Annotated in this window: 51 protein-coding genes and 4 tRNA genes (1 of these 55 cut by a window edge); 30 read left to right on the forward strand and 25 right to left on the reverse strand. The window is 52.3% G+C overall.

What is annotated here, in order from left to right; genetic code table 11:
• Positions 1 to 273 precede the first annotated feature (273 nt).
• A complete protein-coding gene (locus HUO07_RS01375) occupies positions 274 to 2,940 on the forward strand; it encodes a bifunctional acetate--CoA ligase family protein/GNAT family N-acetyltransferase (protein WP_176302068.1) in 2,667 nt (888 codons plus the stop codon).
• Between the two features lie 177 nt (positions 2,941 to 3,117).
• On the opposite strand, the gene HUO07_RS01380 is transcribed toward HUO07_RS01375, so the two are convergent.
• Complete coding sequence (locus HUO07_RS01380; RefSeq protein WP_101147223.1) at positions 3,118 to 3,306, reverse strand: hypothetical protein; 189 nt, start codon at positions 3,304 to 3,306, stop codon at positions 3,118 to 3,120.
• A gap of 470 nt (positions 3,307 to 3,776) precedes the next feature.
• Between HUO07_RS01380 and HUO07_RS01385 the strand changes: the two genes are divergently transcribed.
• On the forward strand, positions 3,777 to 5,306 hold the full coding sequence (locus HUO07_RS01385) for a UxaA family hydrolase (protein ID WP_176302069.1): 1,530 nt from the start codon (positions 3,777 to 3,779) through the stop codon (positions 5,304 to 5,306).
• 47 nt (positions 5,307 to 5,353) lie between these two features.
• Positions 5,354 to 6,319 carry a GntR family transcriptional regulator gene (locus HUO07_RS01390; protein ID WP_101147225.1) on the forward strand — a complete coding sequence of 322 codons (966 nt, stop codon included), beginning with the start codon at positions 5,354 to 5,356 and terminating at the stop codon, positions 6,317 to 6,319.
• Between the two features lie 21 nt (positions 6,320 to 6,340).
• Here HUO07_RS01390 and HUO07_RS01395 read toward each other — a convergent pair whose 3' ends face one another.
• Genes HUO07_RS01395 through HUO07_RS01415 form a run of 5 tightly spaced genes read right to left on the reverse strand, consistent with a single transcriptional unit; the run spans position 6,341 to position 11,305 of the window.
• On the reverse strand, positions 6,341 to 7,231 hold the full coding sequence (locus HUO07_RS01395) for an NAD(P)-dependent oxidoreductase (RefSeq protein ID WP_176302070.1): 891 nt from the start codon (positions 7,229 to 7,231) through the stop codon (positions 6,341 to 6,343).
• A gap of 56 nt (positions 7,232 to 7,287) precedes the next feature.
• The gene (locus HUO07_RS01400; protein WP_176302071.1) at positions 7,288 to 8,334 is read right to left on the reverse strand and encodes an Ldh family oxidoreductase; all 1,047 of its coding nucleotides are present in this window, start codon (positions 8,332 to 8,334) and stop codon (positions 7,288 to 7,290) included.
• Positions 8,331 to 9,845 carry a tripartite tricarboxylate transporter permease gene (locus HUO07_RS01405; RefSeq protein WP_176302072.1) on the reverse strand — a complete coding sequence of 505 codons (1,515 nt, stop codon included), beginning with the start codon at positions 9,843 to 9,845 and terminating at the stop codon, positions 8,331 to 8,333. The genes HUO07_RS01400 and HUO07_RS01405 overlap by 4 nt, the downstream gene beginning before the upstream one ends.
• 3 nt (positions 9,846 to 9,848) lie before the next feature.
• Positions 9,849 to 10,319 (reverse strand): tripartite tricarboxylate transporter TctB family protein, encoded by a 471-nt coding sequence (locus HUO07_RS01410; protein ID WP_176302073.1) that lies wholly within the window; start codon positions 10,317 to 10,319, stop codon positions 9,849 to 9,851.
• Positions 10,320 to 10,330: 11 nt separating this feature from the next.
• Positions 10,331 to 11,305 carry a tripartite tricarboxylate transporter substrate binding protein gene (locus tag HUO07_RS01415; protein ID WP_176302074.1) on the reverse strand — a complete coding sequence of 325 codons (975 nt, stop codon included), beginning with the start codon at positions 11,303 to 11,305 and terminating at the stop codon, positions 10,331 to 10,333.
• Between the two features lie 249 nt (positions 11,306 to 11,554).
• Between HUO07_RS01415 and HUO07_RS01420 the strand changes: the two genes are divergently transcribed.
• Together HUO07_RS01420 and HUO07_RS01425 are read left to right on the forward strand one after the other, a co-directional pair.
• The gene (locus HUO07_RS01420; RefSeq protein ID WP_176302075.1) at positions 11,555 to 12,691 is read left to right on the forward strand and encodes an iron-containing alcohol dehydrogenase; all 1,137 of its coding nucleotides are present in this window, start codon (positions 11,555 to 11,557) and stop codon (positions 12,689 to 12,691) included.
• 29 nt (positions 12,692 to 12,720) lie between these two features.
• Positions 12,721 to 13,509 (forward strand): SDR family oxidoreductase, encoded by a 789-nt coding sequence (locus HUO07_RS01425; RefSeq protein ID WP_176302076.1) that lies wholly within the window; start codon positions 12,721 to 12,723, stop codon positions 13,507 to 13,509.
• Positions 13,510 to 13,642: 133 nt separating this feature from the next.
• Here the strand turns inward: HUO07_RS01425 and HUO07_RS01430 are convergent, their stop codons facing one another.
• Positions 13,643 to 14,530, reverse strand: coding sequence for an NAD(P)-dependent oxidoreductase (locus HUO07_RS01430; RefSeq protein WP_176302077.1), 888 nt, complete (start codon positions 14,528 to 14,530; stop codon positions 13,643 to 13,645).
• Between the two features lie 282 nt (positions 14,531 to 14,812).
• On the opposite strand from HUO07_RS01430, the gene HUO07_RS01435 reads away from it, so the two are divergent.
• Entirely contained in the window at positions 14,813 to 15,649 is an 837-nt protein-coding gene (locus HUO07_RS01435) for a DUF6694 family lipoprotein (RefSeq protein WP_340162482.1), read from the forward strand.
• 101 nt (positions 15,650 to 15,750) lie between these two features.
• Here HUO07_RS01435 and HUO07_RS01440 read toward each other — a convergent pair whose 3' ends face one another.
• Both HUO07_RS01440 and ppnN read right to left on the reverse strand, forming a co-directional pair.
• Positions 15,751 to 15,951: a hypothetical protein gene (locus HUO07_RS01440; protein ID WP_008958028.1), complete on the reverse strand. Its 201-nt coding sequence runs from the start codon at positions 15,949 to 15,951 to the stop codon at positions 15,751 to 15,753.
• A gap of 168 nt (positions 15,952 to 16,119) precedes the next feature.
• Positions 16,120 to 17,502, reverse strand: coding sequence for a nucleotide 5'-monophosphate nucleosidase PpnN (ppnN, locus tag HUO07_RS01445; protein ID WP_176302079.1), 1,383 nt, complete (start codon positions 17,500 to 17,502; stop codon positions 16,120 to 16,122).
• A 148-nt stretch (positions 17,503 to 17,650) separates the two neighbouring features.
• On the opposite strand from ppnN, the gene HUO07_RS01450 reads away from it, so the two are divergent.
• Entirely contained in the window at positions 17,651 to 18,559 is a 909-nt protein-coding gene (locus tag HUO07_RS01450) for a LysR family transcriptional regulator (RefSeq protein ID WP_101147235.1), read from the forward strand.
• A 25-nt stretch (positions 18,560 to 18,584) separates the two neighbouring features.
• Here the strand turns inward: HUO07_RS01450 and gcvP are convergent, their stop codons facing one another.
• A complete protein-coding gene (gene gcvP, locus HUO07_RS01455; RefSeq protein WP_176302080.1) occupies positions 18,585 to 21,479 on the reverse strand; it encodes an aminomethyl-transferring glycine dehydrogenase in 2,895 nt (964 codons plus the stop codon).
• A gap of 84 nt (positions 21,480 to 21,563) precedes the next feature.
• The gene (gene gcvH / locus HUO07_RS01460) at positions 21,564 to 21,953 is read right to left on the reverse strand and encodes a glycine cleavage system protein GcvH (RefSeq protein ID WP_176302081.1); all 390 of its coding nucleotides are present in this window, start codon (positions 21,951 to 21,953) and stop codon (positions 21,564 to 21,566) included.
• 325 nt (positions 21,954 to 22,278) lie between these two features.
• Between gcvH and HUO07_RS01465 the strand changes: the two genes are divergently transcribed.
• Entirely contained in the window at positions 22,279 to 23,685 is a 1,407-nt protein-coding gene (locus tag HUO07_RS01465; protein WP_176302082.1) for an alanine/glycine:cation symporter family protein, read from the forward strand.
• A 126-nt stretch (positions 23,686 to 23,811) separates the two neighbouring features.
• Positions 23,812 to 24,924 carry a glycine cleavage system aminomethyltransferase GcvT gene (gene gcvT, locus HUO07_RS01470; RefSeq protein ID WP_176302083.1) on the forward strand — a complete coding sequence of 371 codons (1,113 nt, stop codon included), beginning with the start codon at positions 23,812 to 23,814 and terminating at the stop codon, positions 24,922 to 24,924.
• A 96-nt stretch (positions 24,925 to 25,020) separates the two neighbouring features.
• Here gcvT and HUO07_RS01475 read toward each other — a convergent pair whose 3' ends face one another.
• From HUO07_RS01475 to HUO07_RS01485, 3 genes are all read right to left on the reverse strand, one after another.
• A complete protein-coding gene (locus tag HUO07_RS01475; protein WP_176302268.1) occupies positions 25,021 to 25,887 on the reverse strand; it encodes a LysM peptidoglycan-binding domain-containing protein in 867 nt (288 codons plus the stop codon).
• Between the two features lie 32 nt (positions 25,888 to 25,919).
• Positions 25,920 to 26,801: an acetyltransferase gene (locus tag HUO07_RS01480; RefSeq protein WP_176302084.1), complete on the reverse strand. Its 882-nt coding sequence runs from the start codon at positions 26,799 to 26,801 to the stop codon at positions 25,920 to 25,922.
• Between the two features lie 106 nt (positions 26,802 to 26,907).
• On the reverse strand, positions 26,908 to 27,804 hold the full coding sequence (locus tag HUO07_RS01485) for a LysR family transcriptional regulator (RefSeq protein WP_101147242.1): 897 nt from the start codon (positions 27,802 to 27,804) through the stop codon (positions 26,908 to 26,910).
• Between the two features lie 165 nt (positions 27,805 to 27,969).
• On the opposite strand from HUO07_RS01485, the gene HUO07_RS01490 reads away from it, so the two are divergent.
• Together HUO07_RS01490 and HUO07_RS01495 are read left to right on the forward strand one after the other, a co-directional pair.
• Positions 27,970 to 28,668, forward strand: a complete 699-nt coding sequence (locus tag HUO07_RS01490) for a CoA transferase subunit A (protein ID WP_008958017.1) — start codon at positions 27,970 to 27,972, stop codon at positions 28,666 to 28,668.
• A 78-nt stretch (positions 28,669 to 28,746) separates the two neighbouring features.
• Positions 28,747 to 29,409 (forward strand): CoA transferase subunit B, encoded by a 663-nt coding sequence (locus HUO07_RS01495; protein WP_008958016.1) that lies wholly within the window; start codon positions 28,747 to 28,749, stop codon positions 29,407 to 29,409.
• Positions 29,410 to 29,490: 81 nt separating this feature from the next.
• Here HUO07_RS01495 and HUO07_RS01500 read toward each other — a convergent pair whose 3' ends face one another.
• Together HUO07_RS01500 and HUO07_RS01505 are read right to left on the reverse strand one after the other, a co-directional pair.
• Positions 29,491 to 30,258 (reverse strand): VOC family protein, encoded by a 768-nt coding sequence (locus HUO07_RS01500; RefSeq protein WP_176302085.1) that lies wholly within the window; start codon positions 30,256 to 30,258, stop codon positions 29,491 to 29,493.
• Between the two features lie 139 nt (positions 30,259 to 30,397).
• A complete protein-coding gene (locus HUO07_RS01505; protein ID WP_176302086.1) occupies positions 30,398 to 30,661 on the reverse strand; it encodes a GrxA family glutaredoxin in 264 nt (87 codons plus the stop codon).
• A gap of 177 nt (positions 30,662 to 30,838) precedes the next feature.
• On the opposite strand from HUO07_RS01505, the gene hybE reads away from it, so the two are divergent.
• Both hybE and HUO07_RS01515 read left to right on the forward strand, forming a co-directional pair.
• Positions 30,839 to 31,264, forward strand: a complete 426-nt coding sequence (gene hybE, locus HUO07_RS01510; RefSeq protein WP_176302087.1) for a [NiFe]-hydrogenase assembly chaperone HybE — start codon at positions 30,839 to 30,841, stop codon at positions 31,262 to 31,264.
• A 55-nt stretch (positions 31,265 to 31,319) separates the two neighbouring features.
• Entirely contained in the window at positions 31,320 to 32,093 is a 774-nt protein-coding gene (locus tag HUO07_RS01515) for a 3-hydroxybutyrate dehydrogenase (RefSeq protein ID WP_176302088.1), read from the forward strand.
• 70 nt (positions 32,094 to 32,163) lie between these two features.
• On the opposite strand, the gene HUO07_RS01520 is transcribed toward HUO07_RS01515, so the two are convergent.
• From HUO07_RS01520 to HUO07_RS01530, 3 genes are read right to left on the reverse strand one after another with little or no spacing between them, the layout of a single operon-like run.
• Positions 32,164 to 32,703 (reverse strand): response regulator transcription factor, encoded by a 540-nt coding sequence (locus HUO07_RS01520; RefSeq protein ID WP_101147247.1) that lies wholly within the window; start codon positions 32,701 to 32,703, stop codon positions 32,164 to 32,166.
• 42 nt (positions 32,704 to 32,745) lie between these two features.
• Complete coding sequence (locus HUO07_RS01525) at positions 32,746 to 34,017, reverse strand: ATP-binding protein (protein ID WP_176302089.1); 1,272 nt, start codon at positions 34,015 to 34,017, stop codon at positions 32,746 to 32,748.
• 7 nt (positions 34,018 to 34,024) lie between these two features.
• On the reverse strand, positions 34,025 to 34,441 hold the full coding sequence (locus tag HUO07_RS01530; protein ID WP_176302090.1) for a hypothetical protein: 417 nt from the start codon (positions 34,439 to 34,441) through the stop codon (positions 34,025 to 34,027).
• A gap of 191 nt (positions 34,442 to 34,632) precedes the next feature.
• Here HUO07_RS01530 and pyrC point away from each other — a divergent pair, with 191 nt between their 5' ends.
• Positions 34,633 to 35,670: a dihydroorotase gene (pyrC, locus tag HUO07_RS01535; RefSeq protein WP_176302091.1), complete on the forward strand. Its 1,038-nt coding sequence runs from the start codon at positions 34,633 to 34,635 to the stop codon at positions 35,668 to 35,670.
• A gap of 14 nt (positions 35,671 to 35,684) precedes the next feature.
• On the opposite strand, the gene mtnN is transcribed toward pyrC, so the two are convergent.
• Both mtnN and folD read right to left on the reverse strand, forming a co-directional pair.
• Complete coding sequence (gene mtnN, locus HUO07_RS01540) at positions 35,685 to 36,392, reverse strand: 5'-methylthioadenosine/S-adenosylhomocysteine nucleosidase (RefSeq protein WP_176302092.1); 708 nt, start codon at positions 36,390 to 36,392, stop codon at positions 35,685 to 35,687.
• 40 nt (positions 36,393 to 36,432) lie between these two features.
• Complete coding sequence (folD, locus tag HUO07_RS01545) at positions 36,433 to 37,305, reverse strand: bifunctional methylenetetrahydrofolate dehydrogenase/methenyltetrahydrofolate cyclohydrolase FolD (protein WP_176302093.1); 873 nt, start codon at positions 37,303 to 37,305, stop codon at positions 36,433 to 36,435.
• A gap of 258 nt (positions 37,306 to 37,563) precedes the next feature.
• On the opposite strand from folD, the gene HUO07_RS01550 reads away from it, so the two are divergent.
• The 4 genes from HUO07_RS01550 (at position 37,564) to HUO07_RS01565 (ending at position 38,071) form a co-directional block, all read left to right on the forward strand.
• Positions 37,564 to 37,640 (forward strand) — tRNA-Pro (locus HUO07_RS01550).
• A 91-nt stretch (positions 37,641 to 37,731) separates the two neighbouring features.
• Positions 37,732 to 37,808, forward strand: a tRNA-Arg gene (locus HUO07_RS01555).
• Between the two features lie 79 nt (positions 37,809 to 37,887).
• Positions 37,888 to 37,962, forward strand: a tRNA-His gene (locus HUO07_RS01560).
• A gap of 34 nt (positions 37,963 to 37,996) precedes the next feature.
• Positions 37,997 to 38,071, forward strand: a tRNA-His gene (locus HUO07_RS01565).
• Between the two features lie 127 nt (positions 38,072 to 38,198).
• Here HUO07_RS01565 and HUO07_RS21665 read toward each other — a convergent pair.
• Both HUO07_RS21665 and HUO07_RS21670 read right to left on the reverse strand, forming a co-directional pair.
• Positions 38,199 to 39,464, reverse strand: coding sequence for an EAL domain-containing protein (locus HUO07_RS21665; RefSeq protein WP_246286388.1), 1,266 nt, complete (start codon positions 39,462 to 39,464; stop codon positions 38,199 to 38,201).
• Positions 39,445 to 41,577, reverse strand: coding sequence for an ammonium transporter (locus tag HUO07_RS21670; RefSeq protein WP_246286389.1), 2,133 nt, complete (start codon positions 41,575 to 41,577; stop codon positions 39,445 to 39,447). The genes HUO07_RS21665 and HUO07_RS21670 overlap by 20 nt, the downstream gene beginning before the upstream one ends.
• A 324-nt stretch (positions 41,578 to 41,901) precedes the next feature.
• Here HUO07_RS21670 and HUO07_RS01575 point away from each other — a divergent pair, with 324 nt between their 5' ends.
• The 4 genes from HUO07_RS01575 to HUO07_RS01590 all read left to right on the forward strand — a co-directional run bounded on the left by HUO07_RS01575 (position 41,902) and on the right by HUO07_RS01590 (position 46,070).
• A complete protein-coding gene (locus HUO07_RS01575) occupies positions 41,902 to 43,143 on the forward strand; it encodes an NAD(P)/FAD-dependent oxidoreductase (protein ID WP_176302094.1) in 1,242 nt (413 codons plus the stop codon).
• A 141-nt stretch (positions 43,144 to 43,284) separates the two neighbouring features.
• Positions 43,285 to 43,494 (forward strand): putative motility protein, encoded by a 210-nt coding sequence (locus tag HUO07_RS01580; protein WP_101147253.1) that lies wholly within the window; start codon positions 43,285 to 43,287, stop codon positions 43,492 to 43,494.
• Positions 43,495 to 43,704: 210 nt separating this feature from the next.
• Positions 43,705 to 45,294 carry a peptide chain release factor 3 gene (locus HUO07_RS01585; protein ID WP_176302095.1) on the forward strand — a complete coding sequence of 530 codons (1,590 nt, stop codon included), beginning with the start codon at positions 43,705 to 43,707 and terminating at the stop codon, positions 45,292 to 45,294.
• Between the two features lie 8 nt (positions 45,295 to 45,302).
• Positions 45,303 to 46,070 (forward strand): TatD family hydrolase, encoded by a 768-nt coding sequence (locus HUO07_RS01590; protein WP_176302096.1) that lies wholly within the window; start codon positions 45,303 to 45,305, stop codon positions 46,068 to 46,070.
• A gap of 12 nt (positions 46,071 to 46,082) precedes the next feature.
• On the opposite strand, the gene ygfZ is transcribed toward HUO07_RS01590, so the two are convergent.
• Entirely contained in the window at positions 46,083 to 47,069 is a 987-nt protein-coding gene (gene ygfZ / locus HUO07_RS01595; RefSeq protein WP_176302097.1) for a CAF17-like 4Fe-4S cluster assembly/insertion protein YgfZ, read from the reverse strand.
• A 173-nt stretch (positions 47,070 to 47,242) separates the two neighbouring features.
• On the opposite strand from ygfZ, the gene HUO07_RS01600 reads away from it, so the two are divergent.
• From HUO07_RS01600 to HUO07_RS01630, 7 genes are all read left to right on the forward strand, one after another.
• A complete protein-coding gene (locus HUO07_RS01600; protein WP_176302098.1) occupies positions 47,243 to 47,440 on the forward strand; it encodes a hypothetical protein in 198 nt (65 codons plus the stop codon).
• Entirely contained in the window at positions 47,440 to 47,847 is a 408-nt protein-coding gene (locus tag HUO07_RS01605) for an OsmC family protein (RefSeq protein WP_176302099.1), read from the forward strand. The genes HUO07_RS01600 and HUO07_RS01605 overlap by 1 nt, the downstream gene beginning before the upstream one ends.
• Positions 47,848 to 47,883: 36 nt before the next feature.
• Positions 47,884 to 49,908, forward strand: a complete 2,025-nt coding sequence (gene uvrB / locus HUO07_RS01610) for an excinuclease ABC subunit UvrB (protein WP_176302100.1) — start codon at positions 47,884 to 47,886, stop codon at positions 49,906 to 49,908.
• Positions 49,909 to 49,910: 2 nt separating this feature from the next.
• A complete protein-coding gene (gene nei, locus HUO07_RS01615; RefSeq protein ID WP_176302101.1) occupies positions 49,911 to 50,732 on the forward strand; it encodes an endonuclease VIII in 822 nt (273 codons plus the stop codon).
• A 219-nt stretch (positions 50,733 to 50,951) separates the two neighbouring features.
• The gene (locus HUO07_RS01620) at positions 50,952 to 52,457 is read left to right on the forward strand and encodes a fumarate hydratase (RefSeq protein ID WP_176302102.1); all 1,506 of its coding nucleotides are present in this window, start codon (positions 50,952 to 50,954) and stop codon (positions 52,455 to 52,457) included.
• Positions 52,458 to 52,554: 97 nt separating this feature from the next.
• Positions 52,555 to 53,973, forward strand: a complete 1,419-nt coding sequence (cls, locus tag HUO07_RS01625; protein ID WP_176302103.1) for a cardiolipin synthase — start codon at positions 52,555 to 52,557, stop codon at positions 53,971 to 53,973.
• A 56-nt stretch (positions 53,974 to 54,029) separates the two neighbouring features.
• Positions 54,030 to 54,947, forward strand: a complete 918-nt coding sequence (locus tag HUO07_RS01630; protein WP_008957993.1) for a LysR substrate-binding domain-containing protein — start codon at positions 54,030 to 54,032, stop codon at positions 54,945 to 54,947.
• A gap of 37 nt (positions 54,948 to 54,984) precedes the next feature.
• On the opposite strand, the gene HUO07_RS01635 is transcribed toward HUO07_RS01630, so the two are convergent.
• Entirely contained in the window at positions 54,985 to 56,079 is a 1,095-nt protein-coding gene (locus HUO07_RS01635) for a bifunctional nicotinamide-nucleotide adenylyltransferase/Nudix hydroxylase (RefSeq protein WP_176302104.1), read from the reverse strand.
• Between the two features lie 143 nt (positions 56,080 to 56,222).
• Between HUO07_RS01635 and HUO07_RS01640 the strand changes: the two genes are divergently transcribed.
• Positions 56,223 to 56,986, forward strand: partial view of a YihY/virulence factor BrkB family protein gene (locus HUO07_RS01640; RefSeq protein WP_176302105.1) — the 5' portion only. It continues 136 nt past the right edge of the window; only the first 764 of its 900 coding nucleotides appear in the window; its start codon is at positions 56,223 to 56,225; the stop codon falls past the right edge of the window.

Raw genomic sequence — 56,986 nt, forward strand, 5'->3', positions numbered from 1 at the left:
CATCTGTGAGCATCAGTCGGGGCATGGCAAGCTCGCAGTTTGTTGGTGTCGGAACCTGTATTCTGTGAGTTTGCCCCTATCCTGCCAATGCTATCCCTCAAAACGTCAACAGGCCCTAGTCATTTCGGTATGCTTTATTAGGTAGTCGTCTTGATGGTTTTTTCGATGCAAGGCGTGAGAACGGCGATTGAACTGTAATACTGCTTCCTTAGCTAACATTGAGGTTTGCACAGTACGCCGCACTGACCTGCCATTGCTAGAAGGAGATGTTCAATGTCAATTCGCAATTTAGATGCGTTGTTTTCTCCCACCACGATCGCTTTGATTGGTGCCAGCAATCGCCCAGGCTCAGTAGGTGCTGTGCTGGCGCGCAACTTGTTTGATGCCGGATTCGAAGGGCCGATCCTGACCGTAAACCCAAGAGAGCGGGCTATCCGCTCGGCTCTCAACTACCACTCGGTAAGTGAGCTGCCGTTAGCGCCTGACTTGGCCATTATTGCGACGCCACCAGATACGGTTCCTGGGCTTATTCGCGAGCTCGGGGAGTGTGGCTGCCGGGCTGCAGTGGTGATTACCGCTGGCTTCGGTGAGGGTGAGCATGCCGATGGCCAAGTGCTCAAACAGGCGATGCTCGATGCGGCAAAGCCTTACTTGATGCGTATTGTTGGCCCTAATTGCTTGGGGGTCTTGGCACCGCACCGGGGGATCAATGCCAGCTTTGCGCATATCATGCCCCAAAAGGGGAATGTTGCCTTCGTGACGCAGTCTGGCGCGGTAGCCACTTCTATTCTCGATTGGGCGTCAGCGCGGGGGATCGGCTTTTCGCATGTGGTGTCCCTCGGTTCGATGAGCGATGTCGATTTTGGCGATATGCTCGACTACTTAGCTCTCGACCCCAAGACGCATTCCATTCTGCTTTATGTTGAGGCCATTACTGAGGCACGAAAATTCCTATCCGCAGCTCGCAAGGCCTCTCGTAATAAACCTGTGGTGGTGGTCAAGGCAGGGCGCAGCGACGCTGGCGCTAAAGCCGCGCTGTCACATACCGGGGCGCTGGCGGGTGCTGATGCCGTTTACGATGCAGCATTTCGGCGTGCAGGTATGCTGCGGGTCAATACACTTGATGAACTATTTCAAGCCGCAGGCACTCTGGCCACCGGTATCCACGTTAAAGGCGACCGGCTAGCTATTCTCACCAACGGAGGAGGAATTGGTGTGCTGGCAGTTGATGAACTGGCCGAGATGCAGGGGCGCTTGGCCGAGCTTTCTGAAGCGACACTTGCGCGTTTGGATAGTGTGCTGCCATCCACGTGGTCGCATGCCAATCCCGTCGATATCCTCGGTGATGCGCCAGGGGAGCGCTACACAAGTGCACTTGAAGCCTTACTCAATGAGAAGGAAGCGGATGCGATTCTTGTTATGAACTGCCCCACAGCGGTCGCAGATAGCCTGGACGCCGCCCAAGCGGTGGTTGATACCCTGGGGTCAAAACGCCCGGCAGTTCTTACCTGTTGGCTGGGAGAAGGGGCGCCAGCTAAGGCCCGCCGTTTGTTTGCTGCACAAAAAATTCCAACCTACGAAACGCCTGAGCAGGCCATCCGGGCCTTCTGGCACTTATCCAGCTACTGGAGAAACCAGCAAACGTTGATGGAAACGCCACCACCCATTTCCACTGGCGGTACCATCGATAAAGCCAGCGCGAACGCCATTATTGACCAAGTCCTTAAAGATGAGCGCAACGTGCTAACCGAGCCAGAGGCCTCGGCAATATTGTCAGCTTATGGGATTCCAACCGTCCCTGCCATCGCTGTGCATACACCGGAAGAGGCGAGTGAAGCAGCAAAGCAGTTGGGCTTCCCGGTCGTGTTGAAGATCCTCTCGCGTGATATCTCGCATAAGTCTGATAGCGGCGGAGTGCAGTTGAACCTGGCCTCGCCCGGTGCGGTGGCACAGGCGGCCGAAGATATGCTGGCGACGATTCACCAAGTGGCGCCTGAGGCGCGGTTAGATGGTTTTAATGTACAGCCGATGATTCGTCGCCCTGGGGCGCATGAGCTGATTTTAGGTGTCGCGGAAGATAGCGTTTTCGGGCCGATTATTATGTTTGGCCAGGGAGGCACGGCAGTAGAGCTAATCGGTGACCGGGTGGTGGGTCTCCCGCCACTCAACCCGCTGCTAGCACAAGAAATGATCCAGGCGACACGTATCTCACGTTTGCTGCGCGGCTACCGTGACCGTCCTGCGGCCGACTTGGAGGCAATTTCTCTCACCCTCATTAAACTGTCACAGTTGATCAGCGATCTGGATCGCGTGGTTGAACTGGATATCAATCCGCTACTGGCCGATGCCAGCGGAGTGATTGCCTTGGATGCGCGCATCGTGGTCAAGGCCGACCGTGAACAGCGGCCTCCGTTTGCTATCCGCCCATATCCGCAGCAACTTGAGCAAACTATCGAAACACGCAATGGGCAATGTTATTCACTGCGCCCCATTCGACCCGAAGATGAAGGTTCGCTGGTGGAAATGCTTCGTCATTCCACGTCCGATGATGTGCGGCTACGCTTCTTTGCCGCCATCCGGCGGTTCGACCATGCCTTCGCCGCCCGGCTGACTCAGATCGACTATGATCGGGAAATGGCGTTTATTGCGATGCCGCCAGATAAACAGGAAATCGTGGGTGTTGTCCGCTTATCTGCCGATCCCGACAAAGAAAAGGCGGAGTTTGCGATCATGGTGCGTAGTGACATGAAGGGAACCGGGCTTGGCTATCGGCTTATGCAACAAATGATCGATTATGCCCGTGAAAGTGGTCTTCAGCAGGTCTTTGCCGATGTTCTGCGAGAAAACCATGCCATGCGGGAAATGGCGAAAGAGTTTGGCTTCGTGGTTCAGCCAGCCAATGATGAGACGGATACCGTCATGGTCGTGCTTAATCTGTAACGCCACTACCTCATTAACTGGGGTGTAGAGAAGATTCCCGCGTTAGCGCCAAGCAATCAGTACCGCAAGTACGCAAACGCCCCGCTGGATATGCCAGCGGGGCGTTTGCGTACTAGCGACTTAATCTTCTGTGGAAGTGTCAGATATCCCACCTATGCAAACCAAGTTGCCTAGCGTTTAAGGACGATTATCGAAGGTATTGCCAGGGCGCTTTGCTGTTGTATCGCGCGGGGTAGCCTGCGGCTGTGGCGGCGTCCGCTTTGCATCATTGCGACCACGAACATCTTTCCAAGCGTCCTTGGCTTTCTGTCTGTTTGCTGGCTTACGCAGCCAATTGACGACTGCCATTACGATCCATTTTCTCATGCGAACCTCCTGGTACCTAATTGCTTAGGGGCATATTCGTTATAGCATTGGTGTTAAGTCCAAGCCGTTCAAGACGGACTAGGGTATGTAACGATATTCGACGCGCCGCATTCCTCTGAGTTCCTAATTTTCTACTTCAATCTACATCAGGCTAAGTGTTCAGCCATCCATGTGCTATTTCACTATTCTCTATGCGGTCATGCCCTTAATCCTCCTTTTTTGCTCCTTAAGCGTAGCAGAGAACTCATTTGATACCTGTGTGGCTAACCAGCTTTATCGCTCTGTTTTATAGCTATCGACATGCGCTTCGGGAGAAAGTAAACTGACTTTGATTGAATATTGCACACAATGATCATTAACTCGACGATAGTCTAATATGCCCAGTACAACAATTCTAAACGCGCTGGTGAAAGGGCTGATGGCGGGGTACTGAGTGATTTGCAAACGTCTAAGAGGCTAGGGAGAAAATAATGGAGCTTATCAATAGTGTACCTGCGGTCATTAGGTTGCATCATCATGACAATGTTGGCGTGGCGAGCAGGGCTGTTCCGAAGGGCTACCCCATTGACGATGAGCAGCATACTGCCCATGAGAATATTGATGCTGGTCATAAGGTTGCGTTAACGGTCATTGAGCCAGAACAGCCCATCTTCAAATATGGTCAAATTATTGGGCTGGCAACGCGGCGTATCGAGGCCGGTGAGCATGTGCATACGCACAATATTATTATGTTGGAACGTGATGCATCACTTGAGCATTTCAAGCCAGCGCCAAGGACATCGGTGACTGACAGCCAGCGCTCCTTTAATGGCTACCATCGTGCAAATGGCCAAGTAGGTACCCGCAACTATATTGGCATTCTTTCCACCGTGAACTGTTCGGCCACAGTCTCGAAAGTCGTTGCCGAGCGTCTCAATGCCAGCGGTGAGTTTGAGGCATTAGGCTTTGATGGCGTCGTGCCGGTCACCCATGGTTCAGGCTGCGCAATGAATACGGAGTCTGAGGGGTTTGCATTCCTTGAACGGGTATTGAATGGCTATGCGATCAATCCGAATTTTGCTTTTGTGCTTATTATTGGTTTAGGTTGCGAAGCTAATCAGGTTAAGCAACTGGTTGAAAAGTATGGACTGACCGATACATCAAGAATATTTTACTTTAATATTCAGAGCGCTGGCGGTACCCGAGCGAGCATTGAGAAGGCGTCGGAAAAAATCCGTCAAATGTCGAATGACTACCGTGATGCCGAGAGACGCCCGGCCCCGTTGAGCCACCTTACCGTGGCACTGCAGTGTGGTGGGTCAGATGGTTATTCTGGCATTACCGCCAACCCCGCTCTGGGACATGCGGCTGATCTTATCGTCCAACATGGCGGTAGCGTTATATTGAGTGAAACGCCTGAAATCTATGGCGCCGAGCATTTGCTGCTAGATAGAGCTATCAATGAAGACGTGGCGCGTAAGCTGCTTGAAAGGATCGAGTGGTGGAAGCACTACACGCAGATCAATGGGGCTGAATTAAACAATAATCCTTCGCCGGGAAATAAAGCAGGGGGCTTGTCCACCATTCTTGAAAAATCGCTGGGCGCCGTGGCTAAGAGTGGTTCTTCGAGCCTTAATGACGTGCTTGAGTATGCCCAGCCGTTGAAAGAGCCAGGTTTTAATTTTATGGATAGCCCCGGCTATGATCCGGTATCCGTCACGGGTCAGATTGCTTCAGGCGCAACCGTTGTGTGTTTTACCACGGGGCGCGGCTCTGTCTCCGGGTTTAAGCCCGCGCCGTGTATTAAGCTGGCCACCAATACGCAGATGTATGAAAGTATTCTCGAAGATATGGATATTAACTGTGGCACCATTGTGGATGGTACCGCCACAGTAGAAGAAGTGGGCGAGCATATTTTTGAGAAGATCATTTCGATTGCCTCGGGCGAGCAGAGTGCCAGTGAATCGTTGGGTTATGGTAACAATGAATTTGTGCCGTGGATGGTGGGTGCCGTTACTTAACAGCCCTATATAGCCCTTAACTAACACCTATGTAATGAGTGGCTTGAATGTCGCAGTCGTTAAAAGACCAGCTTTACGAGGCGCTTAAGCGAAGTATCAACAGTGGCCACCTTGAGTCAGGTTTAGTGCTACTCGAAGGCAATATTGCAGAAATATTCGGAATGAGCCGCTCTCCTGTTCGTCAGACGTTAGGACGACTGTATGATGAACAGTTAATTTGCCGTTTCGATGGCCGTGGTTACTTGGTGGGGGCAACAGCCGTTGAGCCTATCAGGCGGAATCTAACCACGGCCGATTTCAGTGCGTTGGGAGAGGATGCCAAGATTGAGCGCACGGACACTTGGCGCGCCATAGCCGATGTTGTGGAACATGATGTTGTCTTGAGTTCGATGAAGGGCAGGTTTGAACTCAACGAGCTCCAACTGGCAAGAAAATACAGTGTCAGCCGTACGATTACGCATCGAATTCTACTCTATCTGCAGTCCATTGGGGTGGTTGAAAAAGTGAAGTACACCAGTTGGTCCATTGTGCCGCTGGACAATGATCGACTGCATAACCTTTATGAAGCGCGTAGGCAGTTGGAGCCCTTTATGATTGCCAGGGCTACGCAGAGTATGCCCGAGCAACAAATCTCCCATTTCATTGAGAAGTTAGAGCAGACAGCGGCGAAATATCCTAATGTCGAAGGCGCGACACTGGATGAACTTGAAAGCGACCTGCACTACAGAACCGTGAGCATGGGGGGCAATCAAGAAATTTTTAACATGCTAAGACGCACTCATCCTGTCCTGCTTATGAGCAAGCACCTGCTGGGCTCGAGCATGGCACTGCCAGACAAAGATCCGTTCTTTCATGACCATCTAAAAATCTTCGACAGAATGCGTCATAAAGAGGGCGAGCAAGCTAGCCAAGCGCTCTCTGCTCACTTGGCAGGCTCCGAAGCCAAGGTTCAAGAGCGTCTTAGCGATTTTCGTGACCACGGCGTTCTCGACATTCCCGATTACTTGCGTTAACGATAAAGGTAGTTTGCGTCGTTAATCGAGGGGCATTTCGTTTCGGCGTCTGAGTTCTCGAATCAAGGCGCTATGGTCGAGCTCTCCGTCGCCATGGGCAACAAGGTCCGTGAACAAGCTATTCACCAGCGATGTTACGGGCAGGTCAAGCGACAGCTCTTTGGCGAGCGCAATGGCCGTTTGGGTATCTTTGAGTTGCCATTTGGCGGGGCCACCCGGTGCGAAGTCATTGGCAATCATACGGGGGGCATGAGCGCGCAGTACGGTGGAGTCCGCAAAACCACCTAACAGTGCCTCGCGAACTTTAGCGGGATCAGCGCCGCCGCGCTCTGCAAGAAGCACCGCCTCTGAGACAGTGGCGATCGTATTGGCGACGATTAATTGATTGGCTAACTTCGCTAGCTGCCCGGTACCCGCCGGGCCAACATGAACCGGGTTGCCCATTACCTGAAGTAGGGTACTTGTGCGCTCGAATGTGGCCACTTCACCGCCGACCATAATCGCCAAATTACCCGCTTGAGCACCTTTTTCGCCTCCTGATACGGGGGCATCCAGATAACCAATCCCGCGCTCAGCCGCGGCCTTGGCCTGCTGCTGTGCAGTCTCAACCGGGATCGAACTCATCACTACCAGCGTGCTGTGCGGCTTCATGGCTGCTAATAGACCGTTGGGGCCCAGGATCACCTCATCGCAGACAGGCCCTGAACTGAGCATGACCACCACAACGTCTGCTTGCTCAGCCGCCTGCTGGAAAGTCTCGCTTACCTCTATGCCCAGTGAGGTAAGAGCGTGCGCTTTATCCGGGGTGCGATTCCATACGCGCATCTGATGGCCTGCTTTGGCGAGATTGGCGGCCATCGGCCCACCCATAATGCCTGTGCCAATAAAGCCTATTGTTGTTGGTTCGCTCATGATAGATGCCTCACTGCTCTGGTCTTACGATGATCAATTATTTGCCGCAGCTATCTTTAATAACGGCCCTTTAGTGATGAGTCATCAATAGCCTTTTGTAGCTCAGTCACCACATCGTCCGGCAGCGGAATACCTTGTTCCAAGTACTTATCTCGACGACTAAGCCCGGCTTGTCCAGGCATTCGCACCGGATGCTGTGGGTTGACCGGCTTGGAGCTCAGGCATGCTTCGATTAAATGATCTGTTTCATCAAGGAAAGCACTCTGCCCCGAGAAAAGGGTGGGGTCGATCACCATGACTGTCACCGAGGCCCCCCAGCCAGTGGGCGCATCTTTACGACCAAACCCGCCTAAAGCGGAGGTCAGTGCTTCCACCATCAACCCCATCGCAAAACCTTTATGACCGAACTCCTGGCCGCCGAGCGGCAGGATGCTACCTTGCGGGTCGCTAAAGAAGTCCGCTGGGTCGTCGCTGGCAACACCGGTATTCGTCAGGATGACGGGATGCGCCATTTTGGTTTTCTCAGCATGTGCTTTTCCTACGCTGCCGTTAGTGACGGTCGACATGCTGACGTCCATCATGATCGGTTGGACGCGACTGGGGATGCCCATTGCAATAGGATTCGGTGTGTAAACTGGCGAAACGCCTCCATATGGAGCGACCGATTTCACCGCTGGATCCGAGGTCATAATGATCGGCATCAACCCTTGCTCAACAAAAGGCTGTAAATACGAGGCCAAGCAGGCGATATGGTGCGAACGTTTTATGGTCACAATACCAATGCCAGACTCTCGTGCTGCATCAGCACTTCGCTCAAGCGCTTTTTGCACTAAGTAGGGGCCAAGAATATAGTGGCCATCAACAAGGGCAGCGACTGAGCTGATCTCTTTTGAGGTCATCGCGTTGTGGTCACCGCACGCATGCCCCGATTTCAAATCTCTTAAGTAACCATTAGCCAGTTTGACGCCATGGGTATGGTGCCCCAATAAATCGCCTTCAATAAGAATACTGCTGGTCGTCTCACTTACTTCACGTGAAGCGCCGGCCTCCATGAATAGGGTAACCAGTAACTCTTCCAACCAATTTTTTGTATAGCGTTTCATGAAATCCTCGGCGCTTTGTGCTGACTATTATGTTTGAATTTTTTGTAGGCCATGGTGATTAGCGGAGAGAGCCATAGCAAAATAACGAGGGCACCTAGACCTGCACTAATAGGGCGGGAAAAGAAGCTGAGTAGATCGCCATTGCTTTTTAGCATTGAGCTCATAAAACTGTTTTCCAATGTCGTGCCTAACACCAAGCCAAGAATCGCTGGCGCCATGGGAAAGTCACATCGGGCGAGAATTGAGGCGATAAAGCCGATCAGCAACATAATCCATACATCAGTAATCGAATTATTGATGGAGAAGGCGCCTACAATGCAGAAGCATAAGATGATCGGCATTAGGATTTTGCGGGGCGTTAAGATGAATACCTTGGCGGATTTTATCGCCGCATAGCCAATCGGTAGCATGATTAAATTGGCAAGAAAGAACACGATGAAAAGGGCATAGATCAAGCCGGTGCCATCCATGAAAATGGTGGGGCCAGGGTTCATGCCTTTCATATAGAGTACGCCGATAACAATGGCGGTTATCGAGTCACCTGGAATCCCGAATACCAAGGCCGGCACCCAAGCGCCGCTGATTCCCGAGTTATTGGCGGAGCTGGCATCGACAATGCCTTCAACATGACCGGTACCATAGCTCTGTTTCTGTTTAGAGCGGCCTTTGCCAACGGCATAAGAGATCCACGCCGCAATGTCAGCCCCCGCGCCGGGAAGTGCGCCAATCAGTGTTCCAATCGAGCTCCCTCTTATCATGTTCGGCCAATAAGCTTTTATATGCTTTGGTGCCTGCTTGAAAACGCTATCTTTGGATAAATAAGGCAGCTCTCTGCCCTCATTGCGTGAACCATAAAACAGCATTAGTTCGTTGAGTGCGAACATGCCGATCATTACCGGAATAAAGTTAACACCTCCCATTAAGTCTGGAATGCCGAAAGTGAAGCGGGGGGCGCCACTCATCATATCCAGACCAACCGTCGAGAGCAGTAAACCGATCATCAAAGAGAGAAATGCTTTAACCCTGGAGCCAATAGAAATAAAAATCGAGCAACTGAGCCCCAGTAGCGCCAGCCAGAAATATTCAAAAGAACTGAACTGGAGTGCCACTTCAGCTAATGAAGGTGAGACAAAGACCAGTATTAGTGTTCCGAATAGGCCGCCAAATACCGAACAGATCAAGTTCATTCCCAGCGTTTCTCGTGCTCGCCCTTTATGTGCTAACAGATGTGAATCGTTAACATAGGCAGCTGAGGAAGGGGTGCCGGGGATATTTAAATACGTAGCTGGGATATCACCAGCAAAGATAGCCATGGCCGATGTGGTAACAATGGCGGCGATAGCGGGGGTCGGATCCATGTAGAAGGTAATCGGTACCAAGAGTGCAACCGCCATTGTGGCGGTTAGCCCTGGCACCGCTCCCACGAACACACCAAATATGGCGGCCGCAAAGATAACCAGCATTGTTTCTACATTAAAGACGAGCTGCAGCCCTAACAGGAATGCTTCCATAATCTAACCCCAGAAATTCAGTAGCCCTTCAGGAAGGGGGATCAGCAGGTATCGCGAGAATAGGAAATAAATTGTGAGCGACGCGACGAAGGAGACCAGCAGTGCTAAAGGTAGGGAAGTTTTTCTCACCAGCATAAGCACGAACATAATGATGGCTAGGCAGAGGGCCGCACCAAGAAACTCGCTCGCGAATATATAAAAAATAATGAGTGCTATTGGGAGAAGTGAGACAAGCACGGAACGTAAGTCGAAGATATTCCCCACATTTGCATCGGTGCCTGACAGTTGACGTTTTAGCGTAGGTAGCTGCGTTGCCGAAAGTACCAGGCCCCCTATGAGAAACCCTCCCCCAATGAGGGAGGGAAACAGAGATGGACCATATTGAAGACTTGCCATCGTCGGGTACTGACTAGCGACAGTTAACACAACGGCGCCAAGCAGCATAAAGGCTAGTCCCAAGAGGAGATCTCTCATTGCTTAGCCCCTTATTGACTCAGCCCAACGTTCTTAACAATTTCTCCATACACCGCATCCATTTCGACCATCAGCTCACCAAACTCTTCGGCATTGCGCCACTCAGTACCAAAGCCTTGTTTAGCCATGAAGTCTTGATAGGTATCGCTGTTGTAAGCGGCCTCTAGCGCTTCCTCAAGGGTCGCTACGATTTCCTCATCCATACCCTTAGGGCCGGTGATGCCACGCCATTCACCGACGAGATAATCGCTTCCGATCGCTTCATTAATCGTAGGGACGTCGGGGAAGCTGTTAATACGCTCTGGTGCCATTACGCCAAGGCTTTTGGCACGCCCGGCTTCGATCATCGAACGACCTTCGGGAACAGAACTCGGCACAATATCGATACCACCGGCAGCGAGTTCCGTCATTGCTGGCGCCGCGCCCTGGCTGGGGATCCAGGTAACACGGTTGGCTTCAAGCCCCTGATCCATTAAGAAGCCTGCAAAGGCTAGGTGCCATACGCCACCTTGACCTGTACCTGAGGCTTTAAAGGTGCCCATGGGTTGCTCAGCAATAGCATCTACGAGTTCTTGGACTGAATCGTAAGGCGCATCGGCGGCTACTTGAATGCCGGCGTAATCAAAGTTGATCTGGCCGATTGGGGTGAAATCTTCATAAGTCAGGTCGGTCAGGCCTTGCCAGTGCATCATATTGAGCTCACCGGTAGCCAAGCCCAGGGTATAACCATCCGGTTTTGCACTCGCCATGGCACTGTGGCCGACAACACCGCTACCACCGGTACGGTTAACCACATTCACCGTTTGGCCCAATTGTTCTTCTAACGCAGCGGCAATAGTGCGCGCGGTCGCGTCTGTGCCGCCACCTGCGGCCCATGGAACGATGATAGTGATGGGTTTTTCAGGGTAGGCCGCCAGCACAGAGCTGGATGCGGTGAGTAGCAGTAGAGCAGTAATGCGCTTGAGCGATTTAGTTTTGGTGATCATTTTATGAGTCTCGGTTTTTGTGTATTTGTCGAGTGGCAAAACAAATCTAGCATTAACGACCATTGTGTTCAATAATCATATTTTGTAGACTTTAGTTCAATTTTGACGCGTATTTTCTGGCTTCATTGAGAAGAAATTGGTTGAAATGACGCCTAGCGTTATCTGTATGTGGCGTTGCATAAACAGGCTTGTCCGTAGGGCGAGAGTAAGTTATTACTTAAAAACACTAACAATTCCAAAGGTAAAGAAATGGCAATAATCAACTATGTCACTCAAATTCAATTTGATTTCGGTGCCGCCTCGTTGCTGCAGCAAGAGTGCGACCGTTTGGGCATTCGACACCCAATGGTGGTGACCGATGCGGGAGTGCGGGCCGCGGGTATTGTCGACCAAGTGCTAAAGCATTTAAGTGATCCTAATCCGGCCATTTATGATCAAACGCCTCCCAACCCCAATGAGGCCGCCGTGCGTCAAGCCGTTACGCAATACCGCGAGGGTGGTTTCGATGGCATCATTGCCATTGGTGGTGGCTCATCAATCGACCTGGCGAAAGGCGTGGCTATTTGCGGTACCCATGAAGGCTCTTTGAAATCCTTTGCGGTGGTTGAAGGAGGCTCAGAGCGAATTACCGCTGCCACGGCACCTGTTATCGCAATTCCAACGACAGCAGGCACCGGGAGTGAAGTAGGCCGCGGGGCGATTCTGATCCTGGAAGATGGGCGTAAAGTTGGCCTGTTATCACCCCACCTGGTACCTAAATCTGCTATTTGCGACCCTGAATTAACGTTAAGTCTGCCCGCTCAAATGACGGCAGCCACGGGGATGGACGCCTTATCCCATTGCCTTGAAACGTTCATGTCGGCGGCCTTTAATCCTCCTGCCGACGGCATCGCGTTGGATGGACTGCGCCGCGGCTGGCTGAATATTGAGAAGGCGACGCGCAACCCCGGTGATCGGGAAGCACGCATGAATATGATGAGTGCCTCAATGCAGGGGGCGATGGCTTTTCAGAAAGGATTAGGCTGCGTACATAGTTTGAGTCATTCGTTAGGCGGTATTAATCCGCGGCTCCACCACGGCACGCTTAACGCCATTTTCCTGCCAGCAGTGATCGAATTTAATTCCAGCTGTGAGTCTGTAAAGCATGAGCAAAAGCTCGAGCGCATTGCCCAGACGATGCAGCTCAGTAGCCCCGCTGATATTGGCCCGGCTATTACAGACATGACTAAGCGTCTCGATTTACCCATGAGGTTAGCGGAATTGGACGTGTCTGAAGCGTTATTCCCTCGAATCATTAAAGGCGCCTTGGCTGATCACACCCACAAAACGAACCCGCGCCTTGCGAGTGAACAGGATTATCAGTGGATGCTTGAGCAATCCCTCTAAATCGATCACTGGCGAAACAGGAGCAGAAAATGGAACTAGGTATTATAGGTCGTTGGGCACTGGTGTGTGCTGCAAGCAAGGGTCTTGGAAAGGGGTGTGCCGAGGCGTTGGTAATGGAGGGAGTGAATGTGGTTATCAACGCACGCTCCTCCGAGTTACTGGAAAAGACGGCGGTGCATTTACGGCAAATGAACCCTGATGTGACGGTGCTCACTGTGGCGGGGGATATTTCACAAGAAACGACACGTCAAGCGGTGCTAGCCGCTTGTCCGCAAATAGATATCTTGGTGAATAATGCCGGTGGCCCTCCACCAGGAGACTTCCGAGATTGGTCACGACAGGACTGGTTAGACGCTGTCGATGTCAATATGGTCACGCCTATTGAGCTCATCAAGGCAACGGTAGACGCCATGGCGGAACGGGGCTTTGGCCGGGTGATTAATATCACCTCAGCAGCCGTTAAAGCACCCATCGATATTTTGGGGCTATCCAATGGTGCCCGCAGCGGGTTGACGGGCTTTATCGCGGGCTTGGCTCGTCAACCGCAGCTTGCTGGTCGCAACGTAACGATCAATAACTTGTTACCAGGCTCTTTTGATACTGATCGATTAAAGAGCACTCATCAAAACGTCGCAAAATCCTCCAACCAGGAATACGAAAGCGTTCGGGATTCCTTTCGCCAAAAAGTTCCTGCGCAGCGTTTCGGCACGGCGGAAGAGTTTGGCGCCTTCTGTGCGTTTCTGTGTAGCGCTCAGGCCGGTTATATGACCGGACAAAATATACTGTTGGATGGTGGCAGTTACCCAGGAACGTATTGAGCAACACGTGTGGTGAATAGCGCAATCCAATAACATCGACGTGGCGAGCTTCTTTAAAGTGTAATCGGCACGTCGATGTTGCGCCTGCTCTTAATTAGTAGCCTTCCAATGTCGACTCGCCGAATGAGGCGGTTTACAGATCTTGCTTATTTCGCAACATGCTGGCGTCGTAAAGCCGAGGCACATACTGGTCGTTGCCCAGTGTGTTTTCAGCTTGCTTCAATACCTCGCGTAAGGCAGGCAGCATCATGCTCTCGAAACCAGATGCCGTGATCGTTTCGCTTAAATAACCCATGTCCTTACCGGCATTGCCCAAACTAAAGCGCAAGCGCGTTTCATCTGCTTCAAGCACCCAGGGCATCACAGCGTTAAACATGGCGCTATTGGCGCCGCCTTGTGAACACACTTCAAATAATTTTTGCTGATCAACCTCCATGTTGGCCGCCATCGCCGCGGCTTCTGCCGCCAGGGCAGCGGCGCCAAGCGAGAGATAGTTGTTGATCAGTTTGAGTTTGTGGGCTGAACCAAGCTCACCGATATGAAAGATATTTTCAGCGAATGACTCTATGGCTGGCCAGGCCTGATCGACTACTTTTTTGCTACCTCCCACCATGACATTCAGCCGTCCTTCGCGGGCCTCCTTTGGTGTTCTTGCTAATGGGGCGTCCAACAGGTGGCATCCTGCGGCTTCGATATTCGCGGATAACCGTTGTGTCGATTGAGGTAGCGATGTCGAGCAATCGACGATAATCAAACCAGGATTCGCGCCAGCAAGAAGACCCTCAGAACCCAGAGTGATGTTTTCCATTTGCTCACTGGTACTGACACAGACAAAAACTAAATCACTGCGTGAGGCAACTTCGGCAGGTGTCCCTACCTCGTTTGCTCCTAACTGACATAGCGCTTCGATAGGGGCACGATTTCGATGCGCCATGATAGTCAAAGAAAAATTATGTTTAATAAGGTTTGTGGCCATACCCTGGCCCATCAAGCCAAGTCCTATAAAGCCTATATTTAGCATTTTCTTACTCCCTTTTATAAGGTTGTTAGGGTGGCAATAAGAGTAAAAAGAGAAGGGGGTTGTGCATCGCTATGAATTCAGGTTACACCCTCTTAGGCAAGCCAGCATCTCTCTTTGATTTTGTTCGTTCTGCATCGTAACTACTAGTAAAGAGAATACGATGATGGTGTGCCACTATGGTGATGGCAAATTTAACTCGCTAGCACCAAAGGGTAGTGATAAATAGTACTTTCCGTTAAGCTCCTCAGCAATTTTTACCATTGTCTGCGTTGAGGTGTGTGTATGTGTAGCCCTCTAAGGCTGTCTGCAATAGCACTATCAGTACTCATGATAGCGGGTTGTTCAGACCCCAAAATTGACACAAGCTCCATGCCCGCGTCAGTCGTCTCGGTCGAAAAAGTGCGCAACTCGCTGCCTACTTATAAGCGCGACGATTTTGATCAAGGGCTCATCATTATTTCGACGTCATCGACATTTAACAGCATTGATATTCTTAACCCAAACCGTATGAACGCGGCAGAGATAGCTGAATCAGCCAATGTGCAAATGCATGGATTGACTGGCGATCAGGTTATTCAGCGCGCCGATCAAATACTTCGCGAGCGCCGGTCACGAGAGCGTGAGCAGGCAATTCGCACGTTAACACGATTAGAAGAGAAGCAGGCTAAGGCGAAAAGCGACCAGCAGCAGTTAGCGCGTTTCAGTATTGATAATGCTCGCTATTACATGGGCAAGAGCCCTTATGGGGCTCCTGAGCCAGTGATTGATCTTGAAGTGACGAATAACACTGATAAGGTCGTTTCCGAGCTGTCTTTAAGAGGAATCGTTACCAGTCCTGACCGCTCACAGCCTTGGGTCGATGAGCAATTCTACTACGTTGTACCGGGGGGGATTGAGCCGGGAGAGACGCTGGCCTGGAGTCTTGCGCCTAATCGTTTTGGCCCCTGGGGAGAACCTCAAATACCAAGTAATGCAGAACTGACAGTTAGATTGGAAGGCCTGCGAGGAGCTGATGAGCAGCCATTATGGGACTCCCTAGCGCTGAGCGAAAGCGAAGTTACCAAGCTAGAGCGTCTTCGGACAGAGTATGGCGGTGTGGCGTTATCGAACGTGGAATAAGCATCGTGTGGAATACATAAGGGAGGCTGTACTATAAAACGCCCTAACGTTTGGCTGTTAGGGCGCATGTGTACTAGCGGTTACCCGCTATTTGAAATTATTTACTCTTTGGCTTCATGATCCGCCAACGCAGCCACTATGGCTTCTTCCCACTGTCCTTCCGTTAGCCCCCAATGTTCCATTTCTGCTTGGTCGGGACTGCCTTCGGCGGCATCGCGTAATTTATCGACGCTACTGCTTTCATAGCAGTGTTTGGCGAAATCCTTTGTTTTTACATCTTGTAACTGATTAATCATCGACATGTGAGTTCCTTTCAGTAGTGATTAGGGCAATAGTGACTGGTGCATTGCCCACGCTAAGTGTAGCTAATCAGGCCACTTATTTCTGGAATGGTTCCTGTTGTCTGGGGCTGATCGCGCCTGTAGCACACATCCGCCACCTAATCGTCAGCTGTGGTGCGGTGTTGCGGTTTATTTTAGTACGTAGCAGGGTGTGTAATGCTGACCATCTAGCTTCATGCGACCTTGTGCCACAAATGAGGTCAATAGTTCATCCAAGCGCTGCATCAGTTCAGGCTCAGCCGTCAGCACAAAGGGACCATGGGCTTCAATGGCGCGAATACCGTCTTCTTTAACATTGCCAGCTACAATCCCGGAGAACGCCCGGCGCAGGTTAGCGGCTAGCTCATGAGTTGGTTGTAAGCGGTGAAGCGCTAGCGATCGCATCGCTTCATGGGTCGGTTGAAACGTTGCCTGAAAATCGCGTGCAATGGTTAACCGCCAGTTGTAGTAGAACGCATCCTGGTGTGTGCGCCTAAATTCAGCAATTTCGTCGATGCCATGGCGCATGGTGCGAGCAACCGCCACCGGGTCGCCTGTAATAATCGTGTAGTAGCGACGAATTTCTTCACCGAGCGTATAGACCAGGAATTCATCGATTTTCTGAAAGTAGGCGGCAGAATCGGCAGGGCCAGTAAAAATTAACGGGAATGGGATATCTTTATTGCTTGGGTGCAGCAAAATACCCAATAAATAGAGGATCTCTTCCGCGGTCCCGACACCGCCTGGAAAGACGACAATGCCATGTCCTAGACGCACAAAAGCTTCCAGTCGTTTCTCAATATCGGGCATGACGACCAATTCATTAACTATCGGATTGGGCGCTTCTGCGGCGATTATGCCCGGTTCTGAAATGCCTAAATAACGGCTTTCTTTACGGCGCTGTTTTGCATGGGCGACATTTGCGCCTTTCATGGGGCCTTTCATAGCGCCTGGCCCACAGCCGGTACAAATATCTAAACCACGCAGACCTAAGTGGTAGCCGACGTCCTTGGTATACTCATACTCTTCACGAGAAATAGAGTGACCGCCCCAGCAGACCACTAGGCTAGGGTCGCGGCCAGGTTTCAACGTGCCCGCTTTGCGCAGAATATGGAAGACCGCATTGGTAGTGCCTTCGCCAGTGCTAAGGTCAAAGCGGTTGTGATGTTGAATTTCGTTATAAACGTAAACGATATCGCGAATGATTGAGGAGAGATGTTCGCGGATGCCGCGGATCATACGGCCATCCACGAACGCTTCCGCTGGCGCGTTAGTCAGCTTTAAGCGAATGCCACGATCTTGTTGCAATACTTCAATGTCAAAATCTTTATAGGCTTCTAAAATCGCCAGACTGTCGTCACTTGGGTTACCACAATTTAAAACCGCCAGTGCGCAACGCCGAAGTAAATCATGAAGGCCACTTTGAGAGGTTTTATGTAGGCGATTAACTTCATGCTGAGAAAGTACTTCCAGGCTTCCTTCTGGGGAAATGATACTGGAAAGGGTGGCGCGGGGTTGAGCAGGTGCGGTCATTAGTGGGGCTGTCCCTAGTCGTTTGAGTGCTATTGGCAGTTTACCATGCCCAGGCAGCCGGTACAGCGGCGCAACGGCTACCCAGGCCGCTGTGCTACTATGAACCCTGTTTAAAAAGGATGGCTGCTAAAGACAATGGTTCTTTACTATGTTTAACGCTCAATATTTCCGTACGTTTATTACGTTAGTGGAAACAGGCAGTTTTACCCGTACCGCTCATCGCTTGGAAATGACGCAGCCCGGCGTAAGCCAGCATGTTCGCAAGCTAGAAAGCTACTTAAATAAAGAGCTGCTTGAGCGCAAGGGGCGCAGTTTTACGCTAACGGAAACGGGGCGGCGAGCTTATGATTATGCGTTGAAGCTGTTTGCTGAGCATGAACAGTTTCGTCATGGCTTAGATGACGACTCACTCGATAGTGGCGATTGCCGTATTGCATCACCTGGAAGCGTGGGTCTGATGTTTTATCCGTATATTTTGGGCCAGCAGCAAATGCACCCCAATTTAACGGTCAACTATAGTTTCGCTTTTAACCATGAAATTGTGAATGATCTGTTAGATGGCCGCTATGACATTGGCATTGTCACGGAGGCAATGAGTCACCCTGAACTTCATTGCTCTATTTGGCATCAGGAGCCTCTCTGTTTAGTGGTGCCCGCTGATTTTGCCGGTAGTACGCTGTCTGATTTGATGGGGATTGGCTTTCTCAATTATTACGACGGCATTAACCACGCTAATGCGCTATTACGGGCTAATTATCCGGATGAGTTTCGTTCAATGACGCACTTCCGCCATCAGGGCTTTACCAATGAAGTCAGCATGGTGCTGGATGCGGTCGCAAGGGGGCTTGGCTTTACCGTGGTATCGAGATTGGTGTTGGAGACGTCTCCTTGGCAGCGCCAAGTCAAAGCACTCAATCTGCCCAATGCGGTCAATGAAGTGCTTTATCTACTTCGCCGTCGCGACTCGGTACTGCCTAAACGCTACGAAAAGCTGTTAAACGGCTTTCACGCCCAGCGTGTGCAAGAAAAAACGCCCCTGATGCCATCGAACGGTTAAAGCAGCAGGGGCGTTTAAGTGGCGTTTAGTCGCGATACTCGTCAATGCTGGGGCAAGAGCAGATCAACTGACGGTCGCCAAATACGTTATCAACGCGGTTAACGGCAGGCCAGTATTTAGCGGCTTGTACAGCAGCGGTGGGGAAGGCAGCTAACTGGCGGTTATAAGGCCGTTGCCAGTCACTATCCATCAGGTCCGCCTGAGTGTGCGGCGCATTGACCAGTGGATTATTGTCCAACGGCCATTCACCGCTTTCCACCCGGGCAATCTCGTCACGAATGGCGATCATGGCATCGCAGAAGCGGTCAATTTCATACAGCGACTCCGATTCGGTCGGCTCGATCATTAGCGTGCCTGGCACCGGGAATGACATAGTCGGTGCGTGGAAGCCGTAATCCATTAAGCGCTTGGCAATATCCTCTTCGCTAATCCCGGAGGCCGCTTTAAGCGGGCGAATATCGATAATGCATTCGTGGGCGACGGTGCCGTTCTGGCCGCGATAAAGAATAGGGAATGACGCTTCCAAACGCTTGGCAATGTAATTGGCGTTTAGGATGGCAAGCTCGGTGGCTTCACGCAGCCCGCGCGCGCCCATCATTTTAATATAGGCCCACGAAATCGGTAAAATCGAGGCGCTGCCAAAGGCGGCTGCGGATACCGCACCGCTATCGCTATTCACACCGTTGATTGGCGTAACCACGTGGTTAGAAACGTAGGGCGCTAGGTGCGCTTTAACGCCGATGGGGCCCATGCCTGGGCCACCGCCGCCATGAGGTATACAGAACGTTTTATGCAGATTGAGGTGGGACACATCGCCGCCGAAATCGCCGGGACGCGTCAAGCCCACCTGAGCGTTCATATTGGCACCATCAATATAGACTTGGCCGCCATTGTCATGCACTACTTTGCACGCTTCGCGCACGCTGGTTTCAAACACGCCGTGGGTCGACGGGTAGGTCAGCATAATGGCAGACAGCTGATCGCGGTGCTGCTCGGCTTTCGCGCGTAAATCAGCCATATCAATGTTGCCGTTTTGATCGCATTCAACCACGACCACTTTCATCTGCACCATCGCCGCTGAGGCAGGATTGGTGCCGTGAGCAGAGCTAGGAATCAAGCAGACATCACGATGACCTTCGCCCTGGGCCGCCTGGTAACGGCGAATCGCCACTAAACCTGCATATTCCCCCTGCGCGCCGGAGTTAGGCTGCATGGAGAGATGATCATAACCGGTGACTTCAACCAAAAAGGCTGAGAGCTCATCAATCATCTGATGATAACCAGCCACCTGGTCGCGAGGGGCGAACGGGTGAAGATGTGCAAACGACGGCCAGGAAACGGGGATCATTTCGCTGGTGGCGTTGAGCTTCATGGTGCAGGAGCCGAGCGGGATCATCGCGTGAGCAAGCGACAGATCCTTATTCTCCAGGCGCTTCAAGTAGCGCAACATTTCGGTTTCGCTGCGGTAGCGGCTGAAGGTAGGGTGGCTCAAAAAGTCGCTTTCGCGTTGACAGCTAGCGGGAATACCCGAGGCGCCGTTAGCCACTACCTGCTCGTCCAGCACTGCAACGGCAAGGCCGTGCTCATCGCCCAGCAGCACATCAAATAAGGCGGCTACGTCGTGAGCGGTGGTGGTTTCATCGAGGCTGATGCCCACATTGCCATTGGCGAAGTAGTGCAAGTTAATATCGTGGGTCATGGCGCGGCCATGAATCTTGCCTGCATCAACGCCTGTCAAGCATAGCGTATCAAACCAGCTGTCATGGGCGAGTGCGACGCCTGCCTGCTTAAGGCCTTCAGCAAGTAGGGTGGTCAAACGATGAACGCGGCCCGCAATTTTGCGCAGACCCTCAGCGCCGTGATAGGTCGCATAAAAACCGGCAATATTGGCCAGCAATGCCTGGGCGGTACAGATATTCGAGGTCGCTTTCTCGCGGCGAATATGCTGTTCGCGAGTTTGCATCGCCATGCGCAGGGCGGTATTGCCGCGGCTATCTTTGGAGACGCCGATAATCCGCCCTGGGATTGAGCGCTTGAGCTTATCTGACGTGGCAAAGAACGCTGCATGAGGCCCACCAAAACCCATGGGTACGCCAAAACGCTGGGAGTTGCCCACCACGATATCCGCGCCAAACTTGCCGGGCTCTTTCAGCAGCACCAAACTCAAAAGGTCGGTCGCCACGCAGGTCATGATGTTGCGGTCGGCGGCTGCGTTCAACAGCGGCGCTAAGTCACGAACTTCACCGCTGGCAGACGGGTACTGTACCAGGGCTCCAAACACATCGTGGGCTGCCAGTTCTTCGGCTGGGCCCATAATCAGTTCGAAACCAAAGAACTCCGCACGGGTTTTAACCACGTCCAGCGTTTGTGGGAATACATCGTCGGCGACGAAGAAAGCGTTGGATTTGCTTTTCTTATTGCCGCGCTTACACAGCGCCATGGCTTCGGCGGCAGCGGTGGCTTCGTCAAGCAGTGAAGCATTCGCAAGCTCCATGCCGGTTAAATCCATTACCACTTGCTGGAAGTTCAGTAGGCCTTCCAGGCGGCCTTGAGAGATTTCCGGTTGGTAAGGCGTATAAGCCGTGTACCAACCTGGATTTTCCAGCACATTGCGCTGAATGACCGCTGGCATGTGCGTGCCGTAATAGCCCTGGCCAATATAGCTTTTAGCCACGCGATTTTGCCGCGCCAGCTGAGCTAAGTACTCTAACGCTTCGGATTCACTGCGCGGATCGTCTAGCGACAGTTCGCGCCCAAGGCGGATATCGCTCGGCACGGTCTGCTCGATCAGATCTTCCATGTGCTGCATATTAAGCGCTTTTAACATCGTGGTAACGTCATCACTACTTGGACCATTATGACGTTTAATAAAAGCATCGTGGTCGGCCAGCTCGGCCAGGCGGCGTGTTTCAAGAGACATGAAGAAGATTCCGAACGTTAAGAGAGAGCCGTGCAGGATAATAAGCGAAGCGCCTGCCAGAAAAGGCAGGCGCCTGAGTATGCTTTATTCGTCAGCGCTGAGCGTTGCCTGGTAGGCATCGGCGTCTAACAGGCCATCAATGGTATCGCTGTCTAAGCGAACTTTCATAATCCAGCCGCCTTCATAAGGCGCGTCATTGACTGTTTCGGGAGCGTCTTCAAGGGCTTCATTCACTTCAATCACTTCGCCCGCAACGGGGGAGTAAAGATCAGAAGCGGCTTTAACCGATTCAATCACACCAAACTCTTGGCCTTTTGTCAGCGCCGCGCCCACTTCCGGCAGTTCCACAAAGACGACATCACCCAGTGCTTGTTGGGCGTGATCGGTAATACCGACGGTAACGGTGCCATCTTTATGGTCAAGTACCCACTCGTGGCTTTCAGCGTAACGAAGATTGGCAGGAAGGTTGCTCATGATGTTTTCCTATATGAAACAGTTTTCTGGACCCGGGCATACTAGCGGTTGTCGCTCGCCTTGGCGACTGTCGGCTAGCGGAAAGCGAGCGAATAAAGATGCATGTTAACGTGTTTCCAATCGGAAACAAATTTCTTATCTGCTCCCTTTAAACGTAGTAGAGCGAGGTATTTTGATTCCGTTATTCTTTTGTGTTTGGTTATGAAAAAAGCGGCATCCTCTATGCGCAAGCGACATCACCATAGAAGACCACTAGCCACATAGTGTAAAACATGCAGATTCTGGGTTAACAAATGCAACAAACCAACAGGGTGAGGAGAAGCACATGGAAACATTAACTAGCCTCTTGGGGGCAATCAACGGCGTGGTGTGGGGACCCATCATGTTGATCTTGCTCCTGGGTGTAGGTATCTACCTGCAGATTGGCTTGAAACTGATGCCGATTAGAAAGCTCGGTATGGGTTTCAAGCTAATGTGGGCAGGACGTGAGCCAAAACCAAGCGCTGATAAAGCGGTGAGTAAAGAGGGTGATGAGGGGGAAATATCTCCCTTTGATGCGTTGATGACAGCGCTGTCGGCGACCATCGGTACCGGTAACATTGCCGGTGTCGCCACAGCGATTGCGCTAGGTGGCCCTGGCGCGGTTTTTTGGATGTGGATTACCGCGCTAGTAGGGATGGCGACGAAATTTGCCGAAGCGGTATTGGCTGTCCGTTACCGTGAAACCGATAGCACTGGCTTCCACGTCGGTGGGCCGATGTTTTATATCAAAAACGGCTTGGGCAAAAAATGGCTCTGGTTGGGCGGGGTCTTTGCTTTCTTTGGCGCCGTGGCTGCTTTCGGTATTGGTAATACCGTACAGTCGAACTCGGTAGCCGATGCCATGGATGCCACTTTTGGCGTGCCGCACTGGATCACGGGTGTGATCATTATGGTGCTGGCAGGAGCGGTAATTCTAGGTGGTATAAAGCGTATCGCTAAGGTGGCGGGTAAACTGGTCCCCATCATGGGCATTGCCTATGTGGTGGCAGGTCTGCTGGTATTGATCATTAACGCCGGACAGATTGGCGAAGCTTTTGGCTTAATCTTTTACTACGCCTTTAACCCGATGGCGGCGGCCGGTGGTTTTGCCGGTGCAGCGGTTATGGCGGCGATTCGCTTTGGTGTGGCGCGCGGCATTTTCTCTAACGAAGCGGGTTTAGGTAGTGCGCCGATTGCCCACGCAGCGGCAAAAACCAAAAATCCGGTTCGCCAGGGCTTAATCGCGATGCTGGGTACCTTTATCGATACCATTATTGTCTGCACGATTACCGCGCTGGTGATTTTGACTTCTACCGTATGGGTCGACGGTGAAGCCGGCGCATCGCTGACTGCGCTCTCGTTTGACGCCGCGCTGCCAGGGTTCGGTAATCAAATTGTCGCGGTCGCCTTGGCTGTCTTTGCCTTCACCACCATTCTTGGCTGGTCATTTTATGGTGAGAAATGTTGCCAGTTCCTGTTTGGCACGCGTTCTATCATGATCTATCGCGTGCTGTTCGTGTTGGCGATCCCGCTAGGCGCCATCGCGCAATTGGGCTTTATCTGGTTAATGGCGGATACCTTCAATGCCATGATGGCCATTCCCAACCTGATTGCCTTGGCACTGCTTTCGCCGGTAGTCTTTAAGCTAACCAAGGACTATTTCGATGGCAAAGATGTACTACCGGGTGAAGAACTGGAACACGATCAATAAAACCTTCAGCTTGTTACGTGAGCTGCAAGTGAATGTTTGATGTATAGCTAAATGGAGTCGGGAAGGCACACAGGTGGCTTCCCGTTCTCTTTTGTGAGTGAAGAATTTCTAAGTGAGGAATCCCCCATGTCTGAATTAAAGCAAACGCCGCTGCATGCGCTGCACCTCCAATTGGGTGCCAAAATGGTGCCTTTTGCTGGCTACGAAATGCCTGTGCAGTACCCGCTGGGGGTCAAAAAAGAGCATGAACACACTCGCCAAAAGTGCGGCCTATTTGACGTCTCACACATGGGCCAGATTAGTGTGTCCGGCAATAATGTCGCTGAAGCGCTGGAAACCTTGATACCCGCTGATTTAGTGGGGCTTGCAAAAGGCGCTCAACGGTATGGGCTATTCACCAGCACTGAAGGTGGCATTATTGATGACCTGATGGTGGTCAATGCAGGCGATCACTTTTATCTCGTAGTGAACGCTGCCTGTAAAGATCAGGATTTAGCGCATTTGCGTTTGAATTTAGCATCAACCCATGAGGTTGAGACATTAGATCGTGGCTTGCTGGCGCTCCAAGGGCCTCAGGCGCGAGATGTGATGCAGCGATTGTGTCCTGAAGCGTGCGAGTTAGTGTTTATGCAGCATGGCCGCTTCACTATTGCGGGGCAGGAAGTGTGGGTGAGCCGCAGTGGCTATACCGGTGAAGATGGCTTTGAAATTTCAGTCGCGGCTGATGCCTGCGAAGCTTTCGCCGAGCGGTTGCTGGCAGAACCTGAAGTAGAGGCTATTGGCTTGGGCGCACGGGATTCATTGCGTCTGGAAGCAGGGTTATGCCTCTACGGGCACGATATGGATATGCAAACGACGCCTGTTGAAGCCGGGTTGATTTGGGCGATTGGTAAACCACGTCGCCATGGCGGCGAGCGTGCAGGCGGTTTTCCTGGGGCTGACGTTATCCTGCATCAAGTCGATGCCAAAGATCATACCCGCAAGCGCGTTGGTCTGTTGGCCGACGGGCGTGCACCGGTACGTGAGGGGGCGCAGCTGGTAGACGAAGCGGGCAATGAGATTGGGGTGGTGACATCGGGCAGCTTTGGACCGAGCATCGGTAAACCGGTGGCGATGGGTTATGTGCCCCGTGAGCTGGAGGCACCGCAAAGCACTGTGTTTGCGGTAGTGCGCGGTAAGCAGTTACCCATGGTGGTTACCCCTATGCCGTTTGTAAAACCAGGCTACTATCGCGGCTAACAAAACGGCAGGCACTAACCTAAACCCTACGGTCCCTGTTTAAACAGGGGCCGCTTGGTTTTAACAAGTGCTTTAACCAGTGCTTTACGAAGAGCTTTAGCGCAGCACCTGCCTAGGATCGATGGGTTTACCACCCTGGCGTAGATCAAAGAGAAGATCATAGCGTTGAGTAGCACTGCTTTGGCCGACTTCGCAAAGCGCATCACCCGCGTTCACCTGCTTGCCTACCTTGACCAATATGCGATCACAAAGCGCGTAGACGGTTTGGAGATTGTCGGCATGATGCACGATCACGACCTCACCCAACTGACGCATTCCATCGGCGAAACGTACCTCACCCGGGGCGACAGATTTTGCTTGGGCGCCCGGTTGTGTTGCCAGCAGCATTGGCTGCAGAGTGCCACGGCTATCTGGGCCAAAGCGGCGGACCACGCGATAATCGTCTAATGGCCAGGGCCAGCGTCTAGCTGAAGCGGGCAGTGCCTGACTGGGTGCACTACTGGGCGCAGCGGCGGGTCGATTAGGGCTAGATGAGCCACTACTGCTCGCAGCGGTTCGAGGTGCAGAGCCGCCAAGCGGAACGCTAACGACTTGGCCTACTCGTAAGTTAGTGGGCGTGGCGCTAGGGTTGGCGCTCTGAATACGGCCGCTGGTGGTTCCAAAATGGCGGGCGACACTCGAAAACGTATCGCCGGGGCGAATTTGGTAACGATAAGGACCGCCGGAGGGCGCGCGCTCTTGCTGAGTGGGAATTAGCAAGCGTTGACCTACCTTAAGCTGTCGAGCATTCACGCCTGGGTTAAACCGTTGTAACCGTTCAAGCGGCACATTAGCGCGGGCCGCCATCTGCCCGAGTGTGTCCCCGCGCTGTACTTGTACCCAATTGCCACTAATATGAGTAGCACTAGGGGCCGCCGCACGCTGAGATGACGATTGAGGCGCATTGGCACAGCCGACAAGCATTCCAGCTAATAGGCAGGTGCTTAACAAACCAATCAGTCGTGATCGGTTTGGCCGTCCAACAAACCATCTTTTTCCCGCCAGAGTGAATTGATCCATGTGTGGAAACGTTCCTTATGCTGCTTTTCGTCGTGGTTATTAGGTGCGTACATCCACTGAGGAATATCTAGTTGCCGTGCGTATAGCGTAATGGGTGCTTCATTACCGCACAAAAAACCCCAAAAAGTGGGGGATGGGTTGGTATAGCTAATGGTTACGTCCAGAATACCATCTAATTGACTGCCTAGCAGGCTAAGTACCTGGGCAACGCCACCTGCTTTGGGGCGCAACAAGTGATGATAAGGGCTTTGCTGGGCATCGCGCTTAGCGACGCTAAAACGCGTGCCTTCGACGAAATTAAAAATCGCAATCGGGGTATTACGTGCCTGTTGGCACATACGCTCGGTAGACGTGCGGTCTATGGTGGCAAGTTTGGGGTTTTTAGCTATTTGTTCACGGCTAAAGCGGCGCATGAAGGGGAATTCGAGTGCCCAAAAAGCCAAGCCAACGATAGGAATCCAGATTAATTGACGTTTGAGGAAAAAACGCGGCATCGGAATACGGCGGTGTAACGCCATGAATAGCATAAAGATATCAGTCCAGCTGCGGTGGTTGGATATTACCAGCCACCACTGATTGGGGCTCAACTGCTCGGGAACGGTGATTGATACGTCAGGCTTAAGCCAATGCCGCATCCACCACAGATTAAAGCCAATCCAGTTGAGTGCTACGGCATTTAAACCCAGCAGCACCTTCTGTTTCAGTCGCTGCCCGGGAGCAATGAGTTTGAGTAGCGTCAACAGAATTAGAGGTACGCCCCAAAATAGCGTGTTGAGCGTTAGCAGCAGAGCGCTGACAAGCCCCTTGAAAATAGGCATACCACGTTTCCTTACCGTCAGACGAATAGCTTAATACTGAATGCTAAATGATCCTAGCCACGCTGCCCAGCAGAACCCCAGTTCGTCTCATCAACTTAGCAGAGGGTTAGTCGAGAGGGAGCGAAGGCGCTTGAACGGTATTAAGCAGTACAGTGCGAAGCGCATGGGCGGCAACGGAAAGCTCTTGGTGTGTCAAAATACCTACACGGCAAGAGATGGCTGGCGCTGTTAGCGGTATGCACCGGGCGCCCAGCTCATGCATTTGTCGAATACACATAGAAGGCACTGCGCTCACCCCTAACCCGTCAGCAACCATTCTTCCGACGGTGGAGAGCTGGTGGCTTTCAAACGCCACAGGCAGTTCCATGTGTTGTTTCCGCAGCTCCTGTTCCAGTAAGCGGCGCACCATAGAAGGGCGCTGCAGCGTAATAAAATCGTGATTGAGAAGGGTCGACCAAGCGAGCTGTGAGGCTTGATTTAGCGAGGAAGTCGGTGGTACCACCGCGACAAAATGATCTTCAAACAGGGGTGTAAACAGCAGGCTGCCCGCGCCTTCCGGTGAGAAAGCGATTCCCATTTCCACCTGCCGAGAGCGCACCATTTCAGTGACTTCTTCATTGATCACGTCGTGGACTGTGATATTGATCTTGGGATATTGCTGGCGAAACTTAACTAACGCTGCGGGTAACAAGTTACAGGCGAAAGCAGGCATGGCGGCGACGCTTAACCGGCCCAGCTGAAGCGTGAAGCGTTGACGCAACCGTTCTTCGGTATTATCCCATTGGGCCAGCAAGTGTTTGGCCAGCGGTAGCAGTGACTCGCCTTCTGGGGTTAGCCTAACGCTACGGGTGCTCCGGATTAACAATTTGCCCCCCAACGACTCTTCTAACCCTTTGATCGCCAAGCTGAGCGCTGGTTGGGATAAATACAGCCGCTCACAGGCCTGAGTAAAGCTAAGCGTTTGGGCGACCGCGAGAAAGGCGCGCAGCTGTTTGACGGTCATAAAGTGCCTTTTATAAGTTTTATCAATGAATTGATAAGAAAAACAAACTTAACAAATATATCATCTGGCACAACACTGGCACTATCTTAAGGGGCGGTCTATGTATTATTGACAGCTCATATCAATGACCACTCATATTTAATGACAACAACGTGAGGCACAACAATGGCAGGATTCGATAAGCGAGTATCTTCCTACGAAGAAGCGATGGAAGGCATCGAGAGCGGTATGACCGTCATCGCTGGCGGCTTTGGCCTATGCGGCATTCCCGAAAATCTGATCGCTGAAATCAAGCGTCGCGGCGTTAAAGACCTTACCGTGGTTTCAAATAACTGTGGTGTGGATGGTTTTGGCTTGGGGATACTGCTTGAAGATCGTCAAATCAGTAAAATTCTGGCCTCTTACGTAGGTGAAAACGCGTTATTTGAGAAGCAAATGCTGAACGATGAAATTGAGGTGGTGTTGACGCCTCAAGGCACGTTGGCGGAAAAAATGCGCGCAGGTGGTGCGGGTATCCCTGCTTTTTACACTGCCACCGGCTACGGCACGCCGATTGGCGAAGGCAAGGAAGTACGTGTCTTCAATGATCGGCACTATATTTTAGAAGAAGCCATTATTGGTGATTTTGCCATTGTGAAAGGCTGGAAAGCGGATCGCTATGGCAATGTGATGTATCGCCATACAGCACAAAATTTTAACCCCATGGCCGCCACCGCGGGGAAAATCACCGTGGTTGAAGTTGAAGAAATTGTGGAGCCGGGTGAGCTTGAGCCTAGCCAGATCCATACGCCAGGCATTTATGTGGATCGGATTATTCAAGGCACGTTTGAAAAGCGCATTGAAAAACGCACGGTACGTAGTTAAATCACCGCTTTTTCAAAGACTTAAATTTCAAATATCTCACTCGCTTCCCATTTAATGATTCAACAAGAGGTAGTCACCATGGCTTTAACACGAGAACAGATGGCCCAGCGTGTCGCTCGCGAACTTCAAGATGGCTTTTACGTCAATTTGGGCATTGGTATTCCCACCCTGGTTGCCAATTACATTCCAGACGGCATTGATGTCATGCTGCAATCCGAAAATGGACTGCTGGGGATGGGCCGTTATCCTACCGAAGAAGAGCTTGATGCAGATATGATCAATGCGGGTAAAGAGACCGTGACGGCGCGCCCAGGCGCGGCGATTTTCTCTTCAGCTGAGTCCTTTGCCATGATTCGTGGTGGGCACGTGGATTTGACCGTGCTGGGCGCCTTTGAGGTTGATCAACAAGGCAATATCGCCTCGTGGATGATCCCCGGCAAGCTTATCAAAGGCATGGGCGGCGCCATGGATCTGGTGGCTGGCGCTGACAATATTATTTGCACCATGACGCATGCCTCTAAACATGGCGAATCCAAACTGCTGGAAAAATGTGAGCTGCCGCTGACGGGGGCTGGTTGTATTAACCGTGTTTTGACCGATCTCGCTTATTTGGAAATCAAAGACGGTGCTTTTATCCTCAAAGAGCGTGCGCCCGGCGTTAGCGTTGAAGAAATTGTCGAAAAAACAGCGGGCAAACTAATCGTGCCAGACCACGTGCCTGAAATGACCTTTGACGCTTAATAAGGCACCCCGTCAGCCTTTAAGCCGAGTAGCATTAAAGATAGTGGGATAGTGAGACACTAACTGAAAAGAGTTAGCGTCTCACGCCATTTCACAGCGTGTGTGATGGGGCAGAAGTACGTCGGCCAGGCGCTCGTGACTATGCTCTACATGTTTTTGGACGAGCGCCAGCCCCCCTAAGCAGAGGCGATGTTCATCGCCATCGGCGAATACGGCTTTCTGCGGTGTCGTTGGGTAAAAACGATGGTCGAGCAGCGATGACACCGTAAAAACACCGTTCTGCTGCTCTTGCAGGCTCAGCATACCTACCTCTTGGAGGCGTTGATCCAAAACGGCTAACGGTTCGCCAAGCTGACCACAATCAAAGCCCGCGTGGTGTAAGCGGGGTCCCATCACTGCAAGCCATGCGGCAAGTGGGTGGGCCTGCTGCAACTGCTGATAAAGCGCCCAAGAGGGCATTGGCCAGGGTCTACCGCGACAGAGTAAATTATGCCCTTTGCAATCTTGGGGATGCGATTGACGCACCAGTCCTTCAATTGCTTCTCGTGGCGCTTTAGAAAGGGTGCCTATTTGCAATTCGGCAAGCACCAGCCAGCTACTGCCATCGCTGGGGGCTAGTAAGTGCACGAGTAGGCCTTTGTCCGCCATGGCGTAGTGGCTAATAGCACGGTAGCCCATGTGGGCTAAATTGCTGCTAAGCGCGGTAGCGGAAAAAGGGCCGTAGTTGAGCGTAACTAAGGTTAAATATTCGGCTGCGGCCGAGAGTGGCCACAGCCTCAATGCCCCAATATCGGGGTGTGTATGTACATAGTCTAGCCACAGCTGCTGAACAAACTCCTGACGCTGCATGGTGAACTCCTTGCCCAAAAGTGGCACACCTCGCGTGGGCCATGAGTAACTGCACAGTATAGGCAAGCAAGGCAGGCATGGGTTCAACGGGTATTAACGAGCGTTTTAACGGCAGCGCAGTGCCAATCGCCAATTACTATTAAACGGCGAGGAGCTGTTTGTCGCGGACAAACTGATCAAACTCGGTAAAGCCACCGACATGGGTTTGATCAACAAACACTTGCGGTACGGTGTGAATGGGTTTGCCAGTTGTCTTGGCGATATCTTCTTTAGTAACGCCTTCAGAAGGCATATCAACATAGCGGTACCCTTCAATTTTTCCGGCTTTTTCCAAGTGATCCGCAAGGTGTTTAGCACGTACACAGAAGGGGCAGGACATCCGACCAAAAATAACCACAAACATAGGTGGCGCTCCTTTACGATAAGCAGAATAAGTTACAAAGTGGAACGTAACCGAGTGAAAAGTCTTTGCGGTACGATAATCTGCGCCCATTGTGGCTTAGCCGCGCTTATTTCGCCAATAGCAGCTCGCTACATTGCCCATTAATGCCTGTTATCACCTGGAAACAATCACACGTTTATGTATACGCTGACTGCTGACGAATACGCCTCTCTTGCTGAACTGGCGAAGGTCTATCGAGATGTGCATTTACCTTCCATGAAACAACAGGAGGGATGGAACCCACGCTTAGGGGTTGATGCGCTATGCTTTCAGCATCATGGTGCTGGAAACATGGTGGGTGCGTTGATTACACCCTGTGAGCTTTGGCTGGTCGTGGTGCCTGATCACGCCCGTCTCACGGAACCCTTGGTAGATACGCTGACGCTTACCTTACCTTCAGGTGCCTATCAACTATCTCTTGAGCGCCTGCCAGGTGGATATGGGCTCTATAAGCGCGCAATCTTGCGCAATTTAGAAGAGCTCGAGAACATGCAGGAGGCTGCTAGGTTGGCGCAGCAAATGATGGCGCGTTTAATGCAACCTGCCGATGAGCCTGACGCTTAACCACATACCGCTATACTGAAAACACCTTCTGACCACTTATGACAAGGAAATGCCTATGACTTCCTCATCCGTTTCAACGCCGCGTGTAGCGCTGGTCACCGGGACCAGCAGTGGTATCGGAGCTGCGGTTGTTAAGCACTTTTGCGAGCTAGGCCATCAAGTGCTTGCTGTCGATTTTAACCCGGCGGGAAAAGCGATTGCTGAACAGGCTGGCGCTGCCTTTTTTGAAGCCGACCTGACCGACCCAGATGCCTGCCGTGCGGCGGTAGCCGATGCGGTTAAGCGTTTTGGCGGGGTTGATATATTGGTCAATAACGCCGGTATCCAGCATGTTGCGTCGATCGAGACGTTTCCCGAGGAAAAGTGGCGGCAGATTATGGATCTGATGCTGACCGCTCCCTTTCTGCTCACGCAAGCGGCCTGGCCGCACATGCGCGAAAAAGGCTGGGGGCGCATCGTTAACGTGGCTTCAATACATGCCCAGGTGGCCTCGCCAGGCAAAGCAGCTTACATCATCGCCAAGCACGGGATGATTGGTCTGACTAAAACCGCAGCGTTGGAAGGTGGCGAGCAAGGGATTACCGCTAACGCTGTTTGCCCTGCCTATGTAAAAACGCCACTGGTGGATAATCAGATCGCCGACCAAGCTAAATTGCACGGTATGGATGAACAGGAAGTGATTGAGAAAGTCATGCTCAAAGAGGCGGCGATCAAACGCCTGATCGAGCCTGAGGAAGTGGCGCAATTAGTCGCCTACTTGGCGTCCGATGCTGCCGGTGCAGTGACCGGATCAAGCTTTAATATTGATCTAGGCTGGACGGCGCATTAAGCGTTGAGGCCCCCGCCTAAACGCTTAAGTGGGGGCGGGGGCTTGAACTGGCGAGCAGTTAGCCAACAAACTAACGCCGCACTGGGCGTTTTTGTAATTTGCGCTGCAGGGTACGGCGGTGCATGCCCAGTGCTCGGGCGGTGGCCGATATATTGCCGTCGTGCTCCTGGAGTACCTTCTGAATATGCTCCCAGGTGATGCGGTTAATCGAAGGTGGGTTATCAGCCAACTCAATATCAGGGTCGCCACTTTGGCGCTCAAAGGCCGTGAGCACGTCGTCTGCATCTACTGGCTTGCAGAGATAATTAACTGCACCAAGCTTAATGGCCTCAACGGCAGTTGCAATGCTGGAGTAGCCTGTCAGCACCACAATGCGACACTGGGGCGAAATGGCCAGTAGCTCGGGAAGCAGCTTTAAGCCCGAACTATTTTCCAGTTTTAGATCAAGGGTCGCCATCGTGGGTAAGTACTGGGCGGCCATTGCCAGGGCCTGATCGGCATCATGGGCAACAATGACTTCGTAACCACGCCGCGTTAAAGCGCGATTTAGCACATGACAAAACATTTCATCGTCATCAACAATCAGCAGGCGTTGGTCTCGCGTTTGCATGTTGTCCTCAATCCATTAAAGGCGATGCTTGGGCAGCCGGGTTTAATGCGGTGCCGCGCAGCGGGGCAGTGTAACTTCCGTTAGCGTACCCCCTTCCGGGTGATTATACAGGCTTACCCCGCCTCCAAAGCGATTGATAGTGGCATGGGTTAAAAACAAACCAATACCCATGCCTTTGCTTTTTGTGGAGATAAACGTTTCCCCTAGCTGGTCGGCAATCGACATGGCCACCCCTGGGCCATGGTCGCGTATATCAATGACCACATTTTCATCCTGCCAATCTAAACGAATCGCAATGTGCTCAGGGTTGGCGTCGGCGGCGTTGTTCAAAAGATTCGTTAACGCTTGGTCAAGCGTGGCATCAACCGCAAGCCATGGCCTGCTACGCTTCTCAGCTACCTCGAACTGATGGCTCACATCAGGCCTTAGCACTAGCCAGCGCTGCACAACGCCTGCTAGCCAAACTTCTGCGTCAAGTACTTCAGGCTCTGCCATTCGGCGCCTGTCCGCATTAGAGACTAAGTTTTGCAGCCGTGATTTGCAGACGTCCACCTGCTGACGCAGTAGGGTAATGTCCTCATGCAGTTCAGACTCAGGTAGCGCGTCGGCCTGCATTTCTTTGAGTAGTACCGCCATGGTAGAGAGCGGCGTTCCCAATTCATGCGCTGTGCCGGCGGCTTGAGTGGCTACTGCCAATACCTGTTCATTACGCAGTGCGGCTTCCCGGGTGCGGGAAAGTGCCTGGTCCCGGCTACGCAATGCGTGGGCCATTTTGTAGATAAAAAAGGTCACCAGCCCAGCTGAGAGGCCAAAGTTAAGCCACATGCCCAATATGTGCAGGCTCAAGGGGCTGTCGCTATTAATATGACCCAATTGCGGGATTGGGTAGTAAGAGAACATTAAAGACGTATACCCCGCCATAGCGCAGGCGGCAATGATCCAGGCGTGGCGCCAGGGCAGGGTGGCGGCGGCAATAGTGACCGGCACTAAGTAGTAGGTAATAAAGGGGTTGGTGGAGCCCCCGGAAAAGTAAAACAGCAGTGTAAGGCCTGCAATATCGGCCAATAGGTGTAGTAGATACTCTAGGTGGGTAACGGCCCTTGGGCGACCCAGCCGCCACCAGGTGGCGATATTGAGTATGCCCATGGCTATCACCACGCTTACCACAGCAGTCACTGGTAAATCGAAGGCGAGCAATTCGACACCCACAATAATTGCCAGTAAAAAACCGGTCCAGGTGATACCGCGCACGATAGTGAGCCGCACTAAATTACGGTTGGGCGTAGAGAGCGGAAGTGGTAGAGCCGTTGGCATGATGAGCTTACTTAGTCCTGGTTTTTAGGCCATGAATAACAAACTTAATAAACAACGTCATGACGTAGGTGGCCCAGCCAGCAGAGGCCAGGATATTAAATAGCAGCATTTTAGGCGGCAACCAGGCACTGCCTAACAGGGCTTCCAGCATGATGTGAAAGAACATCGCCAGCAGCAGTGGTAGGGCTAAAATATGTATCCACATGTCGGTACGTCGTTTGCGAATATGGTAACGACCCAACAAATAGCGCAGCGGCCGATGCGCCCAGCAGAACACCACGAGAGCACCAATCACTAACAAACTGGCGAGGGTAGGCTCCGTGCTGCCCATATGGGCTGACAGCGAAATTGACCAAGCCAGGCTTAGCCATAACACGCCCTCCAGACTGGCAATGACATCCGCATAACGTCGCACATTCTGCATAACAATCGGGTCCTTAACGTTAAAAGCGAGCTATCAACCCAAATCGTTAAAACGGGTTCATTAAGAAAAGCGCCGTCATGATACGACACTTGGGCAAATGTGTGGTGCTCGAAGAGTGGATTTATCCAATCGCGCAATTGCGTATACTGTCGCTATCATTTTTCTGACATCACTTCAGTACAGGACTCGCCGTGGACACTGTAACATTGACCCGCCCCGATGATTGGCATCTTCATTTACGCGATGGTGAAGCGTTAAAGGCGGTGGTAGGCCATACTGCCGCACAGATGGGGCGGGCCATTATTATGCCTAATCTAACCCCGCCGATCACCACAACCTCCCAGGCAATTGATTACCGTCAACGTATCCTAGACGCCTTACCTGCGGGCAGTACTTTTGAGCCCTTAATGGTGCTTTACCTTACCGATACCACGCCTCCCGAAGAGATTGAGCGTGCAGCGCAGAGCGGTATCGTCAAAGCGGTCAAGCTTTACCCTGCGGGTGCCACAACAAATTCTGACTCCGGTGTGACCGACTTGGCCCATTGTGATGCCACCATTGCCAAGATGGTTGAAGTAGACATGCCCCTGTTAGTGCATGGCGAAGTCACTACCGCTGAGATTGATATTTTTGATCGCGAAGCAGTATTTATTGAAAACGTAATGAAGCCTTTGCTGGAGCGCCACCCAACGCTCAAAGTGGTGTTTGAACATATCACTACTCAGCAGGCAGCAGAGTTTGTAGCGCAAGCGCCAGACAACGTGGCCGCTACCATTACCGCCCATCACTTACTCTTCAATCGCAATAAAATGTTGGTCGGTGGTATTCGCCCTCACTACTACTGCTTGCCGATTCTCAAACGTGAGCAGCATCGTCAGGCGCTTTTGAAAGCAGCCACCAGCGGTAGCCATAAGTTCTTTTTGGGCACCGATAGCGCGCCTCACTCTCAGGGTGCTAAAGAGTCAAGCTGCGGCTGTGCGGGTGCTTATACCGCCCCCGCCGCCATTGAACTTTACGCGACTGCTTTCGATGAAATGAATGCCTTGGACAAGCTGGAAGCCTTTGCCAGCCTTAACGGGCCGCGCTTTTATGGCCTGACGCCTAACGCTGACACCATGACGCTAGAACGACGCGAATGGCGACTGTCAGAAAGCTACTCCTATGCCCAAGGCGAGGCGATTATTCCGCTATTGGCGGGCGAAACGCTTGGATGGGCCATTAAGGCGTAGCCCTGAGATACCAGCTAGCCTTGGCTAAGCTGCTTCAGCATTTGATCGACCATGCGCGATGAGTGGTCGGCAGCTACTTCCAAAAACTCATCAAAAGAGAGGTGGTTGTCGCCACTGCCGGGAATATCAGAGAGCGCGCGGATCAGGACGAAAGGACACTGGTAGAGATAGCATGTCTGAGCAATCGCAGCGCCTTCCATCTCAACGGCCAGCATGGTGGGGAACTGGGCGCGGGTTGCTTCTACGCGCGCCGGATCGGCCATGAAGGCGTCCCCCGTGGCGATCAGCCCTTCGCGTACGCTGACCTCACCTAATGATGCAATGGCGTTACGGGCAATGTCTCGTAGCGCCGTGTCGGCCTGATAGGCGGCGGGCATCCCAGGCACTTGGCCCATCTCATAGCCAAATACGACGGCGTCAACATCGTGATGGCGTACTTCATCAGAGATGATCACATCGCCAATCTTTAAATCGGTGGCAAATCCACCCGCCGAACCGGTATTGATAATGGCGTCGGGTTGGTGGCGCTCCAATAAAATAGCGGTGCCCACTGCCGCGTTGACTTTGCCAATCCCTGACTGCAAAACAATGACCTCAAGGCCGTAACGCGTGCCAGTATGAAAAACAAAGCCCGCATGCTCATAGCGTTCTGCATTATCTAACTGAGCTACCAAGGTGCTTACTTCTTGCGCCATTGCGCCAATAATACCGATACGTTGCACTGCGCCATGCTCCTGCATAAAAGGGGTGAAAATGTATGAATCAGGCGTGATCCTGGGACGTCAAATCGTGCCGCTCAGCGGCTTCAAGCGTGTTTTCGAGCAGCGTTGCGACGGTCATGGGGCCTACGCCGCCTGGAACCGGGGTGATAAAGCTGGCGCGTTCAGCGGTGGCGGCGAAATCAAGGTCGCCTTTTAGCGTGCCATCTTCCTGGCGATTAATACCCACATCAATCACGACAGCCCCTGGCTTAATCCATTCCCCTTTAACGATGCCTGGCTTGCCGACGGCCACAACCACAATGTCAGCGCGGCTAACGTGGTCTTTAAGGTTCTGGGTAAAACGGTGGCAAACGGTAGTTGTACAGCCCGCGAGCATCAGTTCAAGCGCCATAGGGCGGCCAACAATGTTAGAAGCGCCGACCACGGTGGCGTCCAAGCCGCGTAGTGCGATATCGCTTTGCGCCAGTAAGGTCATGATGCCTTTAGGGGTGCAAGGGCGTAGCGCAGGCATGCGCTGTGCTAAGCGACCAATGTTGTAAGGGTGAAAGCCATCAACATCTTTATCAGGGCGAATACGCTCTAGAATAGGGCCGGCATCTAAGTGCTTGGGTAGTGGCAGTTGAACCAGTATGCCATCTACGGCCGGGTCGCTATTGAGCTGATCAACCAGCATTTCTAATTCATGCTGAGTGGTCGCAGCGGGCAGAGTATGCTGGAAGGAAAGAATGCCTGCCTGTTCGCAGGCGCGGTGCTTATTACTGACGTAAACGTGAGAGGCGGGATCATCTCCTACCACAACTACGGCTAGGCCCGGTGCTCGTGCGCCTGCATCTTTACGTGCGGCAACTTTCTCGGCAACCTGTTGGCGAACAGTAGCAGCGATGGCTTTGCCATCGATTAGTTGGGCAGTCATGTAGAGAAATCCCTGTGGATGTGGAAAAGGACTAGGCGGGGTCTTGAAGCCTTTTGACTTAACGGCTTTTCAAGGCAGTACCTAGTGCTACTAGCGCAGTTGGCTGCACTTTCTAAGGCAGCAATTTTCGCACGCTAGGGCATCCAGGCAAAGCGCCTTCACGAACAATCACTTTAATGGTTGACTTTAAAATTAAAAATAGTAATATATGCCTCGCTTGAGACGGACCAAGCGGTAGCGTCTAGGGTGATGAAAAATCGGGATGTAGCGCAGTCTGGTAGCGCGCCTGCTTTGGGAGCAGGATGTCGGGGGTTCGAATCCCTCCATCCCGACCACACCTAAACGTGAAAGGTAGTAGCTTGCTTTTTCAAGCTTTGGTTGTGGTCTAGTGCTCATCAGTATTCGTTATTTCTGAATGCTTTTTGTGCGCCCATAGCTCAACCGGATAGAGCAACGGCCTTCTAAGCCGTAGGTTGCGGGTTCGATTCCTGCTGGGCGTGCCACCTGATTTTAGTGGTAACACCCGTCAGAGAATCACATCTTCAAGCATGTAATACTTGTTTCTACGTAAGATTGTCTATGGTGGGTGTAGCTCAGGGGTAGAGCCCCGGATTGTGACTCCGGTGGTCGTGGGTTCAAATCCCATCATCCACCCCAGTGACAATGTTTGCGTTTCCAGTTTTAGGTTGTGGTGGGTGTAGCTCAGTGGTAGAGCCCCGGATTGTGACTCCGGTGGTCGTGGGTTCAAGTCCCATCATCCACCCCATTACCCCGCATAGTTCCTTCTTGTTATCTCCTCTTTTTTAGCGTTTATCTTCCAGCGATTATGCCCTTTTTAGGGATTTTCTTGTTTTTGAATTTTATATCTCTACGTTCTTGTTAACACGTTCCTGCTAGCGCGGCATTACTTTAATGCGATTGCCGGCCATGTTGGTAAGCGGTTCAGGCATGCCGAGTAAATATCCTTGTGCATAGTCAATTCCCATCTGATGTAACGTATCCAATGTTGCCTGGGTTTCAACAAACTCAGCAATGGTCTTAACGCCCAGTGCTTTACCGACGGCATGAATCGCCTCAACCATTGCTCTATCAATCGGATCTTGATGCACATTGCGGATAAAATTACCGTCAATTTTTAGATAATCGACGGGTAGCTGCTTCAAGTAGCTGAAAGAGGAAAGCCCGGTGCCAAAATCATCCAATGCAAACCGGCAGCCGTAGGCTTTCAGAGTATGAATCAATGTTTTGACGCGTGAGAGCTGTGCGATCGCGGTGCTTTCAGTGATTTCAAAACAGAGTGTGCCGTGAGGCAGATCGGCAGTGGACACCTGAGCAATAAGATCCTGACAAAATTCAGCGTCAGAAAGCGACGCCCCGGATAGATTGATGCCCCATAGGCTATGCGCTGACGGAACAGAGTGGCGGTTTTGATCCCCTAGCCAGGCCAGAGTATTACGAATTACCCAACGATCAATGCGTCCCATAAAGTGGTAGCGCTCAGCGGCAGGTAAAAAACTTCCTGGGGCGATGAGTTCACCATGCTCTTCGAGCCGAAGTAATATCTCACGGTAAGCGGGGGCGTCAGCACAAATGGCTTTGATCGGTTGAGCAAAAAGCCGAAAAGCATCATTGTCCAGGCCATTTTGCAAGCGCTGAACCCACTGTAGCTCACCGTGCTTTTCCAATAAAAAATGATCATCAGGCTGATAGCAGTGGATACGATTGCGGCCTGCCTCTTTGGCGGCATAGCACGCCGCATCAGAAGCGTGGAGTGCTTGGCTAAGCTGCATTGGCTGAGCAGCGTGGAGTTCTACCAAGCCAATGCTAACCCCAATCCCAAACGTATGCTCTTGCCAGGCAAAACGATAATTCTCTATATCGCTGCGTAGTGCCTCGGTAATCACTAGTGCTCTTTCTATCCCGCAATCTGGTAGCAGTAGGGCGAACTCATCGCCACCGAGACGCGCGGCAATATCGCTGCTGCGTACATGGGATTTCAGCTTTAATGATACTTGGCGCAACAGTTCGTCACCCGCGAGATGACCGCAGGTATCATTGACGATTTTGAACTGATCAAGATCCAGGTAGCACATCACGTGCTGGCCATCCTCCCGATTGAGAAGCGCTGTAAGTGCTGTTTCAAAGGCGCGCCGATTCAACAGGTCGGTTATTGTCGTGGCTGACCTGATAGCTCAACTGTTCTGTAAGCTGGCGTGTGAGGCTAACATCTTGAAAAACCACAACAGCGCCCAGGGTAATGCCGCTGCGTGAACGAATGGGTGAGGCGCTATGCTGGATGGGGGTATGCGTGCCGTCATGGTGGACGAGCATGCAATGTTCGGTTGATTGCACTTGCGTTAGCTGTGTCAGTACTTGCCGGGCTGGATTACTTATGGAGTCGCCGCTGATTTCCTCAAGTAGTTGGTAAACCACATGAATAGGTTTATCCATGGCCTCTTCAAGAGTCCAGCCGGTCAGTCGCTTGGCTTCCGCATTGATAAACGTGACATTGCCGCTGGCATCACAGGTAATTACGCCATCACCGATGGAGGCTAGAGTGGTGCGAGCAAGATCACGTTCGCGATTTAACTGCTCTTGAAGCTGTCTGCGCTCGGTGATGTCGCGCACCATGCCAGAGCGCTCTGATGCGGAGCCGCTGGCGCCTTCGCTCACCTGTATTTCGAGATAACGCACTCGCTTATCGGCTGTACGTCGTTTGATTTCATGGCGTGCACCGGGTGTCAGCTTGAAGTTCGGTAGCAGCGTGGAAACGGGTTGGCCGATGAGAGTGGCGGCGTCGACATTAAAGAGCAGCTCAGCGCCGGGGTTAAGGCTTGTCAGCGAGCCGTCTGCTTGCCATGTGATTACTCCATCGCGCAGGTTACGCAGCATCACGCGGGTGTGGCCGAGGGCGGTTTCAAGGGCCGCTGTTACCCGATTATAGCTGGCCGCTATTTCGCCCACTTCAGTAAACGGGTCGGCTTCAATTCGCTGGCGAATATCGCCTTGCTGTTCGTGCTGGCGCATATGTTCGAGTAGCTGGTTCAGCTCATTATTGGCGCCATGCTCGGCTAAATTAAGACCCATTTTTTCAGCTTCAGGCGAGACCCTTAAGGGCAGAAAGCGACGAGTGATACGAAATAGCAGCCATGCGCTGCCAAAGCTCCAGATGCCACAAACGACAACACCAAGAAGCTGAATGCCGAATTGAGCGGGTCGGGACAGGCCACTATCCAGCAGTGTCATATCCGCCACCCAGGGTAGTGCGAGTGTGCCCCAAATGCCTGATACTAAATGGGCAGGTATGGCGCATACGGCGTCATCAATACGCTTACTCAGCAGCCATTCGCTGGTCAGTACCATTAGCACGCCGCTAACCGCCCCCAAGCCAAATGCTGCTGGGAGCGAGATCACATGCGCACTGGCGGTGACGGCGACTAGACCAGCAATGGCGCCATTAATTGCGTACATCACATCGGCGTAACGACGTGTGCGCATTCCCATGAGCATGCCGGAAAGGATGCCGCCAACGGCTCCAAGCACGGTATTAGCCAATATGCCGGGTATCTGGTCAGTAACAGCCAAGGTGCTACCGCCGTTAAAGCCGAACCAGCCTAATATCATAAACAGCGCGCCAAGCATCGCGAGTGGAAGGTTGCCAGAGGGAAAAGCGGTAGGAGGCTTGTCGTGTGCGAAACGACCACTGCGTGGGCCGATGCAGAGTACTGCTGCCAGCGCTACCCAGCCACCTACACTGTGAACCACTGTGGAGCCGGCAAAATCAACAAACCCTAGAGCCCCTAACCAGCCTGCGGCATCACCTAGTAGCCCGCCCCAAGCCCAGTGGCCGAATACGGGGTAGATGATTAACGCGATCCAGAGCGCCGTCCAGATATATGCCAGAAAGGGCATGCGTTCCGCCACCGCACCCGACACAATGGTCGCGGCGGTCGCGCAGAACATTGCCTGGAAGATGAATACCGTAATCACCCAGCTGCCCGAAGCGTCTAACTGCCAGCCGAATAACGTCGTACCTACAACACCGCCCAACGAATCACCAAACATGATGTCGAATCCGATGAGCCAAAAAACACTGACGGCAATCGCAAAGTCCGCTACGTTTTTCATAGCAACATTAATCGCGTTCTTGGTACGCGTTGTGCCAGCCTCTAAGCATAGAAAACCAGCTTGCATCACAAATACCAGAGCGGCTGCCCAGAGTACCCAGAGCGTATCGATCAGCGAGCTATCCAGATTTAGCGTGGCAGGCATGGTGTTTTCCTTTGTTACTAGTACGAGGGCATCTTTTGGTGCGAGCGCTTCTTTTTGGTGCTTTATGTGTTTTTCGCAGAGGAGGAGAGGCCGTTACGACGTCTTCAATTGCATACCGTTCAGGTTACCTAATAGAAACTACGCAATTGTTATGCCGCTAATAGTGTTGTCATCCTTTTTAGCTCGCTATGGAGCATTAATTACTTATTTTTGGCTCTAAAACAGCGTTTTCTACTATATTAATGCAGTTGGTTTGGTGATATTTTTCAAATAGTTATTACTTACCAATCATGGTGCTGAATCGACAGCGGGGAGTGCATCAACATGGCGCGTCAAACGGTAGTTTTAGGAGCAGGGATGGTAGGTGTCAGCATTGCGTGGCATCTGCGTCAGCGCGGTCATGACGTCACCGTGGTAGACCGCCTCCAGCCTGGTCGAGAAACCTCGTTTGGCAATGCAGGCATTATTCAGCGTGAAGCCGTTAGGCCTTACCCCTTTCCACGGGATGTTAAAACGCTCTTGAGCGTATTGCCTAATCGACGGGTTGATATTCGCTATCGTCCTACGGGCATGGTGAATGTCGCTTCTCCACTGTTGCGCTACTGGATGAATTCAGCGCCGAAGGCTTACCAGAAAATCGTGCCGGAATATGCATCTTTGATTCAGCAGTCACTGAAGACTCACGGCCCGATGATTGAGGCTGCCGGAGCGGAACACTTAGTGCGCAGGCAGGGATGGCTTGAGCTTTACCGTACCCCTGAAAAGTTGGCCGCACGGTTAAAAGATGCCGAAGAGGCGCGCCGTCTTTATGGTGTTCAATTTGAGCAACTGGATCGGGCTGCGCTGATGGAGAAAGAGCCTTCCCTTAGCGAACATATTATTGGTGCGATTCACTGGCTCGACCCTTGGACCGTGGCCGACCCCGGTGCGCTGGTCGCGGCTTATGCCCAAGCATTCAGCAATGATGGCGGGCGCATTCTGCAGGCGGATATCACCTCGGTTCAGCAGGTGGGTGGCCGGTGGCAGGTAAGTACTGCCGCTGAAACGTTAGAAGCAGACGACGTTGTGGTGGCGCTAGGGCCTTGGGCGGGTAGCTGGCTGAAGGAGCTTGGCTACCATTTCCCTACCTTTGTGAAGCGTGGCTATCACATGCACTACGCCCCACAAGCAGAGGCCAAGCTAAATTACTGGGTCATGGATGCTGAAATTGGCTACCTGCTGGCGCCGATGAATGCGGGTATCCGCTTGACCACCGGGGCAGAGTTAGACCGCCTTGATGCCCCCGCCGACGTTAACCAACTGGGCGCGGCAGAGAAAGTGGCGCGCAGTGTGTTTCCGTTAGGGGAGCGCCGCGATGAAGCCCCTTGGAAAGGTGCGCGGCCGTGCCTGCCCGATATGAAGCCAGTGATTGGCCCAGCGCCACGCCACCCAGGTTTATGGCTCGCCTTTGGGCATGGGCATCAAGGGTTTACTCTTGGTCCTGCAACGGGTCATTTGCTGGCAGATATGATGGAAGGGCAGCCTACCGCAATTGATATGAAGCCGTTTCGCGCTGACAGGTTTTGAACGGGCGCTATATTCGTTAATGATTCGGCGAGTTAAGCCGATAGTTGTAGATGCTGGCATTAGTAATAGTGACGATATCTTTGTGCGTGATCTAATGCTTTGCTAGTTTGTAAGTACATTTGCATACCATTAGGTGAAAATATGGATGTAGGCATCAGCAGTTCAGTCAGTGCCTCGCTTTATATGAATCAGGCGCAAACAGCCGAACAGGCGCAGATGCAGGTGTTCAAAGAAGCCTTGGACACCCAGGCTGAGCAGGTGACGGAAGTTTTAGCCTCTGCCAACACCGGTGCACAACCGGACTTGGCCAAAGAAGGCAGCGTCGGTACTCAGGTGAACACCTACGCATAACGCCTAGAAGCAGCATCTCGTTGCATGCTTCGTTAAAAACGCTGACTTCGTCAGCGTTTTTTTTGGCCTCTCCAATTGCTTAGTCACTCATAAAGCCAGCCGCGACAAAAGCGGTCTCCAGGCGTTACAATTGTCTCAATGGACATTGCTCACCGCGTGCTAATCAATCACTGGAAAGCGGCGCGGAGTAAACATTTTCAAAGAGGCACAATGAAAGAGACTCAGTTAGCCCATGAGGCGGGGCTTAGACGCACCTTTGCGATCATTTCGCACCCTGACGCTGGTAAAACCACCATTACTGAAAAGATGCTGCTGTTTGGCAACGCCATCCAGTTGGCCGGTTCGGTCAAGAGCAAGCGTAACGATCGGCACGCAACGTCGGATTGGATGAAAATGGAGCAGGAGCGGGGTATCTCTGTCACTACCTCGGTAATGCAGTTCCCCTATGGCGGGCGCATCGTCAACCTGCTGGACACCCCAGGTCATGAAGACTTCTCCGAAGATACCTACCGTACGCTTACAGCGGTAGACTCTGCCTTGATGGTCATCGACGGCGCAAAGGGCGTCGAGGATCGTACTATCAAGTTGATGGAGGTATGTCGCCTGCGTACAACGCCGATCCTTACCTTTATCAATAAAATGGACCGCGATATCCGTGATCCTATTGAAGTCATGGATGAAGTCGAAACTGTTTTAAACATTCAATGTGCGCCAATGACCTGGCCGATTGGCATGGGGCGCCACTTCAAGGGCGTTTATCACCTCTACAATGATGTGATCCATCTCTACACGCAGGGGCAGGGTAGCCGAATCCCTGAAGACAAGCGTATTGAGGGCCTGGATAATCCCGAGGTCGATGCTGTGCTCGGGGAAGAGCAGGCGGAAGAGCTGCGCATGGAAGTGGAGCTGGTGCGCGGTGCATCCCATGAGTTTGATCTGGACGCCTATCGCCGTGGTGAGCTTTCGCCGGTCTATTTCGGTACTGCAATGGGTAACTTCGGCGTGCGCGAAATGCTAGACGGCTTTGTCGAATACGCGCCGCCGCCCCAGGCCCATGAAACCGATACCCGGGTCGTCACTTCTGATGATGATCGCTTCACCGGTTTCGTGTTTAAAATTCAGGCTAACATGGATCCCAATCATCGCGATCGCATCGCTTTCTTGCGGGTCTGTTCAGGCAAGTACGAAAAGAACATGAAAATGCGCCATGTGCGTATTGGCAAAGACGTCAAAATTGCCGATGCGTTGACGTTTATGGCCTCTGACCGCTCGCAGGTCGAAGAAGCGTGGCCCGGCGACATTATCGGCCTGCACAACCACGGTACCATTCAGATCGGCGATACTTTTACCGTCGGTGAAGATATGCGCTTTACCGGTATACCGCACTTTGCGCCAGAACTCTTTAAGCGCGTGCGGTTAAAAGACCCGCTCAAGATGAAGGCGTTGCAAAAAGGCTTGCAGCAACTTTCTGAAGAGGGTGCTACCCAGGTCTTTATGCCGATGGACAATAACGACCTGATTCTTGGCGCCGTGGGTACCCTGCAGTTCGATGTGGTCGCTCATCGCCTGAAAGAGGAGTATAAGGTCGACTGCTTGTACGAAGGCGTCAATGTGCAGACTGCCCGCTGGGTCTACTGTGAGGATGCTAAAAAACTCGAAGAGTTTAAGCGTAAAGCCAGCGCTAATCTGGCGATTGATGGCGGTGGCTATCTCACTTATATCGCGCCGACTCGGGTTAACCTGCAGATGACCCAGGAGCGCTGGCCGGACATTCGCTTCCAACCCACCCGCGAACACTAAGTATTTGTATGTTAATCGACGCGCACTGCCATCTCGACTTTTCTGAGTTCGATCATGATCGCACTGAGGTGTTTGAGGCTGCCAAGGCGGTGGGTGTGGCGCGCTTTGTGGTGCCGAGTACAACCCGGGCCCGCTGGCAACAGGTGCTGGCGCTGGGCGAGCGGGATGACACCTCGGTTTGTCTGGGGCTTCATCCGTACTTTATGCAACAGCATCAAGAGGCCGACATCGAGGCGCTCGACCAAGCTCTAAGCGAGCATCCTGAGGCCGTTGGGTTGGGCGAGTGTGGCATTGATGGCCGCTTTAGCGACACGCTGGACGCGCAGTGGCATTACTTTGATGCTCAATTGAGGCTCGCTAAGCACCACTCCCTGCCGGTAGTGGTGCACTGTGTTCATGCTAACGATAAGGTCGCCAAGCGACTTCGCCAGCTTGCGCTACCTCAAGCTGGGTTAATTCACGCTTTCTCAGGCTCTATTGAGCAGGCGACGAAATTTCTCGATTTAGGTTTCAAGGTGGGGTTGGGCGGCGCGGTAACTTATGAGCGCGCCAAACGGTTGCAGCGAACCGTTAAGGCACTGCCCGATGACGCTTTTGTGCTGGAAACCGATAGCCCTGATATGCCACTAAGCGGCCACCAGGGCAAACGTAATGAACCGTGCCGGGTAGCGAAGGTATGTGACATGGTGGCTGCCCTGCGCGGGCAAACGGCGGAACAGGTCGCGGCCATAAGCAGCCATAACGCCACGACGCTGTTTGGCTTACCTCACCCTTAGTAAGCGGAAAGGCTAGTTATTCAGGCCAACCGCTAACTGTTCGGGGTCAACTCGCTCAATCGTATAGGGTAATGGTAGTAAAGTGGCGGGTGCCCCTGCGAGAAATACGGGCACTGTTTCTTCCTCTACCTTGGTGCTCATTACTGCAAGCAACTCGACGCCGCCTTGTTCGTTAAAGGCGCTGACCACCACTTCGCCTACCGCTTTATCGTCACCGTTCGTCAGGCTGGCGCCTACCTCGGGTAGCACTTGTGACTCTACGCTAATATGCATCAGACGCTTTTTAACCTGACCGCGAAAGTGGGCGCGGGCGACTACTTCCTGGCCGGTATAGCAGCCTTTCTTGAAGCTAATCCCGCCTAACGCTTCCCAGTTAAGCATTTGCGGTAAAAAGTGATCCTGCTGGGCGTCGGTTAGCCACGCTAAGCCACTGCGAATATCCTCAAGCTGCCATGCGTTACGACCTTCATCGTCGTCCTGAATCAATATTTCATTGCCATTGATATCGTGATCGAAACACAATAGCCATCTCGGTGTCCTACCGGGGTAACGCAACGCGCAGAGCTGATCATTGTTGCTGTGAGTGCCAACCTGTTCAGGAAAATTCTGCTTAGAAAAGTTCAGGCCAAGTTGATCAGCAAGTGATTTCGCATTGTCGCCAGCGCCGATGAACGTAAGGTTAGGCAGTGCCGTCAGCTCGGCCTTATAGAAGGCGGCGAATTTTTTAAGATGGTTGGCTAAGCTCTCTAACAGGGTGCTGCTTAGTAGCAGCCGAAAATGGTTTTCTCCCAAGCGCAGCAACTGGGCATTGGCTAACATGCGGCCCTTGGGCGTGCAGAAACACGTTAGCGGCGCAAAGTATCCATCGGCTAGGCTGACTTGGGCGCTAGTCTGCCCTTGAAGGAACTTTTCTGCATCTGCGCCTTTCACATCCAGCGCGGCTAAGTGAGTAAGGCGGACGCTGCCAAGAGCGGAAGTGCGTGAGGTAACGATCGCCATAAAAACTCCTGATCAAAGTGGTGATTTGTCAGCCATTCTAAGCTTGCGGACAAATGAGTGTGCACGTATTACTCTTAAGTGCGGGCAGTCAGCATTAATTGCAAGGCACTATTAGCGTGCTAGACTCTTTCCCTCGTAGGAGTCTTGCATAGGCCAATAGGCAGGGAAATGGTATGGCGCAGCAATCATTAACATTCCAAGGTGTTAAATCGGTCGAGCAGGTTAATAAAATTACCACAGCACTAATGATGCTGGACGGTGTTGACAGCGCCGAGGTGGGCCGCCATGGGGCTGATGTCGATGGGCGTGCAAAGCGTGAAACACTGATTAACGCCATTGAAAAACTCAAGCTAGGCGTCAAGGTATCCTAATGCACATACCCATTACCGTCATTAGTGAGCGCAACCATGCCTTTCGGCAGCGTGTTGAAGTCGATGGTCTGGAAGATTTGTATGCCGATGTACCGCCAGTGGTTGGCGGCGAGGGTAGTGCCCCTGATCCGCACGACTATTTCGATATCGCCTTGGGCACTTGCAAAGCAATTACCGTGCAAATGTACGCCAAGCGTAAGGGATGGCCACTTGAGGGAGTAACTGTCACGGTACAGCGCGATGATAGTCAGGAAAGAAAAGGTATTTACAAACTGGGTGTCGCCTTAACACTGCACGGTATTAATGACCCTGTGCAGCGCGCCAAGCTCGAAGAAATCAGCCATCGTTGTCCCATCCAGCGCTTAATGACCGAGTCCACGGTTGAGATAGAGACACGTCTTGTTTAGTTACCCTTAAAATAGTTTTCCTTTTTTGGAGCATTGATGAGCAAAGCCTTTCGATTACAGTCAAAATTTCAGCCTGCCGGTGACCAGCCAGCCGCCATTAAAGGGCTGATGAGTGGTCTGGAATCAGGGCTTGCCCATCAAACGCTGCTAGGCGTTACTGGCTCGGGCAAAACCTTCACCATGGCCAACATCGTCGAACAACAGCAGCGCCCGACCATAGTGATGGCCCCTAACAAGACCCTTGCTGCCCAGCTTTACGGTGAGTTCAAGGCGTTTTTCCCGGATAACGCGGTAGAGTATTTCGTTTCCTACTACGACTACTATCAGCCGGAAGCCTATGTGCCTTCGTCTGATACGTTTATTGAGAAAGATGCTTCTATCAATGATCATATTGAGCAGATGCGTCTCTCCGCCACTAAGGCACTGTTGGAACGCCGCGATGCGCTGATCGTCGTCTCTGTTTCAGCCATTTACGGTCTGGGTGATCCGGATCAGTATCTAAAGATGCGCCTTCACTTTACGCGAGGTGAGCTGATCGACCAGCGCGCCTTCCTGCGTCGTCTGGCTGAGCTGCAATACACCCGTAATGATATGGATTTTCGGCGCGGTACTTATCGCGTCCGCGGCGACGTGATCGATATCTTCCCCGCCGACTCCGATGAAGAGGCGGTGCGTGTGGAGCTGTTCGATAGCGAGATCGATACGATTCGCTTGTTCGACCCGTTGACCGGTGCCGTCAAGGGCGAGGTGCCGCGTATGACCATCTACCCTAAATCGCACTACGTTACGCCGCGGGAAACTATTCTAGGCGCCATTGATGCCATTAAAGAAGAGCTCAAACAGCGTCTTGAGTGGATGCGCAAGCATGAGCGCTTAGTCGAAGCGCAACGCCTGGAGCAACGTACGCTTTATGACATCGAAATGATGCTGGAATTGGGCTACTGCAACGGCATTGAAAACTATTCCCGCTATCTATCAGGACGTGCGCCCGGCGAGCCACCGCCGACATTTTTCGATTACCTACCCGATGATGCGCTGCTGTTTATCGATGAGTCGCATGTGAGCGTGCCCCAAGTAGGTGGCATGTATAAAGGCGACCGTTCGCGCAAAGAGACATTGGTGGAGTACGGTTTCCGGCTGCCTTCAGCGCTAGATAACCGACCCATGAAGTTTGAGGAGTGGGAGGCAATTTCCCCTCAGACTATCTTTGTATCCGCCACTCCCGGGCGTTATGAGGGCGAACACGCCAGTCAAATCGTTGAACAAGTGGTACGTCCTACTGGTCTGTTGGACCCTGAAATCGAGGTGCGCCCGGCCAGCACTCAGGTGGATGACTTGCTTTCGGAGATTGGCCTGCGCACGGCGGTAGGTGAGCGGGTGTTGGTCACCACGCTCACCAAACGCATGGCGGAGGATCTGACCGAGTACTTTGACGAGCACGGTATACGGGTTCGTTACCTGCACTCGGATATCGATACCGTTGAGCGTGTCGAGATCATACGCGACCTACGTTTGGGTAAGTTTGATGTGCTGGTGGGCATTAACCTGTTGCGTGAAGGGTTGGATATTCCCGAAGTCTCGCTGGTAGCTATTTTAGACGCCGATAAAGAGGGTTTTTTACGTGCGGAGCGCTCGCTGATACAGACCATTGGCCGGGCTGCCCGTAACGCGCACGGCAAGGCGATTCTGTATGGCGACCGCATTACTGACTCAATGCGCAAAGCCATTGATGAAACAGAACGTCGCCGGGCGAAGCAAACTGAGCACAACGTGGAACACGGTATTACGCCCACGACGGTCACACGTTCGGTGGCTGATATCCTTGAAGCCGCCCAGGCGCCCGGCAAGAAGAGCAGCCGTCGGCGCGGCAACGAACGCAAAGTGGCGGAAAGCGCCGCTGAGTATGATGTGTCGACCATGAACAAGCAGGATCTGCTAGGCGCGATCAGCAAGCTTGAGGATGCCATGTTCGAAGCAGCGCAAAACCTGGAGTTTGAAGAGGCGGCGCGGCTGCGCGATCAGCTCCATCAAATGAAAGAAAAACAGCTGGCGCTGGGCTAACAATGCCAGAAGGACCAGAAATTCGTCGGGCGGCCGATCGTGTTCAGCAGCAGATAGGCGGGCGGGTAATTGACAAGGCTTGGTTCGCCTTTCCCGAGCTTGCCAGCCAAGCAGACTCTTTCACTGGTGTTCAGGTGTCACGCGTAGATACGCGTGGCAAGGCAATGCTGATCCGGTTTGCTGATGAGCGGGTGCTTTACTCACATAATCAACTCTATGGGGTTTGGAAGCTGCATAGTGAGGATAAACCTCCCGCCACTAAGCGCACGTTACGCGTTCGTTTGACGGCAGAAGGGCGCTGCGCAAGTCTTTACAGTGCTTCCGATATCTCGCTTTGGCATCGCGACAATCTCGCCGAGCACCCATTTTTGGCCCGTTTAGGACCTGATTTATTGAGCCAGGATGTAACCCCCGCGGATGTTCTGCAGCGGTTAAATCTCAAGAAGTTTCACCGGCGAGGCTTGGGTGCGCTCTTGCTTGATCAAGGATTAGTGGCAGGGCTCGGCAATTATCTGCGCTCTGAAATCTTATTCTTTACCCAGTTACCAGCTAGCGCTCGACCGGTAGATCTCACCACCAATCAACAACAATCGCTTGCGCACTCTATTATCGAAACAACTCAGCAAGCGTACCAAACCGCAGGTGTGACCAATCGAGAGGCCTGGATTGAACAGGCTAAAGCAGCCGGTGAGTCACGTAAGCAGTGGCGTTTTGCGGTGTTCGATCGCGCTGGTCTTGAGTGCCACCGCTGTGGTGTGGTGGTCAAGCGCCGAATGGTGGGATCGCGAAGGCTCTACTATTGCCCGCATTGCCAAGGCAGTTAATAGCTTTGGTGAGTTTACACCACGTTTTATTTAAGTTTTATACCGTTATCTTGCTTGCTGCTAGCAATAACTAAAGTACTAATTTCTGAACCCAAGATGCTACCAAGGAGTGCTGCTGCCGACAGGGCAATACGGTATACTGGCGTCACGCTAAGACGGCACTTGCGCCGATGCGCAAGAATGCCGCTGACTAGACGATAACCTAGGAGCTGTTAGTCCATGACCGTGATTCGCCAGGACGACGTAATTCAAAGCGTTGCCGATGCTCTGCAGTACATCTCTTACTATCATCCCAAAGATTTTATTGACGCCATGGCGGCCGCCTACGAGCGTGAAGAGAACCCCGCTGCTAAAGACGCTATTGCGCAAATTCTGATTAACTCGCGTATGTGCGCCACCGGGCATCGCCCGATTTGCCAGGACACCGGCATCGTCACCGTGTTTGTTCACGTGGGTATGAATGTTACCTGGGAAGCGGACATGAGCCTTGACGACATGGTCAACGAAGGTGTTCGTCGCGCTTATTTACTGCCTGATAATGTCCTACGTGCCTCGGTGCTAGCGGATCCTGACGGCAAGCGGGCCAACACCAAAGACAACACGCCGGCCATTATTCACCACCAAATTGTGCCTGGCGACACTGTCGATATTCACGTGGCTGCGAAGGGCGGTGGTAGTGAAGCCAAGTCTAAATTTGCCATGCTTAATCCTTCCGACAGCGTCGTCGATTGGGTAATGGAACAGCTGCCGAAGATGGGCGCAGGCTGGTGTCCGCCCGGTATGCTGGGCATTGGCATCGGCGGCACCGCTGAAAAAGCGATGATGATTGCCAAAGAGGCGCTACTGGATCCTATCGATATTCAGGATTTACAGGCCCGCGGGCCCAGTAATCGCGCCGAAGAGATACGCCTGGTGCTGTTTGATAAGGTCAACAAAAGCGGCATCGGTGCCCAAGGGTTAGGTGGCTTAACCACCGTGCTGGATATTAAAGTAAAAGACTATCCGACCCATGCCGCCAATAAGCCTGTAGCGATTATTCCCAATTGCGCAGCAACCCGTCATGCCCACTTTACCCTGGATGGTTCAGGCCCTGCGGCGTTAAAAGCACCGAAGCTTGAGGACTGGCCGGAAATCACTCGCGAAGCAGGCGATAACGTCAAGCGGGTCAATCTTGACACCGTAACGCCCGCTGAGGTCAAAACCTGGCAGCCAGGCGATACGCTACTGCTGAACGGCAAGCTGTTAACCGGCCGTGACGCTGCTCATAAGCGTATGGTGGATATGTTAGCCAAAGGTGAGCCGCTACCTGTAGATATGAAAGGGCGCTTCATTTATTACGTGGGCCCGGTTGATCCAATCGGTGATGAGGTAGTGGGCCCCGCAGGCCCAACGACTGCCACGCGAATGGATAAATTTACCCGCACCATGCTAGAAGAAACTGGCCTGTTAGGTATGGTAGGAAAAGCAGAGCGTGGCCAAACCGCCATTGATGCGATTCGTGACAATGAGGCGGTGTACTTAATGGCGGTAGGGGGCTCAGCTTATTTGGTCGCGCAAGCGATTAAAAAATCCCGAGTCGTCGGCTTTGAAGATTTAGGCATGGAAGCGATCTACGAATTTGAGGTCGAAGATATGCCGGTCACGGTTGCTGTTGATAGTCTGGGCACCTCAGTGCATCAGACCGGGCCTGCGAAGTGGAAAGAGATTATCGCTCAGTCGGCGTAACAGAATGATAAGATTGATTAGGCTTTGAACGCTTAGGTTTTTAAGCGCATAAGGGCCTCGCTGACGGCGAGGCCCTTGCTTTTATGAGGACGTGGCTATGACCTCCTGGTTGCTAGGGACCAGCATCTTATTGATACATTTATTGGGTGTCGTTTCGGCCATTATGGCGTTAATGTCCAGTCGCACCTCTCAAGGGGCTGTGGCATGGATTATATCGTTGCTTACGTTTCCCTATGTCGCGCTTCCTGCTTACTGGTTTTTTGGACGACCAAGATTTTATGGCTATGTGTCTGCGCGGGGGCAGCGTGACACTGTGCTACGCCGCGTGCTGGTGCGTTACCGAGCTAATGTAGAGCCTTTTGTGGCACCCTCGAGTAATGCGGATATTCAAGCGGTTGAGCAGCTTGCCATGATGCCCTTAACCCATGGTAATCACGCCACGTTATTAATCGACGGCCCCGCGACCTTTGAAAGCCTTTTTGACGGCATTGATCGTGCCGAACAGTATGTATTGATACAGTTTTTTATTGTTCGCAGCGATGCCCTCGGACAGCGCTTGAAACAGCATTTACAACACGCTGCCCAGCGTGGCGTGCGTGTCTATTTCCTCTACGATGAGGTAGGAAGTCGTCAATTAAACGATGGTTACCTAAATGATTTAATCAGCGATGGGGTGGCCGTCAGTGCTTTTCGCTCATCAAGAGGCTTCAAACACCGCTTTCAGCTTAACTTCCGGAATCATCGCAAAGTAACAGTCATTGATGGTAAAGAGGGTTGGATAGGGGGCTTTAATATTGGGGTTGAATATTTAGGCGAAGATCCTCGGCATGGCCCCTGGCGTGACACCCACCTAAAGCTTGAAGGTCCCAGTGTCTTGGGCCTGCAAGAAGCGTTTTGGGAAGATTGGCACTGGGCTACCGATGAGGTGATTAGCCTGAACTGGATGGCTGAAACGTCTTCTTCAACTGATCATCATGTTGTTATTGTGCCCTCTGGGCCTGCAGATCGTCAGGATACAGCCAGCCTGCTGGTACAACAGGTTATTCATAGCGCAAAACAGCGCCTATGGGTGACCAGTCCTTACTTTGTTCCTGACCAAGGGGTACAGGATGCACTGCGACTTGCGGCCATGCGCGGAGTAGATGTACGCGTCATGATTCCCGAACGACCAGATCACTTATTGGTTTTCCTATCAGCCTTCTCGTTTCTACCTGATATGTTAAGAGCAGGCGTAAAAATATACCGTTATCTTCCTGGGTTTTTACATCAAAAGGTAATGCTTGTAGATAGCAGTGCAGCCACGGTTGGCACTGTAAATCTGGATAACCGTTCATTTCGGTTAAATTTTGAAATAACTGCTTTTATTCCAAACCAAGACTTTGCTGCCAGCGTGGAAAGTATGCTGGAAAATGACTTTTCACAGTGCCGCCGGGTCAGCATTGATGAAATCAACCAGCGCTCAATGTGGATGAAAGTCGTATCACGTGCTGCCTATTTAATGGCGCCCGTCCAATAGACCGCAAAATAGGAAAACAATATGCGTGCACAAAGGGTGAGACAAGGAGTCCCGGGGTGAATCTCGAAACAAAATGGCTAGAAGATTTCGTAGCACTCGCCAGCACACGCAGCTTCTCTGCATCAGCACGACAGCGCCACGTAACGCAGCCTGCATTTAGTCGTCGCATTCGTGCACTGGAGCAGGCTGTGGATGTCACTCTTGTCGATCGATCAACTACCCCTGTTGGGCTAACACCGGAAGGGCAGCTGTTTTTGGTTACCGCCCGTAATTTGGTCGAACAGTTAAACGAATCGCTTAGTCATTTGCGCGGCCTTTCGATTGCCAATGAAGCGTTGGATATCGTCGCCGCTCACTCCCTGGCATTAAGCTTTTATCCGCCCTGGATCTCCCGTTTACAACAGGGCTTAGGCGAATTGCCGACACGCCTAGTGGCAATGAACGTAGGTGAGGCGATACATGTGCTACGTGAAGGCAATTGCGATTTAATGCTGGCTTATTACGACCCCTTTGCCACCATGCAGCTCGATGCCGAAGTGTTTCCCTCCTTCTCGATCGGTAAGGTCAATATGCTGCCTGTCTCGCTGCCGGATGCACAGGGAAAAGCCAAATTTTCCCTTCAGCATGACACTTCCATCCCTTACCTTTCCTATACGCAGGGTGCATTTTTGGGGCGCAGTGTGCGTATGCTGCTGAAGAATGATCCGCTACGTATGAAGCTGCGTACCGTGTATGAAACGGCCATGGCCGAAGGCCTGAAAGGGATGGTGCTGCAAGGGGTAGGCGTTGCCTGGATACCGGATTTCTGTATTCGTGAGGAATTGAAAAGCGGCCGCTTGGTCAGGGCGGGCGACCCGAGCTGGGACATTCCCTTAGAAATTCGCTTATACCGCTGCTCAATGGTGCATAAGCCCGGCGTGGAGCGTTTATGGCGGCAAATGATGAAATTACCCAGGGATTTCCTGCAAGCATGAACGTCCCAAGCGATTGCCGCCCTAATTCTTGAAATTTCTAGCTGCTTCCAAAATCGGCAGGCAGGCCTAGAAAATTCTGAATAATAAAAAAGTGGTCTTCAAACAGGCTCTCAGGTTCAAGGTCTGCAAGTGCTACCCAGCGCGCATGATCTCCCCCTTTAACAGGTTTTAAGCGAGGCAGCTGTTGGTCTGGGCGCAACGCAAAGTAGAAAGCTTCTGCCAAAGTGCGCCCCCGCCAACTGCGGTGGGGTTCATCAAACAGACGCTGGCCACGCAGTGACCCCTTAAGCACAGGCTCGGGGACTTTTAATCGCAACCGTTCGCGCAGTTCACGCAAACAGGCATCGAGTAAACGCTCATGAGGGTTAATAAATCCGCCTGGCAGGGCGTAAAGCCCTTTACCCGGTGCCGCCGTACGCCGTACCAGCAATACATGACCCGACTGCACCACGACAGCATTTACTGTGACAAAAATAGGCGGGTAGGGGGCATGAGCCCACGCCTGACGGTATTGATCCAATAACTGCTGCTCTTCCAGCAGGCGCTTATAGGCGCTGACGTGGCAAAATTTCTTTATACTCTCGACAACGCCGGGGGGCAGGTCGTGGTAAGCCCCCGTACTCAAGTAGTCGTCGGTGGAGCTGGGTGAACGGAACAGACGCTCACGAATTTGACTCGCTGAAATCCCTTCTACCGACGGTACACTGACCGACTCCCATTGAGGGAATAGCGACAGGTAGTAGCTAGACTGCCCGCGACTGGCTCCAATTAAACCAATGCGTGGTAGGCGGGCATTGGCAGGGGCGGCTAAATCACGCACTTTGCGCTGAACATCGCGCACCCAGACATCATCATTGTAGAGTGCGTCCAGTAGCGGGGTAATCTCTAAGCGTCGATTATCAGCCTCATCAAACCCTGAGCGGAGCATGGCTTGACGTTCGTCAAATCGCCACGGGTTACGCAATGAGCGTGCTTGCCACGCAGAGCCCACCAGTACAATCACTTGCCGCGCGCGTTTTAGTGCTTCTCGAATAATCGCCAAGTGGCCAAGGTGAGGCGGTTGAAAGCGACCAATAAACACCAAACAGTCGAAATCGCAGGCGGTTGTAGAGCGCGCAATATCGGTGGCCATCCAAGCTTCCTTTTGGTTTGGTGATATTAGGGGGTCAACGTACCAGAAAACTGCGCTAAACGCTGTGGTTAGGTATGCTAGAAAAAATAGGCTATTGATTACGTTTAAAATTAGCCTTAATGCCAACGACACAGGGAGGGAATATGATAAAACGTGCGGCTATTTTTTGGTGGAAAGTCACCCAAGACGCCACCGCATTATGGCTAGAACGTAATGCGTTTAGCTATGCGGCTTCGCTCGCGTTTTATACGCTTTTCTCACTGGCACCCACGATTATTATTGCCGTCACTGTCATCGGTGTTGTGATGGGAGAAGAGGCCGCTCAGGGACAAATAGTCGCTCAACTACAAGGTACTTTAGGCACGGATGCCGCCGTCGCGATTCAAGACGCCGTTGCTCAATCCAGAATCGAAGAGTCTGGCCTTTTGCCCACGCTATTAGGTGTCGGCGCGCTTGTGGTAGGCGCCACCACTGTTTTTGCGCAAATGCAGTTTTCACTCAATACGATTTGGGGCGTGACAGCCAAGCCAACCTCTAACAGTGCGTTAAGGTTTATCAAAAGCCGCTTGCTCTCGCTGACTGTAGTGCTGTCTATTGGATTTATACTGCTAGTGTCATTAGTGCTAGGGGTTGTGTTACGTGGCATGCTGCTTGCGGCGGACAATCTATTCCCATTCGCTAGCCTGTTTACTACTACCCTTGAGTCGCTCATCTCTGTCGCCATGGTGACCCTCCTATTTGCGACTATTTTTAAGGTGCTTCCGGACGTGGTGCTGCGCTGGCAAGATGTATTGATTGGTGCCGTTGTTACCGCCGTACTATTTACGCTCGGCCGCAGCGTGATCGCGATCTATCTGGCTTATACGGCGACAGCGTCTACCTATGGTGCTGCCGGTTCAGTGGTAAT

Source organism: Vreelandella maris (assembly GCF_013371085.1).
GTDB classification, from domain to species: Bacteria; Pseudomonadota; Gammaproteobacteria; order Pseudomonadales; family Halomonadaceae; genus Vreelandella; species Vreelandella maris.

Excerpts from the sequence above, each read along its gene's own strand:
- HUO07_RS01375 (WP_176302068.1), top strand. The coding sequence starts at position 274 with ATGTCAATTCGCAATTTAGATGCGTTGTTTTCTCCCACCACGATCGCT.
- HUO07_RS01380 (WP_101147223.1), bottom strand. The coding sequence starts at position 3,306 with ATGAGAAAATGGATCGTAATGGCAGTCGTCAATTGGCTGCGTAAGCCA.
- HUO07_RS01385 (WP_176302069.1), top strand. The coding sequence starts at position 3,777 with ATGGAGCTTATCAATAGTGTACCTGCGGTCATTAGGTTGCATCATCAT.
- HUO07_RS01390 (WP_101147225.1), top strand. The coding sequence starts at position 5,354 with ATGTCGCAGTCGTTAAAAGACCAGCTTTACGAGGCGCTTAAGCGAAGT.
- HUO07_RS01395 (WP_176302070.1), bottom strand. The coding sequence starts at position 7,231 with ATGAGCGAACCAACAACAATAGGCTTTATTGGCACAGGCATTATGGGT.
- HUO07_RS01400 (WP_176302071.1), bottom strand. The coding sequence starts at position 8,334 with ATGAAACGCTATACAAAAAATTGGTTGGAAGAGTTACTGGTTACCCTA.
- HUO07_RS01405 (WP_176302072.1), bottom strand. The coding sequence starts at position 9,845 with ATGGAAGCATTCCTGTTAGGGCTGCAGCTCGTCTTTAATGTAGAAACA.
- HUO07_RS01410 (WP_176302073.1), bottom strand. The coding sequence starts at position 10,319 with ATGAGAGATCTCCTCTTGGGACTAGCCTTTATGCTGCTTGGCGCCGTT.
- HUO07_RS01415 (WP_176302074.1), bottom strand. The coding sequence starts at position 11,305 with ATGATCACCAAAACTAAATCGCTCAAGCGCATTACTGCTCTACTGCTA.
- HUO07_RS01420 (WP_176302075.1), top strand. The coding sequence starts at position 11,555 with ATGGCAATAATCAACTATGTCACTCAAATTCAATTTGATTTCGGTGCC.
- HUO07_RS01425 (WP_176302076.1), top strand. The coding sequence starts at position 12,721 with ATGGAACTAGGTATTATAGGTCGTTGGGCACTGGTGTGTGCTGCAAGC.
- HUO07_RS01430 (WP_176302077.1), bottom strand. The coding sequence starts at position 14,530 with ATGCTAAATATAGGCTTTATAGGACTTGGCTTGATGGGCCAGGGTATG.
- HUO07_RS01435 (WP_340162482.1), top strand. The coding sequence starts at position 14,813 with ATGTGTAGCCCTCTAAGGCTGTCTGCAATAGCACTATCAGTACTCATG.
- HUO07_RS01440 (WP_008958028.1), bottom strand. The coding sequence starts at position 15,951 with ATGTCGATGATTAATCAGTTACAAGATGTAAAAACAAAGGATTTCGCC.
- ppnN (WP_176302079.1), bottom strand. The coding sequence starts at position 17,502 with ATGACCGCACCTGCTCAACCCCGCGCCACCCTTTCCAGTATCATTTCC.
- HUO07_RS01450 (WP_101147235.1), top strand. The coding sequence starts at position 17,651 with ATGTTTAACGCTCAATATTTCCGTACGTTTATTACGTTAGTGGAAACA.
- gcvP (WP_176302080.1), bottom strand. The coding sequence starts at position 21,479 with ATGTCTCTTGAAACACGCCGCCTGGCCGAGCTGGCCGACCACGATGCT.
- gcvH (WP_176302081.1), bottom strand. The coding sequence starts at position 21,953 with ATGAGCAACCTTCCTGCCAATCTTCGTTACGCTGAAAGCCACGAGTGG.
- HUO07_RS01465 (WP_176302082.1), top strand. The coding sequence starts at position 22,279 with ATGGAAACATTAACTAGCCTCTTGGGGGCAATCAACGGCGTGGTGTGG.
- gcvT (WP_176302083.1), top strand. The coding sequence starts at position 23,812 with ATGTCTGAATTAAAGCAAACGCCGCTGCATGCGCTGCACCTCCAATTG.
- HUO07_RS01475 (WP_176302268.1), bottom strand. The coding sequence starts at position 25,887 with ATGCTTGTCGGCTGTGCCAATGCGCCTCAATCGTCATCTCAGCGTGCG.
- HUO07_RS01480 (WP_176302084.1), bottom strand. The coding sequence starts at position 26,801 with ATGCCTATTTTCAAGGGGCTTGTCAGCGCTCTGCTGCTAACGCTCAAC.
- HUO07_RS01485 (WP_101147242.1), bottom strand. The coding sequence starts at position 27,804 with ATGACCGTCAAACAGCTGCGCGCCTTTCTCGCGGTCGCCCAAACGCTT.
- HUO07_RS01490 (WP_008958017.1), top strand. The coding sequence starts at position 27,970 with ATGGCAGGATTCGATAAGCGAGTATCTTCCTACGAAGAAGCGATGGAA.
- HUO07_RS01495 (WP_008958016.1), top strand. The coding sequence starts at position 28,747 with ATGGCTTTAACACGAGAACAGATGGCCCAGCGTGTCGCTCGCGAACTT.
- HUO07_RS01500 (WP_176302085.1), bottom strand. The coding sequence starts at position 30,258 with ATGCAGCGTCAGGAGTTTGTTCAGCAGCTGTGGCTAGACTATGTACAT.
- HUO07_RS01505 (WP_176302086.1), bottom strand. The coding sequence starts at position 30,661 with ATGTTTGTGGTTATTTTTGGTCGGATGTCCTGCCCCTTCTGTGTACGT.
- hybE (WP_176302087.1), top strand. The coding sequence starts at position 30,839 with ATGTATACGCTGACTGCTGACGAATACGCCTCTCTTGCTGAACTGGCG.
- HUO07_RS01515 (WP_176302088.1), top strand. The coding sequence starts at position 31,320 with ATGACTTCCTCATCCGTTTCAACGCCGCGTGTAGCGCTGGTCACCGGG.
- HUO07_RS01520 (WP_101147247.1), bottom strand. The coding sequence starts at position 32,703 with ATGCAAACGCGAGACCAACGCCTGCTGATTGTTGATGACGATGAAATG.
- HUO07_RS01525 (WP_176302089.1), bottom strand. The coding sequence starts at position 34,017 with ATGCCAACGGCTCTACCACTTCCGCTCTCTACGCCCAACCGTAATTTA.
- HUO07_RS01530 (WP_176302090.1), bottom strand. The coding sequence starts at position 34,441 with ATGCAGAATGTGCGACGTTATGCGGATGTCATTGCCAGTCTGGAGGGC.
- folD (WP_176302093.1), bottom strand. The coding sequence starts at position 37,305 with ATGACTGCCCAACTAATCGATGGCAAAGCCATCGCTGCTACTGTTCGC.
- HUO07_RS21670 (WP_246286389.1), bottom strand. The coding sequence starts at position 41,577 with ATGCCTGCCACGCTAAATCTGGATAGCTCGCTGATCGATACGCTCTGG.
- HUO07_RS01575 (WP_176302094.1), top strand. The coding sequence starts at position 41,902 with ATGGCGCGTCAAACGGTAGTTTTAGGAGCAGGGATGGTAGGTGTCAGC.
- HUO07_RS01580 (WP_101147253.1), top strand. The coding sequence starts at position 43,285 with ATGGATGTAGGCATCAGCAGTTCAGTCAGTGCCTCGCTTTATATGAAT.
- HUO07_RS01585 (WP_176302095.1), top strand. The coding sequence starts at position 43,705 with ATGAAAGAGACTCAGTTAGCCCATGAGGCGGGGCTTAGACGCACCTTT.
- HUO07_RS01590 (WP_176302096.1), top strand. The coding sequence starts at position 45,303 with ATGTTAATCGACGCGCACTGCCATCTCGACTTTTCTGAGTTCGATCAT.
- ygfZ (WP_176302097.1), bottom strand. The coding sequence starts at position 47,069 with ATGGCGATCGTTACCTCACGCACTTCCGCTCTTGGCAGCGTCCGCCTT.
- HUO07_RS01600 (WP_176302098.1), top strand. The coding sequence starts at position 47,243 with ATGGCGCAGCAATCATTAACATTCCAAGGTGTTAAATCGGTCGAGCAG.
- HUO07_RS01605 (WP_176302099.1), top strand. The coding sequence starts at position 47,440 with ATGCACATACCCATTACCGTCATTAGTGAGCGCAACCATGCCTTTCGG.
- uvrB (WP_176302100.1), top strand. The coding sequence starts at position 47,884 with ATGAGCAAAGCCTTTCGATTACAGTCAAAATTTCAGCCTGCCGGTGAC.
- nei (WP_176302101.1), top strand. The coding sequence starts at position 49,911 with ATGCCAGAAGGACCAGAAATTCGTCGGGCGGCCGATCGTGTTCAGCAG.
- HUO07_RS01620 (WP_176302102.1), top strand. The coding sequence starts at position 50,952 with ATGACCGTGATTCGCCAGGACGACGTAATTCAAAGCGTTGCCGATGCT.
- cls (WP_176302103.1), top strand. The coding sequence starts at position 52,555 with ATGACCTCCTGGTTGCTAGGGACCAGCATCTTATTGATACATTTATTG.
- HUO07_RS01635 (WP_176302104.1), bottom strand. The coding sequence starts at position 56,079 with ATGGCCACCGATATTGCGCGCTCTACAACCGCCTGCGATTTCGACTGT.